The organism is Bradyrhizobium sp. WSM1743 (genome assembly GCF_000473065.1).
Lineage (GTDB): Bacteria > Pseudomonadota > Alphaproteobacteria > Rhizobiales > Xanthobacteraceae > Bradyrhizobium.
Map to the genome: position 1 here is coordinate 1 of NZ_AXAZ01000073.1, position 42,453 is coordinate 42,453.

Here is a 42,453-nt window from a genome sequence, read left to right on the forward strand (position 1 = left end):
ATCGGTCACCTCATCCAGGACATCCAGCCTCGCGAATGCGCCAACTACTTCGCCAACGCCGGTTATGCTTCCGTCAAAATGTGAAACGCTCTAGCGCAGCTTGAACTTCTCCGCCGGCATCGTTATCGCCGCAACGCCCGCTATGCGTTTGGCTGAGGTGGCGGTTTCCGCTTCATCCGCTTGATCGTGCCGGAAAAGGTGAGCAGCAGCCGGTCGCCAGACATCATCTGGCCGCGCAGGAAGATCAGCGAACCGCCGGCGCGGCTGACCTCGCCGGTGCATTCGATCAGCTCGCCCTCCCGTGCCGCGTCGAGGAACTCGCACGCAAAATTGGTCGTCACCGCCCGGCTGTCCAGGACATGGGTGGCGATCGCAAACAGGGAGTAATCGGCGAAGGCCATGTAACAGCCGCCATGGACGTTGCCGGAGCCGTTGAGGTGCTTTTTCTCGACCCGGAAGGCGCTGCGGACGCTGCCATCCGCCTCGATCCGGTGCCAGAAGGGGCCGACATGGGACTCAAAACTGTCGCGAATCCAGGTCCGCCAGCCCTTGAATTCCCCCTCTGTCGCGACATGAAGGTCGGGGCGGCGGGGCGGGGGCGTTTTGGTCAATTCGTGCAAGGAAATAGGCCTTCAATTGCGGGTCCTTAGCCCTTAAATCCGATCCGTTCGCGCCGTGCAATTCCTGTTCCCGCGGGGCCCCGGCGCAAAACGTGGGACAGCGGGAAAATGCGCCATAAAGGGCTTTTCGTAAGCCCCCGATGTTCCTAAGAACGGCCAACCGCCGCCGAAAGCCCCGAATCCATGAAGAATGAACCCAAGATCACCCCCGAACTGGTTGCCGCCCACGGGCTCAAGCCCGACGAGTATGAGCGCATCCTGAAGCTGATCGGGCGGGAGCCGACCTTCACCGAGCTCGGCATCTTCTCGGCGATGTGGAACGAGCACTGCTCGTACAAGTCCTCGCGCATCCATTTGCGCGGCCTGCCGACCAAGGCGCCCTGGGTGATCCAGGGCCCCGGCGAGAACGCCGGTGTGATCGACATCGGCGATGGCCAGGCCGTGGTCTTCAAGATGGAGAGCCACAACCACCCAAGCTATATCGAGCCCTATCAGGGCGCGACCACCGGCGTCGGCGGCATCCTGCGTGACGTCTTCACCATGGGCGCGCGTCCCATCGCCTGCCTCAACGCGCTCAGCTTCGGCGCGCCCGAGCACCCGAAGACGCGGCATCTCGTCTCCGGCGTGGTCGCGGGCGTTGGCGGCTACGGCAATTCCTTCGGCGTGCCGACGGTGGGTGGCCAGGTGCGCTTCCACACCCGTTATGACGGCAACATCCTCGTCAACGCCATGGCGGTGGGTCTCGCCGACTCCGACAAGATCTTCTATGCGGCCGCCTCCGGTGTGAACATGCCGATCGTCTATTTGGGCTCCAAGACGGGCCGCGACGGCATCCATGGCGCATCGATGGCCTCGGCCGAGTTCGACGACAAGTCCGAGGAGAAGCGCCCGACCGTGCAGGTCGGCGATCCCTTTGCCGAGAAGCTGCTGCTCGAGGCCTGTCTCGAGATCATGGAAAAGGGCTGCGTCATCGCGATCCAGGACATGGGCGCGGCGGGCCTCACCTGCTCGGCGGTCGAGATGGGCGCCAAGGGCGACCTCGGCGTCGATCTCGATCTCGATGCGGTGCCGACCCGCGAGACCGGCATGAGCGCCTATGAGATGATGCTCTCGGAGAGCCAGGAGCGCATGCTCATGGTGCTCAAGCCCGAGAAGGAAAAGGAAGCCGAGGCGATCTTCACGAAGTGGGGCCTCGACTTCGCCGTGGTCGGCTACACCACGCCGAGCAAGCGCTTCGTCGTCAAACATGGCGGCGACGTCATGGCCGACCTGCCGATCAAGGAGCTTGGCGACGAGGCGCCGGTCTATGACCGCCCGCATGTCCCCTCCGCCGCGCTGCCGATCGTGCATGCCCGCGACGTGCCGGCACCGATGGCACTCGGCGCCGCGCTGGAGAAGCTGGTCGGCACGCCCGACATGTGCTCCAAGCGCTGGGTCTGGGAGCAGTACGACCACGTCATCCTCGGCAACACCATGCAGCGTCCCGGCGGCGACGCCGCCGTGGTGCGGGTGCAGGACGGGCCGAAGGGCCTCGCGCTGACCGTCGACGTCACGCCGCGCTATTGCGAGGCCGATCCGTTCGAGGGCGGCAAGCAGGCCGTCGCCGAAGCCTGGCGCAACATCACCGCGGTCGGCGGCAAGCCGCTTGCGATCACCGACAATCTCAATTTCGGCAATCCTGAAAGGCCCGAGATCATGGGCCAGTTCGTCGGCTGCCTGAAGGGCATCTCGGAAGCCTGCCGCACGCTCGACTTCCCGGTCGTGTCGGGCAATGTCTCGCTCTACAACGAGACCAACGGCCGCGCGATTCTACCGACGCCCTCGATCGGCGGCGTCGGCCTGCTCGACGATTTCACCAAATCCGCTTCGCTCGCCTTCAAGGCCGAGGGCGAGGCGATCCTGCTGGTCGGCGAGACCCATGGCTGGCTCGGCCAGTCCGTCTATTTGCGCGACATTTGCGGCCGCGAGGAGGGGGCGCCGCCGCCGGTCGATCTCGCCGCCGAGAAGCGCAACGGCGATTGCGTGCGCGGCATGATCCATGCGGGCACCGCGACCGCCGTGCACGACCTTTCCGACGGCGGTCTCCTGATCGCGCTCGCCGAGATGGCGATGGCGGGCGGCATCGGCGCCAAGCTGCTGGCGGCGCCGAGCGCGCTGGTGCCGCAGGCCTATTGGTTCGGCGAGGACCAGGCGCGCTATCTCGTGACCGTGCCGGAAACGGAAGCCGGCCGCGTGCTCGCCAAGATGCGCGGCTGCGAGGTGCCCTGCGTGCGGATCGGCACCACCGGCGGCGATGCGATCGCGATCGCGGGCGAGGCGCCGGTTGCGATCGACACGCTGCGGGCCTCGTTCGAGCGTTGGCTGCCGGAGTATATGGGCGGGAAGGCAGCGTAAGGCGTCGTGACGGTCTCGCAATGACGGAGACCGTCAGTGTCACAGCACCTTGGCTGCCCCAGGGATCTGGCGCAGAGCGCGCGTCAGCGCCCAACTGAACGCGACCGTCAGCACGAAGCCGATCGTCGCCTTGACGATCGCTGGCAGGTCATAGTCGAAAAGCCAGTATTGCAGCCAAAGCGCAATCGGGTAGTGCACCAAAAACATGCCGTAGGCGTCCGCCTGCATCGGATCGAGCAGCTTGGCCGAACCTGATTGTCTGAACCTCTGGAAAAAGGCCAGGATCAGAAACATGATGGCCACGCTGAAGACAGCGAAGCAGATGGCATAAAGCCCCTCATACCAGTTCGGCAGCGGCGACGGATTGCCCAGTACTTCGCGCTTGATGAAGATCAGCACCCAGAGCAGGCAGTATGGAACGATCGCCAAGACCGTCCAGTCCCAGCTGACCCTCGCCATCCGGCCGTCCGCCGCGAGCAGGCCGCGATCCATGTTCGCGACGCCGATGCCGGCACCGAAAAAGAAGTAGGTCGCATAGAGCATCACGCGGCCGTGCTGCACTGAGAACGGCCCGAATTCGAACCAGCTGCTCGGTCCGTAGAGCATCCGCCCGGGAACATAGAACGCTGCGGTGACGGCAAGCATGACCGCGAAGAACGCGGCGGGCCGACGGCGACCATGCAGCGAGAGGCGGTTAATCGGGTCGAGCAGATTGGGTGACAGTCGATGGAGTGTGCAGGCCACCAAGTCGAAGCCGAGCAGGACCCAAAGGAACCAGATCGGTCCGCTCGGCCATGGGCCTTCCGTGACCATTTTCCACCAATATTCCGAAAAGCCGATTTCGGGATGATGTCGGAGCGAGATGGCGTAATAGGCGAGCGGAATGACCGTGAATGCGCAGATTACGAATGGCAGGCCAAGCCGAAGCAGGCGATCAGCCAGATAGTTCAGCGCGCCCTTGCGGGCGATGCCCGACCACGCAAACAAGCCCGACAGGAAGAAGAACATTGCCATGAAGAAGCTGTCGGTGGCCAGCACGATCATGTCGAAGCCGAAGAAGAATTTCGGATCGGTATGACCGAAGTAGGTATAGGGGATGACGGCATGGTGCAGCAGCACCACCAGCGTCAGGAAGGTGCGGGCGCGATCGAGCGACAGGTTGCGCGCCTTGGTCTTCGGCACAGCATGCGCTTCCGCGCCGATCGTCGCCGGATGTGAGATCGTGTTCATTGTCGCCCCGGTTGCGTCTGCGTCTGTCTCCCAGCCGGACTGTGCCGCCGGGAACCGGATTCAGCAAGGGCCCCCGACCCTTAGGAACCAGTTCCGCGCAGCGAAGTTAGCGTTCGCCAAAAAGGGCGTGAGGGCCGCGAGAAGCCGCGGCGGTTCGGAGCTGGTGATGACAATCCTGAAATGGGCGCTGATCTTCCTACTTGTCTCGATTGTGGCCGGCGTGCTCGGCTTCACCGGCATTTCGGCCGCCTCCGCCGACATCGCCCGCTTCCTGTTCTATGTCTTCGTCGTGATCTTCCTAGTGCTGCTGATATTGGGGCTCACGATCTTCAGGGCGTAGCTCCATGAATCATTCCGGGGCGATGCGAAGCATCGAACTATGGTGCGCAATTGCGCACCTGAGAATCTCGAGATTCCGGTTTCGGTCCTGCGGACCGCCCGGAATGACCTCTCAAGTTACCCCACCTCCTCGATCTTCACCTTGTCCGGATAGAAGGCGAGATGGCCGGAAATCTCGGTCATGGCGGGGAAGGGCGTCTCGTAGGTCCAGATAGCGTTATCCAGCGTCTTGCCGTTGGCCTTGACGCTGTAATAGTTCGCGTCCCCCTTGTACGGGCAGTGGGTGACACGGTCGGTGCGCTCCAGCAGGGCCATGTTGGTATCCTCTCGTGGCACATATTGCACCGCCGGATATTTGGCCTCCTTTAGGGTCAGCGCCTTGCTGGTCTCGGCGATCACGATGTCGCCCGCCGTGACGCGGACGCGCCGGGGATTGGGGGTGATGGTGATGGGGTGGTCCGGCCCTGGAAGCTTCATGATTTCACGCCTTTTCGATCAATCTGCCGCGCGCGGCACTTTGTCGTGCCTTTCTCCTGATAGGATCACGGATATAGTGCCGGAAGACGTGACCTAGAAGGCCGTTCACGCTAAGTTTGAGCCTGCCGGCGAGGGGACCACCGGCCGCGATTCGAACGCTTAGACCAGAAGGAGCAAGACCCGAATGCCCATGGACGCCCACGATATCGAGGCGATGATCAAGGCAGCGATCCCCGATGCCGAGGTGACCATCCGTGACCTCGCCGGAGACGGCGATCACTATGCCGCGACCGTGATCTCGGAATCCTTCCGCGGCAAGTCCCGCGTCCAGCAGCACCAGATCGTCTACCAGTCCCTGCGCGGCCAGATGGGCGGCGTCCTGCACGCGCTGGCGCTGCAAACCGGCGTGCCAGGCACTTGACGAAGCTGCACCTGACCTGATCGCGCCACGGGGACGATGATGGCTGCGGACAACCCGCGCGGCGCGATGTTTCGCGTCATCACGCCGAACCAGCACAGCCGCGTCACCAATGTCGAGCTGTTCTTCGACCTCGTCTTTGTCTTCGCCGTCACGCAGATCTCGCACACGCTGCTGCACCATTTCACGCCGCTCGGCGCGCTGCATGTTGCCGTGCTGTTTCTGGCAGTGTGGTGGGTGTGGGTGTTCACCGCCTGGGTCACCAACTGGCTCAATCCCGAGCTGACGCCGGTTCGCATCCTGCTCTTTGCGATGATGCTGGGCGGCCTCGTGCTGTCGACCACCATCCCGACCGCCTTCGAGGGGCGTGGCCTGTGGTTTGCAATTGCCTATGCCGCCATGCAGGTCGGACGTACGGCGTTCTGGATGTTTGCGACCCCGCATCGCCGGACCGCGGTGCGGCACAACGCCATCCGCATCCTGACCTGGCTCTCGATCTCTGCCGTGTTGTGGATCGCAGGCGGCTTGTCCGAGGGCGAGACGCGGCTATGGCTGTGGATCGCGGCGGTGACCTTGGAATACATCTCGCCGGCGGCACGGTTTTGGGTGCCGAAGCTAGGCTTCTCGTCGGTCGAGGCCTGGGCTGTCGAAGGCGCGCACATGGCCGAGCGCTGCTCTCTGTTCGTCATCATCGCGCTCGGTGAAGCCATTGTCGTTAACGGTGCGACCTTCACTGAACTGGAGTGGACCGCGAGCAATATCCTCGCCTTCGTCTCGGCGCTGGTCGGCGCCATCGCGATGTGGTGGATCTATTTTCACAAGGGCGCCGAGGCCGGCTCCGAGCGCATCTCGAAATCCGCCGAATCCGGCCGCCTGGCGCGGCTCGCCTACACCTATCTGCACATGCCGATCGTCGCCGGCATCATCCTGACCGCGGTCTCGGACGAACTCGTGCTGAAGCACCCGACCGGCCATTCCGACATCCGCACGATCGTGAGCACGATCGGCGGTCCTCTGGTGTTCCTGGTCGGCACCATCCTGTTCAAGCACGCGATCCGCGGCTTCCTCCAGCTCTCGCACGGCATAGGCATCATACTGCTGCTGGTGCTGAGCTGGTTCGCAGCCGATCTGTCGCCGCTCTGGCTGTCGGCCGCGACGACCGTGATCATGATCGTGGTGGCGGTGTGGGAGTCGGTGTCGCTGGGATCTGAGCCGGAAGCGGCGGGGGAGCACTGAGCTCCCGGAGCATTTATTCCGCCACCTCTAGTGCATGCACCGAGAACATCTTGGCCGCGTCCGTCCAGCTTTCGCGCACCCGCCAGCCGGCGCCCTGCGCCAGCGCGGCGAAACGCTCGAGGCTGTATTTGTAGCTGTTCTCGGTGTGGATGCTCTCGCCCGGGCGGAACGAGAAGCTGGTGCCGAGCAGGCGGACGATCTGGCTCTTCTTGCTGATCAGGTGCATCTCGATGCGGTGCCGCTCGCGGTTGTAGATCGCGCGATGGGTGAAGGCGGAAAGGTCGAAATTGCCGCCGAGCTCGCGGTTGATGCGCACCAGTACATTGAGGTTGAAGCGGGCGGTGACGCCGGCAGCGTCGTTATAGGCATCAAACAGCACGCGCTCGTCCTTTTCCAGATCGGCGCCGATGATCATCTGCGCGCCCCGGCCGAGAATTGCGCGGGCGCTCTTCAGGAAGGCCTGGGCTTCCTGCGGCTCGAAATTGCCGATGGTCGACCCAGGGAAGAAACCGACCTTGGGCATCGAGGCGACAGCCCTCGGCAGCTCGAATGGCGTGGTGAAGTCAGCGGCCACCGGGTGGATGCCGAGTGAGGGAAAATCCCGCTTCAGCCCATTCGCCTGCGCTTTCAGGAAGTCACCCGAGATGTCGACGGGCACGTAGGCGGCGAACTTGCAGTGGCCCAGCAGCAGGCGGACCTTCGTGGTCGCGCCAGCGCCGAACTCGACCAGTGCCGCGTGCTCTGGAATGATCTTTGCGATCTCGCCCCCACGCTCCCTCAGAATCGCAAGCTCGGTGCGGGTCGGATAGTATTCCGGCAGGCGCGTGATCGCCTCGAACAATTCCGATCCCGTCGCGTCGTAGAAATATTTCGGCGACAGCTTTTTCGGCTGCTGCGAGAGGTCCTCGATGGCCTCGCGGGCAAAGGCGGTGGTCTGCTCGTCGGGAAGATGGGCCTCGGCCAAAGCGCTGGCGTGCACATTCATGATACTCTCCTGAACGCGCTGTCCGGCGCGCATTTGTCGTCGGATTTTCTAGTTGTAGTCGGCGAGCCGCAGTCCGGTGAACTGCCAGCGGTGGTGCGGATAGAAGAAGTTGCGGTAGGTGATACGGCTGTCGCCTTGCGGAGTTGCAAGCGAGGAGCCGCGCAGCACCAGCTGGTTGACCATGAACTTGCCGTTGTACTCGCCGAGCGCGCCTTCGACGGCGCGGTAACCGGGGTAGGGTGAGTAGGAGCTGCGCGTCCATTGCCAGACGATGCCGAAGGCGTCGTTGAGCTGCTTGGTGCGGGCCGCGACCTCCCATTCCATCTCGGTCGGCAGGTGTTTTCCGGACCAGCGCGCGAACGCGTCGGCCTCATAGTAGCTGATGTGGCAGACAGCCGCGTTCGGATCGACCGGCTTGAGGCCGGCCAGCGTCATCACCTGCCATGCGCCATCGACCTCGCGCCAGTAGCCCGGGGCCTGCCAGTCCTCCTTACTGGCCGCGGCAAAGCCGTCCATCAGCCAGAGGGTTGCGGTCCGGTAGCCGCCATCCTGCATGAAGGCGAGCCACTCGGCATTGGTGACCAGATTGCGGGCGATCCTGACCGGACCGACGAGGGCGCGGTGCGCCGGCTTCTCATTGTCGAAATGGAAGCCGCCGTCGACATGGCCGATGGTGTGGATGCCTTCGTTGAGTGCCAGCCAGTCATCGCCGCTGCGCGTTATGGCCGGGAAGCGCCAGTCCGGGGCGTAGGCGGGATAGACCGGGTTCTGCGCAAAGGCATGCAGGATGTCGGTGAACATCAATTCCTGATGCTGCTGCTCGTGGTTGAGCCCGACCTCGACCAGAGGCGCCAAGGCCTGGAGCTTGTCCGCGCCGGCTTCGCGGAAGAATTTGACGACCGCCGCATCGACGTATCTGCGATAGGCGCCGACCTCGTCGGCGCTGGGACGGGTGATGTCGCCGCGATGATTGCGGGCATGACGCGGGCCGGCGCTGACGTAATAGGAATTGAACAGGAAAGCGAAATCGGGATGGAAGGGCCGGTAGCCCGCGGCGTGCTCGCCGAGCAGGAATTGCTCCCAGAACCAGGTGGTATGGGCGCGGTGCCATTTCGCCGGGCTGGCATCTGGCATGGACTGGATCTGCTGGTCCTCGGCGGACAGCGGGGCGGCCCGGCGCTCGGTCTCGTTGCGGACGGCGAGAAATGCCTCTTCCAGCCGCTGGGCGAGGTCGTCCGGCTGGGAGGACGGTGACGAAAGCTGGGAGGCGGCCGTGGCTGAGGCTTGTTTCGTCACGTTTTTCTCCAGACAGGACAAGAGAACGTTGTTCGCGCGACCCGGTTCCATGAACAGGGTTCGTCCTAGATAGGGGCTCCGTTACGGTATGAAAGTCCTCTCCGGCGATGATATTGATGTCATCAGCCTATGGACCTGTTGGGCTCGGCACGGCCGCCAGGGCCCGTCGCCGCCATTTTACTTTGGATGCACAACGGTTTGGGCTACATATATTGGCAAGTATCGGGTTAAATCGGCTGAGCCGGCCCGAAGCAATTGGTGAGGGCTCGGCCCTGGAAGGACATGGATATGAGCATCGCGGAATTCATCGACAACGAAGTGAAGTCGAACGACGTGGTTCTGTTTATGAAGGGTACGCCGCAATTTCCGCAGTGCGGTTTCTCCGGCCAGGTCGTCCAGATCCTGGACCATATCGGTGTCGGCTATAAGGGCCTCAACGTCCTCGAATCTGCCGAGCTGCGCAATGGCATCAAGGAATATTCGAACTGGCCGACCATCCCGCAGCTCTATGTGAAGGGCGAATTCATCGGCGGCTGCGACATCGTCCGCGAGATGTTCCAGGCTGGCGAATTACAGCAGCTCTTCTCCGAAAAGGGCGTCGTCGTCGCGGCCTGACACGTGACCCTGCTGACGCGCCGGATTGGCGGCGCGGAGCTTGAGGTCATCGTCGCCGACATCACGACACTCGGCGTTGACGCCATCGTCAACGCCGCCAATACATCGCTCCTTGGCGGGGGCGGCGTGGACGGTGCGATCCATCGGGCGGCCGGACCCGAGCTCGTCGCCGAATGCCGCATGCTCCACGGCTGCAAGACGGGTGACGCGAAGATCACCAGGGGCTATCGGCTCAAGGCCGTGCATGTGATCCACACCGTCGGACCGGTCTGGAAAGGCGGCACGCTCGGCGAGGACGATCTGCTCGCCTCCTGTTATCGCCGATCGATGGAGCTGTGCGGCAGGCACAAGCTGACCTCGGTGGCATTCCCCGCGATCTCGACCGGCATTTATCGCTTCCCTGCCGACCGGGCGGCCGATATCGCCGTGCGCACGACGGTCGATGGGCTCGCTGCTGCGCCGTCCCTTGCTCGCGTGGTGTTCTGCTGCTTCTCCGAATCGAGCGCCAAGCTCCATGCCGAGGCGCTTGCGCGACACAGCGGCCCTTGTGCCGATTGAGCTGACCGGTACACTCCGCCGGACCATGGTCCGGGGAGGGGGTATGATTTCACGATTTGGACTGCGCGCGCTCGCCTGCGGCGCGCTGGTGTCGTTTGCCGCGTTGTCGCTGGCGCGGGCAGAGGGCTCCTACGAGATTCCGTCCGGTGCGCATTTCAATCAGGACAAGCTCGCGAGGATCAGCGAGTTCTTCAAGAACGAGGTCGCGACCGGCAAGATCGCCGGTGCAAACGTGCTGATCCAGCAGCATGGCAAGCCGGTCTATCACGAAGTCTTCGGCGTGCAGGACGTGGTCAGTGAGGCCCCGATCACCGACAAGACGATCTTCCGTCTGTTCTCGATGACCAAGGCGATCACCGCGGTGGTCGCGATGCAATTGATCGAGGACGGCAAGATCAAGCTGGATGATCCTGTTTCGAAATACATTCCGTCCTTCGCCAATGTGAAGGTCGGTGTCGAGAAAAAAGCCGAGGACGGCACCAAGTCGCTGGAGCTGGTGCCGCCGAAGCGGGCGATGACTGTGCACGATCTGATGACGCACACCTCGGGCATCACCTACGGCTTCTACGGCGACAGCCTGGTTCGTAAGGCCTATCGCGAGGCCAACCTCTATGCCGGCGATTTCGATCTTGCCGAGTTTGCCGAACGCATCGCCAAGCTGCCGTTGCACAACCAGCCGGGCGCGCTGTGGCAATATGGCCACTCCACCGACGTGCTGGCGCGTGTGATGGAGGTCGCCGCCGGCAAGCCGCTGATCGACATCATGCGCGAGGAGCTGCTCGATCCGCTCGGCATGGTCGATACCGGCTTTTTCGTCACGGACCCCGGGAAGCAGAAGCTTCTGGCGCAGCCGTTGCCGAACGACTCCGATTTCCGCGTCGGCCGCGTCAACGACCCGACGGTGAGTAAGAAGATCCAGTTCGCCAGCGGCGGCATGGTGACGACCATGGCGGACTATCAGCGCTTTGCGCAGATGCTGCTCAATGGCGGCAGTCTCGACGGCAAGACCATTCTCAAGCCTGAGACGTTCAAGCTGATGGTGACCGATCAGGTCGGCCCCGGCTCCGGTGTCGATCGTGATTATTTCTACTTCCCCGGCGACGGCTTCGGTTTCGGCCTTGGGCTGGCGGTCCGGACCGATCCCGGCAATGCAAAACCGCCGCCGCCCGGGAATCTCGGCGAGCTGAAGTGGGACGGTGCCTCGGGCTGCTATTTCGTGGTCGACCCCAAGCAGGACATGTTCTTCGTCCTCCTGGAGCAGACCCCGACCGAGCGCCAGCGCGTGCAGCGAACATTGAAGCAGTTGGTTTATGAAGCCATGGAGAAATGACATGCGTGGGCGCCGCGCGTTCATCCCGGCGCTCGTTCTTCTCGTCGGGATCGTCGGTGCGAAGGCCGGGTCCGAGGGACGCGCTCTCCGCACACTCTGCACGGAAGGGTTGGCGAAGGTTTCCGACTACATCCGCAACGAGGTCGCGGCCGGCAAGATCCCCGGCGCCATCCTGCTGCTCCAGCAGCACGGCAAGCCGGTCTATTACGAGAATTTCGGTGTTCGCGACGTCGCCACCGAGATATCGATGAGCGCGGATACGATCTTCCGTCTCTATTCGATGTCGAAGCCGATCACATCGGTTGGTGGCGATGATGCTGGTCGAAGAGGGCAGGCTTTCGCTCGACGATCCCGTGTCCAAATACATTCCGGCCTTTGCCGGCATGAAGGTTGGCATCGAGAGGAAAGCAGGGAATGGCAAGGTCTTGTTGACGCTGGAGCCGCAGGAACGTCCAGTCACGATCAAGGACCTGTTGCGCCACACTGCGGGGCTGCCTTACGGCTTTTATGGCGGCGGATTGGTGCGCGAGCTCCATGCGGCGGCCAACCTCTTCAACGGCGATTTTAGCAACGCCGACTTCGTCGCGAAGATCACGACGCTGCCGTTCGCCGAGCAGCCAGGCACGGTGTGGGATTACGGCTTTGCCACCGACGTGCTCGGCCGTGTCGTCGAGGTGATCTCGGGCAAGACGCTGCTCCAATTCGAGAAAGAGCGGCTGCTGGACCCGCTCGGCATGACTGAGACCGCATTCTACGTCGCCGATCCCGCCAAGTTTGCACGTATCGCCGAGCCGATGCCGGAGGACCGCAAGATCAGCCCGACGACTGAAGTCCGTGACATCAGGAAGCCCGTGACATGGGAATCCGGCGGGGCTGGCATGGTCGGCACGGTCGGCGACTATGCCCGCTTCGCCCAGATGCTGCTGAATGGCGGCAGCTACGAGGGGCGGCGCTATCTCAAGCCCGAGACCATCGCGCTGATGGCGTCCGATCACGTCGGTCGCGAGACGAAGATCGCCCGCGACCACAATTATTATCCGGGTGCCAGTTCCGGCTTCGGCCTCGGCTTCGCCGTGCGCACCTCTGTGCCGCCGGGTACGTCATGGCCTCTCGGCGAATATCGCTGGGACGGCGTCGGCGGCACGTTCTTCTTCATCGATCCCGAAGACGATCTGTTCGGGATCTTCATGGTGCAGACGCCCTCGCAGCGGGGGCGGATTCAACTCGAGCTGAAGACGTTGATCTATCGGGCGATGGGGCGGTGAGCAGCCGCTTTCGTAGCCCGGATGGAGCGAAGCGCGGTCCTTCTCACCACCCATAGATCCCGGATTACGCTTCGCTCCATCCGGGCTTGTATGGGATGTTGGTTGTCAAGGGGATTGATTGATCAGGGCATGGCGTTGCCTTCAGAGGTTCTGTGGGGCGCGATGCGACCATGATGATGCTTTCGTCCCGATGGAGCGCCGTTGCGCCGGACGCAGCCGCGGTCAAGGCTGGCCGGAGGCCACCGCCGGAGGCGGCGCGAAGCGGCCTTGACGGTGGCGAGGACGGCGCGAGGTTTTCGGATCGGGACGTTTGGTGCGCGCTGGGAGCGGCTTGACGTGACGTCCTGGACTGGGCCGTGACGTTGATATGCGGCAACCACCGCATCAACTTGTATCCGGTCGGGTGTGGTGACCCGGACCCTGATCTTTCATGCACGGGTGAAGGGAAGGCCCAGCAGAGACGGGACCCATCTACGAAAGCGGAATCCGAAGACCCAAGCCCGGGTTCGGTCACACGTCTGTCCTGGGTCACGTCGGCCGTCATTGGCGCACCGGCGTTCTTTAAAAGCTCGGACGCAGCACGGCGCCGCTCGGCACGAGGCCGGTTTCCAGATAGCGCCACAGTGCCACCATCAGCTTGCGGGCCAGCGCCACGATGGCGATCTTGCGGATGCGGCCCTTGAGGTTGCCAACCCGCTCGCGGAACCAGCGGCTCAGCTCGCTGTCGGGCTGATGCCTCAGCCATAGCCAGGCAAGCTCGATCGCGGCCGTTCGTACGCGGTGGTTGCCGGCCTTGCTGATGCCCTGTTGCCGGCGACTGGCGCCGCTGTCGTAGGGCATATCGGTCAGTCCGACGCAGCTGCCGACCTGGCGGCGGTTCTTGAGGTCACGATAGAACACCTCGTTGGTCAGCACTTGAGCGATCTGCGGACCGATGGCCCTGAGCTGGGCAAGCTGAACGGCTTTCGCCTCCACCGAGCCGGTTGCCGGCGCGCGATGGGCGGCTGCGTTCTCGGCTTCGAGCGCCTTGATCTGCTTGTTCACCAACAGGAGCCGCTCATGCTCGCGGCGGAGTTCGTCCTTCAAGTGCGGCGGCAGAGCGCGCCCGTCGCCGGTGCGCATCTCGTCGAGCGCCGACAGGAAGTCCCCCTTCAAGAGCGTGGCATCGCGGATGCCCTGGCCGTGCAGCAGCCCCTTGATCCGGTTGCTGTGTCCGGTGCGCTCCGTCAGCAAGCGCTCGCGCTCGCGCGTGCGCCGCTTGCGATCCTCCTCCTCAGGCGTGGGGACCCGCACCATGCTGCAGACCCTCGGCTCGCCACGCAGATAGGCCAGGAACGAACGCATCAGCTGCGCCAGATCGATCCGGTCGGTCTTGGCGCGCCGCGCCCGCCGGTTCACCTCGATGCTCGAGGCATCGACCTCGGAGTTGACGATCTCGGCGGCCATCAGCCAGCGATGCAGCCAATGTCCATCCAGCCCGGCCTCGTAGCAGGACAGCACACGAACCGGCTTGCCCCCTTGCTCCGCCTTCGCCCGAGCCCGCGAAAGCAGTCCCGACAGCGCCGCCAAGTCGCCACCATCGATCCGGTAACGGCTCATCTTCTCGGCGCCAGGCAGCATGATCCCAAGCTGCCACTTCGACTTGCTCAGTTCGAAAACAACGTAAATCGTGACATACTCCCGTCCGACGGGTGCGTCAGTGCGATCAGTGTGCATGATTGATCCTCCGGGTGAGTTGGTGGTCTCAAACTCAACTTACCCCTGACCACCCGTCACCCATAGGATCTACGGCATCACGCCCCGCGCGCGATCTCGCGCACGTATCCGATCGTCTCCTCGATCTGGCTCGCATTAACGTCGAGGTGGGTGCAGGCGCGGATGCGGCCGTCCATCATCGCAAGCGTAACGCCGCGCTGGCGGAGGGCTGAGACCATCTTGTCGCCGGGAATGCCGGCGCCGTCGGGCTTGAAGAAAACGAGATTGGTCTCGGGCTCCTGCACCTCGATGCCTGCGATCTGCGACAGTCCGCGGGCGAGCGCCCGCGCATTGGCGTGGTCGTCGGCCAAGCGCTCGACATGATGATCGAGCGCGTAGATGCACGCGGCCGCGCAGACACCGGCCTGCCGCATCGAGCCGCCGAGGCGTTGCTTCCACTGCCAGACCGCATCGATGAAGGCGCGCGAACCCGCGAGCACGCCGCCGATCGGCGCACCGAGCCCCTTCGAGAAGTCGATCCAGGCCGAATCCCATCCCGCGGTCATGTCGCGCGGCGAGATACCGCTCGCCACGGTGGCGTTGAGCAGGCGCGCGCCGTCCATGTGGGTGATGAGACCGTGCTGCTTGGCGATCGCGACGATCTCGTCGAGCACCGCCTTCTTCCAGATCGTGCCGCCGCCGATATTGGCGGTCTGCTCGACGCTGACGACGGTCTGCGGCGGCTGGTAGCGCGTGCGCGGGTGCAGCGCCTTGCGAAGCGTCTCCGGCGTGAACTGGCCATCGGGGCCCTTGAGCTGGGTGACCTGGAAGCCGCCGATCGCAGCATGCGCGCCGCCTTCGCGCGCGATGACGTGCGCGGTCTCATGCGCGAGGATCTCGTCGCCGGGGCGGCAATGCACCAGCGTCGCGGTGACGTTGCACATCGTGCCCGAGGGCATGTAGACGGCCGCTTCCTTGCCGAGCAGATCGGCAACGCGCTCGCACAGCGCATTCACGGTCGGGTCGTCGCCGACCTGCTCGTCGCCGACCTCCGCCCGTGCCATCGCCTCGCGCATCCCAGCCGTCGGCTTGGTCTGCGTGTCCGACAGCAGATTGATGCGCACCGGCGGCGCCTTGGGATCGATCGGGGGAGGGGTATAGAGCATGGCTGGTCTCGTCATTTCATCTAGTCGAACAATTGCGGTCTGATGTCCTGCGCGCCGTGAAGAATTGCACGGATTTCGACGTGGTCTGGCTTTACCGTGTAGAAAATCAGATGGGATTGGAAGCGGAAACGCCGATAGCCGGCCGCTAGTTCATCGACTTGCTGGCCGATCAGGGGGAAGTCGGCGAGAAGTCCAAACGAACGGATCAGGCCGGCGTAGTAGGCCTCCGCTTGATATTGGCCGAAACCGGCTCTCGGTGAAATCATAGATGTCGATTAGGTCGGCTCGGGTGCGCTCCGATAACCGGTACTCAGCCATGGCGGCGTTGAGCAACGCGTTGGCGCGCGGCGGCGAGGATGTCGTCTGGGGTGTCCGAGGTGAAACTGTTGCAAGCTGGCTGAGCGAACAGCGATTGACAACGGCGGAGCTGTTCGTCGCGGGGCAGCTTGGCCCATGCCTCCAGCTCCGCCTCGGAAGGCGTTGCCGATGGGGTGATGTTGGCAAGCTGGTCGGTCGTTTGGGACATCGGGAGCAGGTTACCATAACAAAAAGGCCCCGGAAACCGGGGCCTTTGAGCAATAGATCGAGGCGATATCAGCGCGAATAGAATTCGACGACCAGATGAGGCTCCATCTGCACCGGGAACGGCACGTCGGAGAGGCCGGGGATGCGCGTGTACTTCGCGGTCATCTTGCCGTGGTCGACTTCGAGATAGTCCGGGACCTCGCGCTCGGGGAGCTGGCTGGCTTCGAGCACGTGGGCGAGCTGCTTGGAGGCTTCCTTGACCTCGACCACGTCGCCGACCTTGAGCTGGTAGCTCGAGATGTTGACCTTGCGGCCGTTCACCTTGACGTGGCCGTGGTTGATGAACTGGCGGGCAGCAAAGATCGTGGAGACGAACTTGGCGCGGTACACGACTGCGTCGAGGCGGCGCTCGAGCAGGCCGATCAGGTTCTCGCCGGTGTCGCCCTTGAGGCGGCTCGCCTCGACATAGATGCCGTGGAACTGGCGCTCGGAGATGTTGGCGTAATAGCCCTTCAGCTTCTGCTTGGCGCGGAGCTGCACGCCGAAGTCGGAGAGCTTGCCCTTGCGGCGCTGGCCGTGCTGGCCGGGGCCGTACTCGCGGCGGTTCACGGGGCTCTTCGGGCGGCCCCAGATGTTCTGGCCCATACGGCGATCGATCTTGTACTTCGCCTCACTGCGCTTAGTCATCGCGTCCTCTTCGGTTGCATGGTTTGAGGAAACGCGCCCTCCTGTGTGACGGGCTTGGCCCGGCACCGACAGGTCCGATCCCCAAAGCTTAAGGGATTTGACCACGGGTCGCGAAACGCTTCGCGGGCCGAAATCGGCCCGCGAGCAGGCGGCTTTTAGGGGAGTTTGGGGCTGGCTGTCAATTCTTTAGCCGTCATTCCGGGGCGTTAGCCCGTCATTCTGGGGCGCTCGTAGAGCGAACCCCGGAATCTCGACGTTCCGGGTCCGGCTCTGCGAGCCGCCCCGGACCGACGGTAATCCTACGTGCGCACCGCCCGGACGGGTTTGGGGACGCACGCCCGCAATTCGGCGGCGATTTCGGTGTTCAGGACCTGTTCCAGCCGGGTCAGGACCCGGGCGATCGGGGCGGCGTCGGTGACCCGGTGGTCCCAGCGGATCACGACATGGATCGTCTGATCCGGCTCGATGAGCCCATAGCTGACGACAAAGGGGCCCGGCGTGATGGGGTGGAGCTCGCCGCCACCATAGGCGGCCACCGAGCTCACCGCGAAGCTGCCGAACCAGTTGCCGCGCTGGCGGCCGAAATTCAGGCCGATGGCCCAGGACAAGCGCCGCAGCGGCAGCGGCAGGCGGGTTGCGCGCATGATCTTGCGGAACATCGGGACGTCCGCGATCGGGGCCGTCTTGGCGCGCCGGATTTCCGCATCGACCGCTGCCAGCGAAAGGGCCTCAGGAGCGGCGATTCGCTGAGGCAGCACGCATTCCTCGCCATTCTCGACCCGGGCGATCGCGACCGTCGCCACGCTCTTCGGCAGCACGTAGAGGGCGGGCCAAGGCCATTTGGTGTAAACGGTGCGCAGGATCGGCTCGTCCCGTGCAACCAGGGCGAAAGCCTTGACGAATATCGCGGCCCATCCGGCGGGCGCTGTTGCGCCGGCGCGGGCCTCCAGCACAGGGCGGATATCGAGCGAACGGGAGAGTGAAACGAAGGGCACGCCCATCGAGGCATGCATGAGGTCGCAGATCAGACGGCGCCGCAGCGAAATGGTCTTGGGCGTCCCGCGCATTGGTCTCCGTTTCCCAGGGATCAAAAGATCAAAATATGTGCAGCGAGCGGGGTGCCCGCTCGCTCGCTCTAGCACGAACCAACCCGCCTAGGGCCAGTCGGTTCGCCGCATCAGGGCGCCGGCGAGGCCAGCGGCTTGGTCTTGTCGACGACATAAATTCCAAGCACTTTCAAAGGCTTATCTCCGTTGGTCTTGGCATCGTGCACGGCGCCTGCCGGGATCTGATAGGAATCGCCGGCTTTCAGGCGCTTGTCCGGCTGGCCGTCGACGAGGAGGTCGAGCTCACCCTCCAGCACGTAACCCGTCTCGATCCCTGGATGAGTATGCCGGCCGGCGGCGCCACCGGCCGGCACTTCGGCGATGGCGGTCACAGTCGTGTAGCCGTCCGGAAAGTCGATTTTCTGAAGCGGGGTGCGCTTGATACCGGATTGCTGGGCGAAGGCCGCGACGGCGATGCCAGTGAAAGCGAGCGCGAGCAAAGTCTTTTTGAGCATGGTTTTCCTCCCGAGCCGCTGACCCTAGCAGCGTCCCGGTTCCCGGCAAGGCCGTGCTCGGCCGTTCAGCGCTTGATGCCTTCGAACGCCGCCATGATCCCGCGCTGGAACAGCGACCAGTCGAAGCCGAGCGCGATCGCGCGATAGCCGCGGTCGATCAGGGCATTGGCCTGGTCGGCGGTGCGCGCCACGCCGCCGATCGGCACGCCGCTTCGGAGGATGCCGGCCTCGGCGCGCGCGACCAGCTCGAGCAGCTCCGGATCGTCCATCTGGCCGCGCTTGTTGATGGAGGTGGCGAGATCGCCGGGGCCGATCACCGCGACGTCGATGCCCGGCGTCGCCATGATCTCGTCGATGCGGTTGACGGCCTCGACGTGTTCGATGGTGACCATGCAGATCATCTCGTCATCGGCGCTGGCCATGTAATCCGGCATCGACTGGCCCCAGCGGAACGGCGCGTGGAAGGGGCCCCAGAGCCTGTCGCCGCGCGGCGGATAGCGCACGCTGCGCACCGCCCTCTCGGCTTCCGCGCGGTTGGTGATCATCGGGAAGTTGATTCCGAAGGCGCCGATGTCCATCGGAGCTTTCGCGAGCCACGGCTCGTTCGCGGCGATCCGCACCAAGGGCGTGCATGGCGTGCCCGTGGTCGCGGCGATCATCGCATGCGCTTCGGTCAACCCAATCGGACCATGTTCGAGATCGACGATGATCCAGTCGAGCGAGCGCGCCATGATCTGCACCATCTGCACGCTCGGGGTGGTCGCGATTGCGCCGAAGGCGGGGCGGCCCTCGCTCCATAATTGGCGGAGGCGATTGAGCGGCTTTGCGGGGACCGACATGTAATGACCTTGGGATGACCTGCGCGAAGATGACGACGGCGAAGCCTAGCAGCGCGCCGTCAATGCGGAAAGTCAGGCCAGAGCGCGGCCGCCGAAGAACGGTGTCAGCGTGGCACCAAGGCCATGCACGCGGTTCGATGTAAAAATCATCTCGGCACCCGACTGCGCGATGCCGCAAGTGGGCGCACCGAGCAGGTCGGACACGCGGCGGGCGATCGCCGGCGCCGGATCGATCCACTCGACCGGCCAGGGTGCGAGCTTCGTCAACCGGTCGAGCAGCAGCGGATAATGCGTGCAGGCGAGCACCACGGTATCGGTGCGCGCGCTCGCGTCCGCGGCATCGCCGACGAAGCAGGGGGCGAGCTCGGCGAGGATGTCGCCATCGCTGATCGGGTTGCCGCCAAGCGCGGCCTCGGCGAGCGAGGCGAGCTCGGGCGAGCCGACCAGCGTCACCTCGCATCCTTGCGCGAAATCGCGGATCAGCGCCTTGGTGTATTCGCGCTTCACCGTGCCCTTGGTGCCGAGCACCGAGACGCGGCGGGTCTTGGACTGCGCGCAGGCCGGCTTGATCGCCGGCACGGTGCCGACGAAGGGCAGAGAATAGGCTGCGCGTAAGTGAGACAGGACCAGGGTGGACGCCGTGTTGCAGGCGATGACGACTAGGTCGGGATCATGCGTGCCGATCAGCTCCCCCATCAGCGGTACGACGCGGGCGATGATCTCGTCCTCGCTGTGGTGGCCATAAGGAAAGAAGGCGTCGTCGGCGACGTAGACGTAATGCGCATCCGGGCGCGCGGCCACGACCTCACGCAGTACCGTGAGCCCGCCAAGGCCGGAATCGAATACCAGGATGGTCGGAGAATTGGTCACGTCGATAACCCTAGCCCGGCATGGTTACCATTCGGTTTTTAGGGCGATTTTGCGGCGGGCCCCCCGGAGGGCCGAAGTCTCGTGTCCCGGACGCGCTGCAACGCCTCTTGGCGTTGCTGAGCTGGGATCTATGCCGCACGATTGTTCTTGGAGGGATTGGGCCCCGGCTCTGCAGCGCACCGCGAAAGGCGCTGCGCTGCGTCCGGGGCATGAGAGCAAGATATGGGCGCGCGCCCTCTCCACATCACGTCGTCATACGCAGCCTCATGTGGGCCGTGCGGCGCTCACGCGATCCTGTTCGTGGTGGCCGCGCGCTCCGTTGCCAGCTGCTTCTGCAGGCGATCGATGTTTTGCAGCAGGCGCTGGCTGGTCAGCACCAGGAAATAATAGCCGAACTGCGGGTCCTGGAAGTAGATCTCGAGCAGGCGGTCGTAAGTGATCGTCAGCACCTGACCGTCTTCGATGCATTCGACCGTACCCGTGCGCCGGTTGTCCGGCGTGAGGAAGCCGAGCTCGCCCATCAGCGTTCCAGGCCCAATCTCGACGTTGATTTCCTTGACCAGGAACTTGCCGGTGACCGTGAGGAACATCTCCTGCGCGGGATCGCGCAGCTTGAAGAGGATGTCGCCGCGCCGATATTTGCGCTCGGTCATGAATGGCTTGAGCCATTCGATCGACATGTCGCCTTCGGCGGCATGGCGCGCTTTCTTGACCAGCTTGAGCATCTGGCGCAGGCGCAGGGCGTTGATCGGAAGCAGCAAGAGATAGAGCAGGAACGTCGCGACGTTGGCGGAGAGCGCGCCGAAAACGGCGAACAACGCGCAGCCGATCATGTTGGCGACGCGTAGGGGCACCATCGTCCGCATCAAGAGCGTGGCGACGAAGAAGCCGGCGCCGACCGCCGCGAACAAATTGGCCAGCGTGATGTTGTGGACAAAGATCTCCAGCAAGCGGTTGAAGATCGCGTCATAGGTGACGTTGTCAGGGTCGAGGCCCATCTGGACCAGGATTTTCGCGATCCTGAGGTTATCCGTGGCCGCGTCGAGAATGCGGTCGAGGATCGACGAAATGTCTGCGCTGCCGGACGGCATGGTACTAACCCCACATAAGGCCTTTAGTCCTGGTCGGCACTCGTATAGCCGAAATCGAATGACGACCGCTTGAATGACGCTTCCGGCCGTCATGCCGCAAGAGGCAAATTCTAGCCTGATCGGGCGTTTCGGCAATTGCCCGTTGGTTGCGCGTCTGGCCGCGGCGCGGCCGCGATTCGGGGCAGCCGCGCGGGCTTCGGCGTCGCAGACCCGGCCTGGACGACTGACGCGGCGGGGTGACCTTCGCTTACGGCTTGGTCGCGGGTTGCACGACCTGCTGCTCGACGAGGCCGAGGCGTCCTGGCAGCGCGCCGGCGCGCAGCAGCATGGCGACGCTGTTGGCCTCTTCCAGGGTGAAGTTGCCGGCGATCTGACCGGAGCCGCCGGTGATGGGCTCGCGGATCACGGGAGCGGAGATCACCTTGTCGTCGAGCACGATGGCAAAGGGCTTTCCGACGTTCTCTGCAGTGATATGGGCGAAGCGCCGCGTGCCCCGGCCGTTGAAGCGGAACGAGGCGATCGGCTCCTTTGTGTCGCTCGTAAATCCCGGGCCGGCATAGCTGATGTCGCCGCCCTCGAGCGTGCTGTCCTTGGCGACGAGATAAGGAAGCTTGTCCTTGAAGCCGAGCAGGACTTCCGTGCCCGCCGGCGGCGTGCCCGATTGCGCCTGCTCAGCGGACATCGAGAGGTCGATCAGGCGGAAGCCGACCTTGACCTTTTTGGCGAAGATCGCGGTGACATTCTCGGGCTCCGTCGCGCCGGGCAGGAAGATGCGGATGCGGTCCGTCCCCTCGGGCTGGACGCTGGCAAGCTTGACACCGGCGTCCTTGAGGCGCTGCTCGATCATGGCGATGGAATCTTCGACGAGATCGCTGAGCCGCGCGGCGGATGCGGCCTCGGTCGGTGCGAGCCTGAGCAGCCCGTCTCCGGCGTCGGTCACAGTGAGCGCGTGCGTGGGCAATCCCTCCGCCGCCGAGGCGAGCTTGCGCGTGAGCTGTTCGCGGCCTTTGGCGTCCGCGATCTTCACGTCGACCCCGCCGTCGCGGATCGCAAGACCGGAGAAGGCGATCCGGCCCTCGCGCAGGATCCTGTAGACGTCGTCGCGCAGATCCGTGACGACCGCCTCCCGCAAGCCGTCGGTGTCCACCTTGTAGACGATGCGCGATCCGCCCAGCTTCTCCATCTTGTCGGCGGCGAATGTCGCGACCTTCGCGCGTATCTTGTCGAGCTGGGTGTCGGCGCCGAGCGTGGCAGAGGGCAGAGCGATTGCGGATACCATCGCGAACGCGGCGATCAGCCGAGCGATGCGGTTCCGCAGGGGCGTCGTCATCATGACCTCAAGTCTTGCGGCAGGGCGCTGGCGAGCGAATTCCAGTTCTTGGTCCCCGGATCAGGTGCAGAGGTTCAAGCGCCGCTGCCGTTAGGTCATGGACGAACGCGAAATCATCCATCATTCTGGTCCGGCTCGGCCGGCCATCGGCCGAGGCCTCGCCGAACCAAGATGTCAAAAGATACGGGGGCGGGGACATGCATCTGAGGGAGGACGGAATTTCATGGCGGGTATCCACGCGCTCGATCGGTTGATCGGCAACGACTATCCGGATCTCTTGACGGACGAGGAAGTCCGGGCGTTCGAGCAGGTCCCCTACGCCGACCGCGTCGCGGCCGAGAGCACCTATGATGCCATCAGGCTTGGTGCTGAGCGCAACCCCGACGGGGCGGCGGTCCAGTTCCTGCAAAATGCTGATCCCGCCGACACGCCGCTGGTCATCACGCACCGCGATTTCATCGCGCGCGTCACCCAGGCCGCCAACATGTTCCATGCGCTCGGCGCCGAGAAGGGCGACGTCATCAGCTTCATGCTGCCCTTAGTGCCGGATGCGTTCGTCACTCTGTTCGGCGCGGAGGCAGCCGGCATCGCCAATCCCGTCAATCCGCTGCTCGAGCCGCACCAGATCGCTGAAATCTTGGAAGCTGCGAACACCAAGATCCTGGTGGCGCTCGGGCCGATGCCGGGCACCGACATCTGGCAGAAGGTCGAACAGGTCCGCCCGCAGCTGAAGCATCTGAAGGCCATCGTGCAAGTGTTCGGCGGCGGCGATCCGGCCAATGGCGTCTTCGCTTTCGGCGACCTGATCAAGCAGCAGCCGTCCGACCGGCTTGTCAGCGGACGCAAGATACGCGGCAGCGACATCGCCGCTTATTTCCATACCGGAGGCACCACCGGCACGCCGAAGCTGGTGCGGCACACTCATGCCAACCAAGTCTATCAGGCCTGGGCGCTCAATCTGCTGCTGAAGGGGAAGCCCGGCGCCAATCTGCTGTTCGGCATGCCGCTGTTCCACGTCGGTGGATCGCTGACACAGGTGCTGACGACGCTGTCGAGCGGCAGCTCGCTGGTCGTGCTGTCGCCGAGCGGCTGGCGCAACCCGAATGCGGTGAAGAACATCTGGCAGCTCGTCGAGCGCTTCAAGCCCGAGGCGCTGTCGAGCGTGCCGACCGTGCTCGCCGCGACCCTCGCGGTGCCGCCGGGCAACGCGGATATCTCGAGCCTGAAATATGCCGCGGGGGGCGGCTCGGCGATTCCTGTCGCGGTGGGCTCGGCGATCCAGGAGAAACTGAAGCTACCGGTGGTCGAGGTCTACGGCATGACCGAGACCTCGAGCGTGCACACGCTCGCTTACCCCGGGCGCCCGATCCGGCTCGGCTCGGTCGGCCTTCCCATGCCTTATTCGCGCGTTCGTATCGTGCAGCTCGATGCCGATGGCCGCCTGATCCGCGACTGCAAGCCGGAAGAGATCGGGGTCGTCATCATGGCCGGGCCCGGCGTGTTCGGCGGCTATCTCAACGACGAGCACAACAAGGGCGCCTTCGTCGACGAGGTCTGGGTCAATTCCGGCGATCTCGGCCGGCTCGATGCCGACGGCTATCTCTGGATCACTGGCCGCGCCAAGGATCTCGTGATCCGCGGCGGCCATAACATCGACCCGGCGCCGATCGAGGAGATCATGTTCAGACATCCCGCCGTCGGCTTCGCCGCGGTGGTTGGCCAGCCCGACGCCTATGCCGGCGAATTGCCGGTGGGGTACGTGCAGTTGAAGCCCGGCGCAAAGGTCGAGCCGGGCGAGCTGGAGGCGTGGGTGCGCGAGCGCACGCCTGAGCGCGCCGCCGTTCCGGTGCAGGTCATTCCAATCAATCCGATGCCGGTGACGGGCGTCGGCAAGGTGTTCAAGCCGCAGCTGCGCTGGGACGCGGCCGAGCGCGTGTTCACCAAGGTGCTGGCGCCGCTGGTCGAGCGCGGCATCGATTGCAATGTCAAGGTCGGTCCGCACGGCAGCCACGGCTCCATCGCGACCGTGACGCTTGCGGGCCTGCCACCGGATCAGCGCGAGGCGATTGCGGGCGAGGTGCACGTGCTGCTTGCACCGTTCGTGATGCGCCACGAGGTCGTGCAGGCGTAGCCTTAACGGCCTCGCTCACTCAGCTATCAGACGGGGAGGGCGACGCTTCGCCGCATTATCCTTACCCCCGTTAAACAGCCCTATGTGACAGGCATCACATAGGAAGAATTGGCATTCGGCGACGCTTGCGAATACTCTCATGGACATTGCATCCGGGGGGACGCAAGTGATTCCGTTTCGGCTATTTGCTTTGTTGATTCTTGCGATAGGCCTTGCCTGCGGACCGGCACATGCCGACCGGCGGGTGGCGCTCGTGATCGGCAATTCCGCCTACAAGAGCGCACCGAAGCTCGGCAATCCCGTGAACGATGCCACCCTGGTCGGCGGCATGTTCAAGAAGGCCGGTTTCGATTCCGTCGACGTCAGGCTCGATCTCAGCGCCAGCGAGATGCGGCGCATGCTGCGCGAGTTCGCCGGCAGGACACGCGACGCGGACATGGCCGTGATCTATTACGCCGGCCATGGCATCGAGCTCGACGGCAACAATTACCTCATCCCGACCGACGCCACGCTTGAGACCGATGGTGACGTGCTCGACGAGACCATCCCGGTCGAGCGGGCATTGTTCGCGGTCGAGCCGGCCAAGCAGCTGCGCTTGATCATCCTGGACGCCTGCCGCGACAATCCGTTTGCAAAGACGATGAAGCGCACGCTGGCCTCGCGCGCGGTCGGACGCGGCCTCGCCAAGGTCGAGCCGACCAGCCCGAACACCATGATCGCCTTCGCGGCGAAGGCGGGATCGACCGCGTCCGACGGCGATTCCCGCAACAGTCCGTTCGCCGCCGCGCTGGTCGAGCACCTGCCGAAGCCGGGACTCGATTTGCGCAAGGCTTTTGGCTTCGTGCGCGACGACGTGCTCAAGGCGACCGGCTACAAGCAGGAGCCCTATGTCTACGGCTCGCTCGGCGGCGACGACGTGCCCCTGGTCGTGAAGCAAACGGCAACCGGTCCGCAAGCGAACCCGCAGGAGGCCGTGCGCAGGGATTACGAGCTCGCGCTCCAGCTGGGCACGCGTGACGGCTGGGAGGCGTTTCTGGCTGCTTATCCGGACGGCTTCTACGCCAACCTCGCCAAGGGCCAGTTGAACAAGATCGCCGCCGAAGAGGCGCGCGCCGCGGCTGAGCAAAAGGCAAAGGCGGCCGAGCAGGAAAAGACGAGGCTGATTGCCGAGCGCGCCCAGAAGGCCGAGCAGGAGAAGGCGGCCGCGGCGGCCAAGGCCGCCGAGGAGGCGCGTATCGCGGCGGAGAAGCAGAAGCAGGTCGAGCAGGCGAGAGCCGAGGCAGCCGAGCAGCAGCGCAAGGTGGCCGAGGCGGCAGCAGCGAAGGCATTGGCCGAGAAGCAGGCGGCGGAGAAGGCCAAGGCCGAGCTGGCCGCAAGACAAGCTGTGGAGAGGGCCGAGCAGGGCGCAAAGCCGGCCGCCGATCGGCAGATGCCTGAAGTCGAGAACCAGAAAGTCGCCGCGCTCTCGCCTGGCCCGACATCCACATTGTCGGCAGCTGACCTCGCCAAATCCGTGCAAAGCGAATTGCGCCGCGTCGGTTGTCTCACGTCGGCTGCGGAGGGCGAGTGGACGTCGGCCGCTCAGCGCTCGCTGACGCTGTTCAACAAATATGCCGGCACCCAGCTCGACGTGAAGCTCGCCAGCGTCGACGCACTCGATGCGCTCAAGGCGAAGCCGGGGCGGGTCTGCCCGCTGGTGTGCAATTTCGGCTTCAAGGCCGACGGCGATCAATGCGTGAAGATCACCTGCCGCGCCGGTTATCGCGTCGGTGACGACAACGAATGCGAGAAGATTCCCGAGAGAAAGCCCGCTGCCCGTGACGAGCCGAGGCGCCGGGACCAAGAGCGGAAAGACGCGGAGTCCGCAGCACCGAAGTCGCAAGCCTCCGGACAGATGATCTGCAACGGCGCGGGCTGCAGGCCGGTTGCTAAGGGATGCCGTCTCGGATCGGTGAAGAACATCTACGGGAGTTCGCTTACTACCGAGATTTGCAACTAATCAGTAGGTGGGCGGGCGTGACGATCGTTCGATCTTTCTGGGCATTGATCTTCGCGGCTTTCTTGACTTGCGCGCCAGCGCAGGCAGAGAAGCGCGTCGCGCTCGTCATCGGCAATTCCGCCTACAAGAGCGTGCCGAAGCTTGCCAACCCAGCGAACGACGCCGGCCTGATCGGCGGCATGCTGAGGAAAGCCGGCTTCGACACCGTCGATGTCCGGCAGGACCTGAACGCGCCCGAAATGCGCAAGGCACTGCGCGAGTTCGGCGCTCGGACGCGCGATGCCGATGTCGCGGTCATCTACTACGCTGGCCACGGCATGGAGGTGGACGGCATCAACTATCTGATTCCGACCGACGCCGCCCTCGAGACCGACACCGACGTCTACGACGAGGCGTTGCCGATCGATCGCGTGCTGGTGAGCATCGAGCCTGCGAAGCAGCTACGGCTCGTCATCCTCGACGCCTGTCGTGACAATCCTTTCGCCAAGACGATGAAGCGCACGGTGGCCTCGCGCGCGATCGGGCGCGGGCTTGCCAAGGTCGAGCCGACCAGCCCGAACACGATGATTGCGTTCGCGGCCAAGGCCGGCTCGACCGCGTCCGACGGCGATGCCCGAAACAGCCCGTTCGCCACGGCTCTTGCAGACCACCTGCCAAAGCCCGGCCTGGATCTGCGCAAAGCGTTCGGCTTCGTGCGCGATGACGTTCTGAAGAGCACGGCCAACAAGCAAGAGCCCTTCGTGTATGGTTCGCTGGGCGGCGATGACGTGCCGCTCGTTCCCGCCAAGCCCGTTGCGACCGGTCCGCAACCCAATCCGCAGTCTGAGCTCAGGCGAGACTATGAACTTGCGCTCCAGCTCGGTACGCGAGACGGCTGGGAAGCGTTCCTGGCGCAGTATCCTGAGGGTTTCTATGCCAACCTCGCCAAAGGCCAGCTGAACAAGATCGGCGCCGAAGAGACGCGCGCCGCGGCCGAACAGAAGGCCAAGGCGGCCGAGCAGGAAAAGGCGAGGCTCATTGCGGAGCGCGCCCAGAAGGCCGAGCAGGAGAAGGCGGCCGCTGCCGCGAAAGCCGCCGAAGAGGCGCGGGTCGCTGCGGAGAAGCAGAAGCAGATCGAGCAGGCGAAGGCCGAGGCCGCTGAGCAGCAGCGCAAGGTGGCTGAGGCGGCGGCAGCGAAGGCATTGGCCGAGAAGCAGGCGGCGGAAAAGGTCAAGGCGGAGCTCGTTGCAAAGCAGGCGGCAGAGAAGGCGGACCAGGCCACAAAGCCCGCCGCCGATAGGCAGTTGCCCGAAGTCGAAAACCAGAAAGTGGCCGCGCTCTTGCCGGGGCCGACATCCACATTGTCGGCGGCTGACCTCACCAAATCCGTACAGAGCGAATTGCGCCGCGTCGGCTGCCTGACCTCGTCTGCAGAGAGCGAGTGGAGTTCGGCCGCACAGCGCTCGCTGACGCTGTTCAACAAATATGCCGGCACCCAGTTCGACGTGAAGCTCGCCAGCGTGGATGCGCTCGATGCGCTGAAGGCGAAGCCGGGACGGATCTGCCCGCTCGTTTGCAATTTCGGCTTCAAGGCGGACGGCGATCAATGCGTGAAGATCACCTGCCGCGCCGGCTATCGCGTCGGTGACGACAACGAGTGCGAGAAGATTCCGGAGAAGAAGCCGATTGCGACGCGCGAGGACTCGAGGAGGCGGGACACGGAGCGCAAGCAAGTCGAGTCGACACCGTCCAAACCGCAAGCGTCTGGCCAGATATTTTGCAACGCAGCCGGCTGTCGCCCGGTCGGCAAGGGATGCAGAATAGAGCGCGCCGGCACGGCTGACGCGAGCTCAGTGATGGCCGGGCGGACGAGAGAAGTCTGCGATTGAATCGTAAGAGGCGAGTTGCGCTATTGCCAAGCCGCCTTGCACCGCTGCCTACCCCACCGGCATCCGCGTTTCGACCAGACGGGCCCAGAACGAGGCGCCGTGGCCCAGAATGTTGTCGTTGAAGACATAGGCCGGGTGATGGCACTCGTTGCCGTCGCCCATGCCGACCAGCACCATCGCGCCGGGGCATGCTTCCAGCATGAACGAAAAGTCCTCGGCGCCCATCATCGGGATGAACTTGTCGTTGACGCGCTCAGTGCCGACGATGTCGCGGGCGACGTCGGCGGCAATGCCGGCCTCGCGCGCATGGTTCATCGTCACCGGGTACATGCGCGTGTATTTCGTCTCGGCCGAGCCGCCATAGGCGCGGGCGATGCTGTCGGCGACTTCGCCGATGCGGCGCTCGACGAGGTCGCGCACGTCGGGGTCGAGCGTGCGCACGGTGCCGGCGAGCTCGGCGACCTCCGGAATGATGTTGAAGGCCGTGCCGGAATGGAATTGCGTGATCGAGATCACCGCGGACTTCAGCGGATCGACGTTGCGCGCGACGATCGACTGCAGCGCACCCACGATCTGCGAGCCGATCAGCACGCTGTCGACCGATTTGTGGGGGCCCGCGCCGGCGTGGCCGCCCTTGCCGCGGACGGTGATCTGGATGTTGTCGGAGGAGGCGAGCATCGCGCCGGGCGTCGTCGCGAAATGGCCTTCGGGCAGGTTCGGCATGTTGTGCATGCCGTAGACTTCCTGGATGTTCCACCGCGTCATCAGCCCGTCCTCGACCATGGCCTTGCCGCCGCCGCCGCCTTCCTCGGCGGGCTGGAAGATCATCACGGCCGTGCCGTCGAAATTGCGTGTCTCGGTCAGGTACTTTGCGGCGCCGAGCAACATTGCGGTGTGACCGTCATGGCCGCAGGCGTGCATCTTGCCGGGCACCTTCGAGGCATAAGGCACGCCTGACGTCTCCATGATCGGCAGCGCATCCATGTCGGCGCGCAGGCCGATGGTCTTGCCGGAGGCCGACTTGCGGCCGCGGATCACGCCGACCACGCCGGTGCGGCCGATGCCCGTCACCACCTCGTCGCAGCCGAACTCGCGAAGCTTGTCGGCGACGATGCCGGCGGTGCGGTGGACTTCGTAGAGCAACTCAGGGTTCTCGTGGAAGTCATGGCGCCAGGCGGCCATTTCGTCGGAGAGGGCAGCGACGCGATTGACGATGGGCATGAGGTGGGGATCCGTTTTTTTGGGGGGCTTTTGTCATTCCGGGACGATGCGCAGCATCGGACCCGGAATCTGGAAATTGTAGCGCGAGATTCCGGGTTCACGCTTCGCGTGCCCCGGAATGACAGAAATATCAGCTCTCCCCGAACACCCGCTTGAAGATCGTGTCGACGTGCTTGAGGTGATAGCCGAGGTCGAACTGCTCCTCGATCTCGGCGTCGGTGAGATACTTCTTCACCTCAGTGTCCTTCTTGAGGAGCTGGAGGAAATCGCCTTCGCCGCGCCAGACCGGCATGGCGTTGCGCTGCACGAGCTTGTAGGCGTCCTCGCGGCTGGCGCCCTTCTGGGTCAGCGCCAGCAGCACGCGCTGCGAATGCACGAGGCCGCCGAGGCGATCGAGGTTCTTCTGCATGTTGGCGGGGTACACCAGGAGCTTGTCGATCAGGCCGGCGAGGCGCACCAGCGCGAAGTCGAGCGTCACGGTCGCGTCCGGGCCCATCATGCGCTCCGCCGAGGAATGCGAGATGTCGCGCTCGTGCCAGAGCACGACGTTCTCCAGCGCCGGCGTCACATAGGCGCGCACCATGCGGGAGAGGCCGGTGAGGTTCTCCGACAGCACCGGGTTGCGCTTGTGCGGCATCGCGGAGGAGCCCTTCTGCCCTTCGGAGAAGAACTCTTCGGCCTCCAGCACCTCGGTGCGCTGCATGTGGCGGATTTCCACGGCGATGCGCTCGATCGAGGAGGCGATCACGCCGAGCGTCGAGAAATACATGGCGTGACGGTCGCGCGGGATCACCTGAGTCGAGATCGGCTCCGGCACGAGTCCCATGGCTTTCGCGACGTGCTCTTCGACGCGGGGATCGATCTGCGCGAAGGTGCCGACGGCGCCGGAGATGGCGCAGGTCGCGACCTCCTTGCGCGCCGCGATCAGACGCTCCTTGGCACGCGTGAACTCGGCATAGGCATAAGCGAGCTTGAGGCCGAAGGTCACGGGCTCGGCATGGATGCCATGGCTGCGGCCGATGGTCGGCGTCATCTTGTGCTCGAAGGCGCGCTTCTTCAGCGCGGCCAGCACCTTGTCGAGGTCGGCGAGCAGCAGGTCGGCGGCGCGGGTGAGCTGGACGTTGAGGCAGGTGTCGAGCACGTCGGAGGAGGTCATGCCCTGGTGCACGAAGCGCGCCTCGGGGCCGACGATCTCGGCGAGGTGGGTGAGGAAGGCGATGACGTCGTGCTTGGTCTCGCGCTCGATCTCGTCGATGCGGGCCACGTCGAAGATGGCGTCCTTGGCCTTGGCCCAGACCGTCTTGGCAGCCTCCTTAGGGATGGTCCCGAGCTCGGCGAGCGCATCCGCCGCATGCGCCTCGATCTCGAACCAGATCTTGAACCGGGTCTGCGGCTCCCAGATCGAGGCCATTTCGGGACGGGTATAGCGGGGGATCATCTGACGGCTCCAGGAAGGTGGGCGGGCGATCCTGAGGGGGCGGCGCCGGCCAAAATGCTTTTTACGCCGTGATTTAACAGAGCGGGCAGGGCGAAACAAACGATCTGGGCCCAGGTGGAGGGGGATCGCCAAGCTATCCACCGGACCGGCCAGAGGGATGGTGGCGCCCGGCCGCAAATATTAACTGTCAATCACGGATCATTGACTGACAGATATTGAAATCTGTCAGCGAGGCGTGTATATCCATTCCCGGACGCTCCGATTGGGCGTCCCGCGACAGCCTCGGGGAGCCCGACATCCGAACCAAGCTCGGATCGGAGGGCGGATTAAAGAACGGGGACCGCGGAGAATGGAGACTCAAGACAATGACGACCGAAATCCTCAATTTCACCGGCGTGATTGGGCATTGGCTCAATTTGCTGGTGGCGCGCCAGATCGCGGCGCAGGCTGCAAAACTGCCTCATTAAGGCATAGGCTTTCCGAACGACCGGCGAGGGCGCTTCGGAAGCAGCCCTACTGCCGGGTAACTGAGCCCCAAACGGGAACATGGTGCTGGCATGAATGAAGCCGTTGTCTTGACGCCGGAGCGGATCCTCGAAGTCACCGAGGACGTGCTCAGGCGTTACGGACTTGCCAAGGCCACCGTGGTCGACGTTGCCCGTGCGCTCGATGTGAGCCACGGCAGCGTCTATCGCCATTTCCCCAGCAAGGCCTCGCTGCGCGAGGCCGTTGCCAAGCGCTGGCTGGACCGCATCGACGCGCCGCTACGCGCGATCGCCGAGGAGCAGGGCCCGGCGCCTGACAGGCTCGACCGTTGGCTGCGCACGCTGTTCGCCGCCAAGCGTTCGCGCGTGCTCGACGATCCCGAGATGTTCCAGACCTATCTGACGCTGGCGCGCGAGGCCTGTGCGGCCGTCAAGTGCCACAAGGACACCATGATCGACCAGATCGCGGCGATCCTGACCGACGGCGTGAAGCAGGGGGTATTCGCCGTGGGCGACGTGAAGGCGACGGCGCGCGCGATCTTCGATGCCACCGTCCGCTTCCACCATCCGGCCCATGCCGACGAATGGAAGGACGCCGATCTCTCCGCGCGGGTCGATGCAACGCTCGCACTGCTGCTGCGCGGGCTGAGGGCGGCCTAAAGCGCGATGAGATTAGGACGAACCGTCATCGCGCTTTAGGTTATTGCTTGAGCATGATCTTTTCGGAAAACCGCTGCACACTTTTCCGGATCATGCTCTAGGTCCGCTGGACTCCCGGGTGCGGCCAATCAACCTCTCGCCTTGTGGAGAGCGGCGCCGTCGCGAAGCGAGGGCGAGGAAACCGAATGTCTTCGCGTGTGGAAGGCAGGATCGGACGATGGCACGACTGGCGGACTATCCGGATATGCATTGACTGCGATTTCGACGGCGTCCTTTGACCGCTTTCGAAGGCGGTAGAATGTGAGCTCCTGATCGAGCATGGGGCAGCGGAAGTGGACGACGGCGGTGTCCGGCAGGCGGCAAAGTTCGTCGATGAGTTCGCCTACTGTGATGATCGGTGGATGGTCGACGGCTTTGGGGTGACCCTTACTCATGACCTTTACTCCTTCGGCCCGATGCTAACCGGAACTGAACGGTCTCCGTTCCATCGAACTCGGCACATTCGGAAGGTTCAAGGGTCTGAAGGAATGCGGCAGCTTTGCTGCTAGATCCTCGTCAGCCCACAGGTCGCGGCGAGCCGCACCAGCTGCGCATCCGTGCGCGCGCCGGTCTTCGACTTGATCAGATAGTGATAGTTCTGCACGGTCTTGACGCTGAGGTTGAGATGCGTCGCGATCTGCTCGGTGGTGGCGCCGCCGGCAAACTGGCGCAGGATCTCGATTTCGCGCTCACCCAACTGGTCCAGCACCGAGCCGGTTGGCGACAGGCTGTCCTCGGCGAGAATATGCGCAATGTCGTCGCTCATGGCGCGCTCGCCGCGCGCCACGCAGCGGATGGCGTGCACAACCGCGGACGGCTCGCTGCTCTTGGTGACGAAGCCGCTCGCGCCCGCGCCGAAGGCTGCCTTCACCAGCACGGCTTCGTTGTGCATGGTGAAAACCAGGATCCGCGCTCGCGGGCTGCGCGCGCGGATGTTGCGGATCGCCTCCAGCCCGCTCGCGCCGGGCATTGAGATATCAAGCACGACGACATCGGGATCATGCGCCTTGAACGCGCCGTAGGCGTCCGCGGCGTTGTCAGCTTCCGCCACGACATGCAGATCGCCCTGGCTCTCCAGCACGCGCCGATAGCCTTGCCGCACGATCGGGTGGTCGTCCACCAAGAGCACGGAGACGCCTGTCGCTGCAACCTCGCTCATTCCGGCCTCACGCAGCGAGCGGGATGGTGGCGGCAACGCTGAGGCCGCCGCGGGCAGGCAGGATCGACAGCGATCCGCCGGCGGCCGTGACGCGCTCGCGGATGCCGGTAAGGCCGAAGCCGGCCGACTGCGCGACACGGGCCGCATCGCCGCCGCCGTCGTCCTCGACACGGATCAGCAGCGCATCGTCCTCGCCGGCGCGCCGCTCGACGCGTAGCGAGACCTCGCGCGCCGCACCGTGACGCAGCGCGTTGGTCAGGCATTCCTGTGCCACGCGATAGGCCGTGGTGGCGGCGGGGCCGCTGATGTCGGTGAGGTCGCCCCTGAGATCCAGCTGAATCGCCGGCCGCGCCGCGCTCTGCGAGCGCCAGCTGTCGACGAGATTGACGAGGCTTGCCTCGAGCCCGAGCTCCTCGGGCAGGGGATTGCGCAGCCGCTTCAACGCATCGCGCAGCGAGGCCATCAGATGATGCGTGGCCTGCGAGATCATGCGTGCGTCCTGCGCGATCCCATCGTCCTTGTTTTGCTTTGCGCTCGCCGTCTCGATGGTGTTGGCGAAAGCGAGAATGGCCGAGAGGTTCTGCCCGAACTCGTCGTGCAGCTCGCGGGCGAGCGCGCGGCGTTCGTCGTCGCGGATCTCGATCAGGCGCCGCGTCAGCGCGGCACGCTGTTCGGTGGCTTCCTCCAGCCGGCCGCCGAGTTCGCCGACGGCGCTGCCGATCATCGCCAGCTCCATCGAGCGGAAGCGCGGCAGCTTCGTGTGATATTGACCGCGGGCCATGCGCTGCAAGGCAGTGACGATCGCGCGCGCCGGCGCCAGCGCATGTGCGATCGCGAGCGACGCCAGCAGCGCAATTGCCGCCGCCATCAACAGCGCGACGTCGATCACGTTGAGGATGTACTCCCAGGCGAGCGAGACGGCCGCCGCGCCGTCCGGCGTCGCGACCACCGTCCCGGCGGCTGCGGCGCGGGGGCTGACGGGCCGTACCACCTCGGCGTGGCTACCGAGGAAGGTGGGCACAATGGCGGCGAACCAACGTGGCGGCGTCTTGCCCAGCCCCTCGCTCTGGCCGCAGAGCGGCTTCTCGAATGCCGCGGCCGGCTGGAACTCGACGCAGACGCCGGGCGAGATCAGCTTCATCGTCTCCAGCGTGCGCCAGTCCGGAACCGGCAGAAGATGCTCGCGCGCTCTGCTGCTGCGCAACAAAAGCTCACGCCAATACAGCGCCTGTAGCGCCTGCGCCACCCGCTGCGCCGAGGCCGCAGTCGCCCGATCGACGCTGCGATAGGCGTCGAACGTGGCCCACACGGTTGCGGCTCCGAGGCAGAGCACGACGATGAGCAGCAGACGGGCGACAAGCTGAAGCACGAGGCGCATGCGATCATCCCCGACGTTTGGTAAGGTCAGCCTAACAATGCTGCCGCGCCTTGCCAATTGCAGGGAACGCCAGGGGTTGCAGTTCGGGCAAATTTCCCAAGCCGGATTGGGCATGGGTCTTTGGACCGGGCGCGGCGTCTTTGATCTAATCGGGCAGGAATCGTTACAGGCCAATCGTTGCGGGGCGAGGAGCGGTGCAGCATGAGTTCGATGACGATTGGACCAATCCCGAGCCAGGCTGCCGATCCATCCGAGCGCAGCGCGCTGCTGTTCTGGATGATCTTCACCGGCCTCTCGATCTTCGCCGTCGTGCTGCTGTGGCGGTTCGGCCTGATCCATCTGATGCTGACCTCGGATCGCACCTACATCTCGAGCGTCATCGCGGGGCTCTATGTCCTCACCTGCGGCCACTGCTTCCTGCGGACGCGGGCGATCGCGCGGGAGGGCGCGGCGGCACGGCGTTGCCGCGCGGTGCTGTCGGCGGCCGGCGGCAGCAAGGCGCTCGATGCGAGCGCGGCGGGGCTGCCCCGCGGGCTGGTGCGCGACCACATCGAGAGCCTCGTGACCAAGGCCGCCGCCCAGGACTATCGCCCGGTCGACCAGACGCTGCTGCTGCGGACGCTCGCCGACCGCTTGCGCGGCTCCAACGGGTTCGGGGCCTTCGTCTCGGACACGCTGATGAAGCTGGGCCTGCTCGGCACCATCATCGGTTTCATCATCATGCTGGCGCCGATCGCCGGGCTGGATGCCGCCGACAAGGTCGCGATGCGCTCCTCGATGGGCTTGATGAGCGACGGCATGGCGGTCGCGATGTACACGACGCTCGCCGGCCTCGTCGGCTCGATCCTGGTCCGCATCCAGTACTACATGCTGGATGCCGCGACCCAGCGGGTGTTCTCGGACGCGGTGATGCTGACCGAGACCTATGTGACGCCGGTGCTGGAGCGCAAGGGTTCTGGTGCGCGGTCATGATGGATGATTTCGGTCTCTATCCGCGTGAGGAGCCGTTCGATCCGCTTGGCGTGATGCTGTTCAAGGCGCTCCAGGTGATCGCGTTCCTGTTTTTCCTCGCATTGCTCGCGGTCTCCCCGGATGCCAAGGACGGCAAGATCGACTCCAAGGCGGAGTTCATGATCACTTTGGATTGGCCGGACAATCACCCCGACGATCTCGATCTGTTCGTGCAGGATCCCGCCGGCAACATCGCCTGGTATCGACACCGCGAGGCCGGCTTCCTCACGCTTGACCGCGACGACCGCGGCGGGGCCAACGATTTCATCATCGTCAACGGCAAGAAGATCGCTTCGCCGATCCGCGAGGAGATCGTCACCGTGCGCGGTATCCTCGCCGGCGAATACACCGTCAACGTCTCGCATTTCGTCGCGACGACCGGCGAGCCCGTGACGGCCAATGTGAAGGTGCAGAAGCTCAATCCGACCGCGCAGGTGATCTTCGACAACAAGTTCACGCTCGACCACACCGGCGACGAGAAGACCGCGGTCCGGTTCCGGCTCGATGCCGAGGGCAAGGTGGTCAATGTGGATCAGCGGCCGAAATCGCTGCTGGAGACGTTTCGCAGCAGTTGGCGCAACGGCGGCGATCTCGACCCGAAGACCGGTTTGAGCAGGAACGCTGCGAGGGTGCGCCGTGACTAGCCTGCAGACGGTCATCCTCTCGCTGTCGGTCGCCTACGCCGTCATCGGCGCGCTGCTGCTGGTCGTGCTGGTCTATGCGCGGTTGCACTGGTCGCTGAAGGCGGTCGCCGTGGTCGTGACCAGCGCCTTCTATGTCGTCAGCTTCACCGAGATGCGCGGGCTGCTCGGCTGGGCCAGTTCCGAGCGGATGCCCACCGCATTCAAGCTGCTGAAGGCCCGCATCGTCGAGCCACATTCGCTGGAGGGCGATCCCGGCTCGATCTATCTCTGGGTCGAGGCGCTGGACGAGGATAATCGCCCGAGCGGCGTCCCGCGCGCCTTCCGTGTGCCCTACAATGACCGGCTGGCCGACAAGACCCATGCCGCGGAGAACGAGATCGCGTTGGGACATCCGCAAGGCGGGCGGGCGGCCGATTTCGGCGGCGGCGACGGCAGCCTGATCGACATGGTCCGGGAATATGTGACGCCCAAGACCATTTTGGAGACGAGCGGCGGCGATTCCTCGACCGGCGAATTCAATGCTCCGCCGGCCGGCGCGCAAGGCGCCGTGTTCACGCCGCTGCCGCCGCCCCGGATGCCGCCCAAGGACGAGCAATAGGCCTTTCACCATCACCGCAGGGCAGCGCTGGTAAACGCCCCAGTGCTGGCGCATCTTGTTCACTTCCCTCAATTTGGCCTTACCGGCCTCCAATAAGAATTTGAGGGTGGAGGGTGCGTGCTTCTCGCTGTCTTCTCGGATATTCACGGTAACCGGCAGGCGTTCGAGGCCTGCCTGAAGGTTGCCCGCGCCAAGGGGGCGGAGCGGTTGATCCTGCTCGGCGACCTCGTTGGCTATGGCGCCGATCCGGAATGGGTGGTGGATACGGCGATGGAGCTGGTTGCGCAGGGCGCCGTCGCGGTGCGCGGCAATCACGACCAGGCGGTCAATTCCTCGGCTGAGACCATGAACGCCGAGGCGCAGATCGCAATCGAATGGACCCGCGGCCGGCTCGACGCCGCGCAGCGGCGGTTCCTGGCTGAATTGCCGATGCAGGTCGAGGACGGCGACCGCCTGTTCGTGCATTCGGAAGCCTCCAGCCCGCAGCGCTGGCATTACGTCCGCTCGACGGCGGACGCGGCCAAGAGCCTGATCTCGACGCCCGCCCATGCCACCTTCTGTGGCCACATTCACCGTCCTGCGCTCTATTCGATGTCGGTGACGGCGAAGATGACGAGCCTCGTACCCAAGACCGATGTTTCGGTGCCGCTGCTGCGCGGGCGGCAATGGCTGGCCGTGCTCGGGTCGGTCGGCCAGCCCCGCGACGGCGATCCGTCTGCGGCCTTCGTGCTGTTCGACACGGTGTCGTGCCAGATCACCTATTGCCGCGCGCCCTATGATATCGAGACGGCCGCGAGCCGGATCCGCGAGAACGGCCTGCCGCACTGGCTTGCCGACCGGCTGTCGCAGGGACGCTAGAGGCCGATGCCGAAACCACTGGTCAAGTCAGGCGCGGTGATCGACGGCTACATCATCGGCGAATGCGTGCATGCCGGCGGCATGGCGACGCTTTGGACCGTCACCCATCCTGGCATCGACGTGCCCTTGCTGATGAAAATTCCGCGGGTGTCGGAGGGCGAGGATCCCGCTGCGATCGTCTCCTTCGAGATGGAGATGATGATCCTGCCGCGGCTCGCGGGCCCGCATGTACCCACCTGTTTCGGCACCGGCGATTTCGCGCACCAGGCCTATGTCGTGATCGAGCGCATCTCCGGGACCACGCTCTACAAGCGGCTGCCCGACCTGCCGCTGACGTATGACGAGGCGCGGCAGATCGTTGCGAAGATTGCGACCGGGCTCGCGGACCTGCACCGGCAGAACGTGATCCATCACGACATCAAACCGAGCAGCATCATGTTCCGCGACAGTGGCGAGGCGGTGCTGATCGACTACGGCCTGTCGCATCACAACCACCTGCCTGATCTCCTGCAGGAGGAATTCCGACTGCCTTACGGTACCGCGCCCTACATGGCGCCTGAACGGCTGTTAGGGGTGCGCGACGATCCGCGCAGCGATCTGTTTTCGCTCGGCGTGCTGCTCTATTTCTTCACCACCGGCGAGCGGCCGTTCGGCGAGGGCGAGACGTTGCGCGCGATGCGGCGCCGGCTGTGGCGCGACCCGCATCCGCCGCGGAAGCTTCGCGCGGATTATCCGCCCTGGCTTCAGGAGGTTGTGTTCCGGTGTCTGGAGATCGAGCCGGTGTGGCGCTATCCGACGGCGTCCCAGCTCGCCTTCGATCTCGCCCATCCGGACCAGGTCAAGCTCACCGCGCGCTCGGAGCGGGTGAAACGCGACCCCCTCAGCGTTGCCTGGCGGCGGCGCTTCAACCAGGGCGCCACGGCGCCGCGTGCGAAATCGGATGTCGCCGCCCAGATCGCATCGAGCCCGATCCTCGCCGTCGCGCTCGACACCGTGGAGGGGGCACCGGAGCTGAACGAGGCGCTGCGCGTGACCACCGAGCGCATCCTGGCGACCTTGCCGTCGGCGCGGCTTGCCTGCGTCAACGTGCTCAAGCTGAACCGCATCGCGATCGACCGTACCCTGGACGAGCAGGGCTCCAACAAGCACATCGACCGCCTGGTCGCGCTCAGGCATTGGGCGACACCGCTCAAGCTGGCTGAGAGCCGGCTGTCGGCTCATGTGCTGGAGGCGGTCGATCCCGCTGCCGCGATCCTGGAGTTCGCCGAGGCCAACCAAGTCGACCACGTCATCATCGGCGCGCGGCAGAGCTCGTTCAGGCGCACGCTGCTCGGCAGCGTCTCGGCCAAGGTGGCCTCGGAGGCGACCTGCACCGTCACGGTGGTGCGGCCGCCGCGCATGGCTGGGGACGTCGGCGGGTCAGATACCGGCGAGATGGCGGGTTAGGCCGCCTGGCGACTTGCCGAGTGGATCAGACCGCCTGGGCGGAGTGGACGGCGCGCTTGCGGCGGATCGGCCAGGAGAATTGCGGGCCGGGTTCGCCGTGATCCGCGCTGCCGCCGAAATACTGGATGATCTCGCGGCAGGGCTCGCAATTGAACAGGTTGCGCGACGCGGACGCCTTGGTCATTTCCTTCAGGCAGTTCGGGCAATGCGGTTTCATGGGGCTTTCCCGAGATCGTCAGTGGTGGTGCTGAGGCCGGTGGTCCAGGTCCGAATTGTCGAGCCGGGCATCGGCGTCCGGCGCGCCGTCAGCGTGTTCGAACCGGCCGAAGAAATAGTCGAAGTTCGGATGCGGGCGCCGCGGAATCCGGCACCTGCGTTTCGGCTGGCGCTTCACGAGGGCGATCTGCATGGGCGTCAGGCCCAGTAGCGATCGCGACGGATGCTGCGGGCCGAACGTGCCGGGGCCTCGACCGGTCCGGCCGATGGGCCGAATACGACAAATGCACTGAAACCAATCCACAACGCCACGCCAGTCCAAACCAGGGTCGTCGTCATGATGTGCTCCCGTCCAAAGCAGGCGGGAATTACTTGCAATGATTTGCGCGAATCAGTGAAGCCCGGATGAGTACGGGTCACGGTTGCAATTTTAGGCAATTGCGCGCCGCAACACCCGTAAGAACCGCGGGCTGCGGGCGCTTATGTGGTCTTCAGATCGCTTCGCCGCGGGCCTCCAGCGCCGCGTTGCGGATCGCGGCGATGTTGGTCTTGTAGGCGTCCTGCGTGCCGCCCCTGAACACCGAGGTGCCGGCGACGAAGGCGTTGGCGCCGGCCGCAGCGAGCGCGCCCGCAACATCGGGGCCGACACCGCCATCGACCTCGATGTCGATCGGACGGCCCGCCGTCATTGCGCGGATGTCGCGGATCTTGCCGATCGCGGAAGGGATGAAGGCCTGGCCGCCGAAGCCCGGATTGACTGACATCACCAGCACGAGGTCGACGAGGTCGAGGACGTATTCGAGCGCGCTGATCGGCGTTGCCGGATTGAGCGAGACGCCGGCCTTCTTGCCGAGCGCGCGGATGGCCTGGAGCGAACGGTGCAGGTGGGGACCTGCCTCCGCATGCACGGTGATGTGGTCGCAGCCGGCTTTCGCGAAGGCCTCGAGATAGGGATCGCAGGGCGAGATCATCAGATGCGCGTCGAAGATCTTCTTCGTGTGCGGGCGCATCGCCTTGATGACATCAGGGCCGTAGGAAATGTTGGGAACGAAGTGTCCGTCCATCACGTCGAGATGGATCCAGTCGGCGCCGGCGGCGTCCACCGCGCGGACCTCTTCGCCGAGCTTCGAAAAGTCCGAGGCCAGGATCGAGGGCGCGATGGCCAGGGGGCGGGGGGCGAAAGCTTGGGTCATGGCGCGTTTTCTCGTGGCGGACGGACGACGAAATGGCCTCGCCTAACATGGGCCTCCGTGGCGGGCAATGCAGGAGGGGCGGGCTTTCTGTGGGCGGAAATTTCTGCCGCCGGCGGCATGAATTGCCGATGTTCCCGCGGCCTGCAAAGCGTGGTGAATGCGGATTTCATTGAGCTTTTTGCGATGGCACGTCGCTTGCTGATCTCACCCGACAGAACATTGGCCGCGGCATGCGGCATCGGTTGGAGTTGTGCAATGCTGTTCGCCCTAGGTGCGGTATCGAGCGCGCTCGATGCGATCCAGTCGCTGACGAACTCGAAATCGTCGTCGGCCACGCAGAAGACGGGATCTTCGCAAAGCGCGCCGCCCAATCCGTTCGCGATCGACAGCGGCAGCAGCACGACGGGCGGGGCGGCCTCGTCGGTCAATCCGGGCAAAAATCCGCAGATCTCGCCGGAGACGATGAACGCGCTGTTCGCGGCGCAGAGCCAGGCGGCGGACACGAGCGGTACGACCAGCTCGGCCTCGACGGGCGCAGCGCCCGCGGCATCGAAGAGTCGCGAAGATGCTCTGAGGGATCTGTTCTCGCAGATCGACGCGGACGGCGACGGCAAGATCACCAAGTCCGAGTTCGAGGACGCACTCGGGGCCGGCGGCACCAACCTCGCCCAGGCCGACGACGTGTTCTCGAAAATGGATGCGAATGCGAATGGCAGCATCAATCTCGGAGAGATGACGAAGGCGCTGAGGGGCGGTCACGGCCATCATCACGCGCAGGGCGCGGGCGATGGTTCGGGGTCTTCGTCGCAATCAAGCGGCGGCTCGACTTCGACTACGACGACCAATGCCGACGGCTCGACCACCACCACCGTCACCTATGCCGACGGATTCAAGATGTCGACGACGGTCCCAGGCGCGGCCAGCAGTTCAAAGGCAAACGGCGGCGGCAATTCACCTTATGACTTGTTCGGGCAGATGATGCAGCGTCAGGCGCAGGCGGTCTCGGCAACTGCGTCCTCTTCGGTGTCGATGAGCGTGTGATCAGGATCCAGCCCGCGTGATCTCGTGACAGGTATAACGGTCGCGGATGTGCTGGTTGAAGAACGTCCCCTTTGAACGCGCGTCCTTGAAGGCGGCGGCGAGGTCGGCCGGAACGTCTTCGTAGACATAGACGCGAGCACTGACGAACGTCACCTCCAGCTCACGACGATCGGGCGCATAGCGAAAGAAGCGGATCACGGAAGAGGGCATGGCGGTGCACCTTGGTCCGCCAGGTAACGTCTTGATCGCCGTTTCGTTGCTAGAGCGTTTCACATTTTGACGGAAGCATAACCGGCGTTGGCGAAGTAGTTGGCGCATTCGCGAGGCTGGATGTCCTGGATGAGGTGACCGATGTGGCGCCAAGTGTCCTCGATGGTGCGCTTCTGAGCTTGCCGCATCCAGTGTTTGATCTTGGAGAATGCCTGTTCGATCGGGTTGAGGTCGGGCGAGTATGGCGGCAGGTACCACAGCCTGGCGCCAGCAGCCTGGATCATTTGCCTGACAGTTTTCGACTTGTGGCTTCCAAGATTATCGAGAATGA

43 protein-coding genes and 1 pseudogene are annotated in these 42,453 nt (G+C 64.5%); 18 read left to right on the forward strand and 26 right to left on the reverse strand.

Annotated elements, in window-relative coordinates; all coding sequences use genetic code 11:
* Nucleotides 1–140: 140 nt before the first annotated feature.
* Nucleotides 141–620 (reverse strand): PaaI family thioesterase, encoded by a 480-nt coding sequence (locus YU9_RS0131295; RefSeq protein ID WP_027576333.1) that lies wholly within the window; start codon nt 618–620, stop codon nt 141–143.
* 183 nt (nt 621–803) lie between these two features.
* Between YU9_RS0131295 and purL the strand changes: the two genes are divergently transcribed.
* The gene (purL, locus tag YU9_RS0131300) at nt 804–3,014 is read left to right on the forward strand and encodes a phosphoribosylformylglycinamidine synthase subunit PurL (RefSeq protein ID WP_027576334.1); all 2,211 of its coding nucleotides are present in this window, start codon (nt 804–806) and stop codon (nt 3,012–3,014) included.
* 39 nt (nt 3,015–3,053) lie between these two features.
* On the opposite strand, the gene YU9_RS0131305 is transcribed toward purL, so the two are convergent.
* Complete coding sequence (locus YU9_RS0131305) at nt 3,054–4,244, reverse strand: acyltransferase (RefSeq protein WP_027576335.1); 1,191 nt, start codon at nt 4,242–4,244, stop codon at nt 3,054–3,056.
* Nucleotides 4,245–4,410: 166 nt separating this feature from the next.
* Between YU9_RS0131305 and YU9_RS0131310 the strand changes: the two genes are divergently transcribed.
* A complete protein-coding gene (locus YU9_RS0131310) occupies nt 4,411–4,584 on the forward strand; it encodes a DUF1328 domain-containing protein (protein WP_007612121.1) in 174 nt (57 codons plus the stop codon).
* 116 nt (nt 4,585–4,700) lie between these two features.
* On the opposite strand, the gene YU9_RS0131315 is transcribed toward YU9_RS0131310, so the two are convergent.
* On the reverse strand, nt 4,701–5,060 hold the full coding sequence (locus tag YU9_RS0131315; RefSeq protein ID WP_027576336.1) for a DUF427 domain-containing protein: 360 nt from the start codon (nt 5,058–5,060) through the stop codon (nt 4,701–4,703).
* Nucleotides 5,061–5,244: 184 nt separating this feature from the next.
* On the opposite strand from YU9_RS0131315, the gene YU9_RS0131320 reads away from it, so the two are divergent.
* Both YU9_RS0131320 and YU9_RS0131325 read left to right on the forward strand, forming a co-directional pair.
* Nucleotides 5,245–5,481 carry a BolA family protein gene (locus tag YU9_RS0131320; protein ID WP_011088461.1) on the forward strand — a complete coding sequence of 79 codons (237 nt, stop codon included), beginning with the start codon at nt 5,245–5,247 and terminating at the stop codon, nt 5,479–5,481.
* Between the two features lie 39 nt (nt 5,482–5,520).
* Entirely contained in the window at nt 5,521–6,714 is a 1,194-nt protein-coding gene (locus YU9_RS0131325; RefSeq protein WP_027576337.1) for a low temperature requirement protein A, read from the forward strand.
* A 13-nt stretch (nt 6,715–6,727) separates the two neighbouring features.
* On the opposite strand, the gene egtD is transcribed toward YU9_RS0131325, so the two are convergent.
* Entirely contained in the window at nt 6,728–7,699 is a 972-nt protein-coding gene (gene egtD / locus YU9_RS0131330; RefSeq protein WP_027576338.1) for an L-histidine N(alpha)-methyltransferase, read from the reverse strand.
* A 48-nt stretch (nt 7,700–7,747) separates the two neighbouring features.
* Nucleotides 7,748–9,046, reverse strand: a complete 1,299-nt coding sequence (gene egtB / locus YU9_RS0131335; protein WP_027576339.1) for an ergothioneine biosynthesis protein EgtB — start codon at nt 9,044–9,046, stop codon at nt 7,748–7,750.
* A 237-nt stretch (nt 9,047–9,283) separates the two neighbouring features.
* On the opposite strand from egtB, the gene grxD reads away from it, so the two are divergent.
* The 4 genes and pseudogenes from grxD to YU9_RS43005 all read left to right on the forward strand — a co-directional run bounded on the left by grxD (nt 9,284) and on the right by YU9_RS43005 (nt 12,763).
* Nucleotides 9,284–9,610 carry a Grx4 family monothiol glutaredoxin gene (gene grxD, locus YU9_RS0131340; protein WP_018647423.1) on the forward strand — a complete coding sequence of 109 codons (327 nt, stop codon included), beginning with the start codon at nt 9,284–9,286 and terminating at the stop codon, nt 9,608–9,610.
* 3 nt (nt 9,611–9,613) lie between these two features.
* Nucleotides 9,614–10,168 carry an O-acetyl-ADP-ribose deacetylase gene (locus tag YU9_RS0131345; protein WP_027576340.1) on the forward strand — a complete coding sequence of 185 codons (555 nt, stop codon included), beginning with the start codon at nt 9,614–9,616 and terminating at the stop codon, nt 10,166–10,168.
* Between the two features lie 43 nt (nt 10,169–10,211).
* Nucleotides 10,212–11,498 carry a serine hydrolase gene (locus YU9_RS0131350; RefSeq protein ID WP_027576341.1) on the forward strand — a complete coding sequence of 429 codons (1,287 nt, stop codon included), beginning with the start codon at nt 10,212–10,214 and terminating at the stop codon, nt 11,496–11,498.
* A gap of 1 nt (nt 11,499) precedes the next feature.
* Nucleotides 11,500–12,763 (forward strand): annotated as a pseudogene (locus YU9_RS43005) (serine hydrolase domain-containing protein).
* Nucleotides 12,764–13,324: 561 nt separating this feature from the next.
* On the opposite strand, the gene YU9_RS43010 reads toward YU9_RS43005, so the two are convergent.
* From YU9_RS43010 to YU9_RS0131415, 11 genes are all read right to left on the reverse strand, one after another.
* Nucleotides 13,325–14,479, reverse strand: coding sequence for an IS110 family transposase (locus YU9_RS43010; protein WP_051380577.1), 1,155 nt, complete (start codon nt 14,477–14,479; stop codon nt 13,325–13,327).
* Between the two features lie 77 nt (nt 14,480–14,556).
* On the reverse strand, nt 14,557–15,624 hold the full coding sequence (locus tag YU9_RS0131365) for a low specificity L-threonine aldolase (RefSeq protein ID WP_027576342.1): 1,068 nt from the start codon (nt 15,622–15,624) through the stop codon (nt 14,557–14,559).
* A 20-nt stretch (nt 15,625–15,644) separates the two neighbouring features.
* Complete coding sequence (locus YU9_RS43015) at nt 15,645–15,890, reverse strand: type II toxin-antitoxin system RelE/ParE family toxin (RefSeq protein WP_245266596.1); 246 nt, start codon at nt 15,888–15,890, stop codon at nt 15,645–15,647.
* Nucleotides 15,891–15,934: 44 nt separating this feature from the next.
* Complete coding sequence (locus tag YU9_RS0131375) at nt 15,935–16,150, reverse strand: hypothetical protein (RefSeq protein ID WP_051380578.1); 216 nt, start codon at nt 16,148–16,150, stop codon at nt 15,935–15,937.
* A 68-nt stretch (nt 16,151–16,218) separates the two neighbouring features.
* Complete coding sequence (gene rpsD / locus YU9_RS0131380) at nt 16,219–16,836, reverse strand: 30S ribosomal protein S4 (protein WP_027576344.1); 618 nt, start codon at nt 16,834–16,836, stop codon at nt 16,219–16,221.
* Between the two features lie 299 nt (nt 16,837–17,135).
* Nucleotides 17,136–17,903 (reverse strand): acyltransferase, encoded by a 768-nt coding sequence (locus YU9_RS0131385; RefSeq protein WP_027576345.1) that lies wholly within the window; start codon nt 17,901–17,903, stop codon nt 17,136–17,138.
* Nucleotides 17,904–18,013: 110 nt separating this feature from the next.
* Nucleotides 18,014–18,397, reverse strand: coding sequence for a cupin domain-containing protein (locus YU9_RS0131395; protein WP_027576346.1), 384 nt, complete (start codon nt 18,395–18,397; stop codon nt 18,014–18,016).
* A 65-nt stretch (nt 18,398–18,462) separates the two neighbouring features.
* Nucleotides 18,463–19,236 (reverse strand): HpcH/HpaI aldolase/citrate lyase family protein, encoded by a 774-nt coding sequence (locus tag YU9_RS0131400; RefSeq protein ID WP_027576347.1) that lies wholly within the window; start codon nt 19,234–19,236, stop codon nt 18,463–18,465.
* 72 nt (nt 19,237–19,308) lie between these two features.
* Nucleotides 19,309–20,106 (reverse strand): glutamate racemase, encoded by a 798-nt coding sequence (murI, locus tag YU9_RS0131405; RefSeq protein WP_027576348.1) that lies wholly within the window; start codon nt 20,104–20,106, stop codon nt 19,309–19,311.
* A 284-nt stretch (nt 20,107–20,390) separates the two neighbouring features.
* Nucleotides 20,391–21,197: a Crp/Fnr family transcriptional regulator gene (locus YU9_RS0131410; protein ID WP_027576349.1), complete on the reverse strand. Its 807-nt coding sequence runs from the start codon at nt 21,195–21,197 to the stop codon at nt 20,391–20,393.
* 247 nt (nt 21,198–21,444) lie between these two features.
* Complete coding sequence (locus tag YU9_RS0131415) at nt 21,445–22,527, reverse strand: preprotein translocase subunit SecD (protein WP_027576350.1); 1,083 nt, start codon at nt 22,525–22,527, stop codon at nt 21,445–21,447.
* A 223-nt stretch (nt 22,528–22,750) separates the two neighbouring features.
* On the opposite strand from YU9_RS0131415, the gene YU9_RS0131420 reads away from it, so the two are divergent.
* The 3 genes from YU9_RS0131420 (at nt 22,751) to YU9_RS0131430 (ending at nt 28,525) form a co-directional block, all read left to right on the forward strand.
* The gene (locus YU9_RS0131420) at nt 22,751–24,658 is read left to right on the forward strand and encodes an acyl-CoA synthetase (RefSeq protein WP_027576351.1); all 1,908 of its coding nucleotides are present in this window, start codon (nt 22,751–22,753) and stop codon (nt 24,656–24,658) included.
* Nucleotides 24,659–24,797: 139 nt separating this feature from the next.
* Nucleotides 24,798–26,657 carry a caspase family protein gene (locus tag YU9_RS0131425; RefSeq protein ID WP_084299133.1) on the forward strand — a complete coding sequence of 620 codons (1,860 nt, stop codon included), beginning with the start codon at nt 24,798–24,800 and terminating at the stop codon, nt 26,655–26,657.
* A 17-nt stretch (nt 26,658–26,674) separates the two neighbouring features.
* Nucleotides 26,675–28,525: a caspase domain-containing protein gene (locus YU9_RS0131430; protein WP_371259227.1), complete on the forward strand. Its 1,851-nt coding sequence runs from the start codon at nt 26,675–26,677 to the stop codon at nt 28,523–28,525.
* Nucleotides 28,526–28,573: 48 nt separating this feature from the next.
* Here the strand turns inward: YU9_RS0131430 and YU9_RS0131435 are convergent, their stop codons facing one another.
* On the reverse strand, nt 28,574–29,746 hold the full coding sequence (locus YU9_RS0131435; protein ID WP_027576354.1) for a M20 aminoacylase family protein: 1,173 nt from the start codon (nt 29,744–29,746) through the stop codon (nt 28,574–28,576).
* Nucleotides 29,747–29,876: 130 nt separating this feature from the next.
* Nucleotides 29,877–31,184 (reverse strand): adenylosuccinate lyase, encoded by a 1,308-nt coding sequence (gene purB, locus YU9_RS0131440; RefSeq protein ID WP_027576355.1) that lies wholly within the window; start codon nt 31,182–31,184, stop codon nt 29,877–29,879.
* A 557-nt stretch (nt 31,185–31,741) separates the two neighbouring features.
* Here purB and YU9_RS0131450 point away from each other — a divergent pair.
* A complete protein-coding gene (locus YU9_RS0131450; RefSeq protein WP_027576356.1) occupies nt 31,742–32,329 on the forward strand; it encodes a TetR family transcriptional regulator in 588 nt (195 codons plus the stop codon).
* 544 nt (nt 32,330–32,873) lie between these two features.
* Here the strand turns inward: YU9_RS0131450 and YU9_RS0131455 are convergent.
* Both YU9_RS0131455 and YU9_RS0131460 read right to left on the reverse strand, forming a co-directional pair.
* The gene (locus YU9_RS0131455; RefSeq protein ID WP_027576357.1) at nt 32,874–33,527 is read right to left on the reverse strand and encodes a response regulator transcription factor; all 654 of its coding nucleotides are present in this window, start codon (nt 33,525–33,527) and stop codon (nt 32,874–32,876) included.
* A 7-nt stretch (nt 33,528–33,534) separates the two neighbouring features.
* The gene (locus YU9_RS0131460; protein ID WP_027576358.1) at nt 33,535–34,905 is read right to left on the reverse strand and encodes a sensor histidine kinase; all 1,371 of its coding nucleotides are present in this window, start codon (nt 34,903–34,905) and stop codon (nt 33,535–33,537) included.
* A 201-nt stretch (nt 34,906–35,106) separates the two neighbouring features.
* Between YU9_RS0131460 and YU9_RS0131465 the strand changes: the two genes are divergently transcribed.
* The 5 genes from YU9_RS0131465 (at nt 35,107) to YU9_RS0131485 (ending at nt 39,462) form a co-directional block, all read left to right on the forward strand.
* The gene (locus YU9_RS0131465; protein ID WP_027576359.1) at nt 35,107–35,877 is read left to right on the forward strand and encodes a MotA/TolQ/ExbB proton channel family protein; all 771 of its coding nucleotides are present in this window, start codon (nt 35,107–35,109) and stop codon (nt 35,875–35,877) included.
* Nucleotides 35,874–36,560 carry a hypothetical protein gene (locus YU9_RS0131470; RefSeq protein ID WP_027576360.1) on the forward strand — a complete coding sequence of 229 codons (687 nt, stop codon included), beginning with the start codon at nt 35,874–35,876 and terminating at the stop codon, nt 36,558–36,560. The genes YU9_RS0131465 and YU9_RS0131470 overlap by 4 nt, the downstream gene beginning before the upstream one ends.
* On the forward strand, nt 36,553–37,158 hold the full coding sequence (locus tag YU9_RS0131475) for a hypothetical protein (protein WP_027576361.1): 606 nt from the start codon (nt 36,553–36,555) through the stop codon (nt 37,156–37,158). The genes YU9_RS0131470 and YU9_RS0131475 overlap by 8 nt, the downstream gene beginning before the upstream one ends.
* A 117-nt stretch (nt 37,159–37,275) precedes the next feature.
* Nucleotides 37,276–38,016 carry a metallophosphoesterase gene (locus tag YU9_RS0131480; protein WP_027576362.1) on the forward strand — a complete coding sequence of 247 codons (741 nt, stop codon included), beginning with the start codon at nt 37,276–37,278 and terminating at the stop codon, nt 38,014–38,016.
* A 6-nt stretch (nt 38,017–38,022) separates the two neighbouring features.
* Complete coding sequence (locus YU9_RS0131485) at nt 38,023–39,462, forward strand: bifunctional serine/threonine-protein kinase/universal stress protein (RefSeq protein ID WP_027576363.1); 1,440 nt, start codon at nt 38,023–38,025, stop codon at nt 39,460–39,462.
* A 25-nt stretch (nt 39,463–39,487) separates the two neighbouring features.
* Here the strand turns inward: YU9_RS0131485 and YU9_RS0131490 are convergent, their stop codons facing one another.
* From YU9_RS0131490 to rpe, 4 genes are all read right to left on the reverse strand, one after another.
* Nucleotides 39,488–39,679: a hypothetical protein gene (locus YU9_RS0131490; protein WP_027576364.1), complete on the reverse strand. Its 192-nt coding sequence runs from the start codon at nt 39,677–39,679 to the stop codon at nt 39,488–39,490.
* Between the two features lie 18 nt (nt 39,680–39,697).
* On the reverse strand, nt 39,698–39,871 hold the full coding sequence (locus tag YU9_RS49300) for a hypothetical protein (protein ID WP_198028327.1): 174 nt from the start codon (nt 39,869–39,871) through the stop codon (nt 39,698–39,700).
* A gap of 5 nt (nt 39,872–39,876) precedes the next feature.
* Nucleotides 39,877–40,017, reverse strand: coding sequence for a hypothetical protein (locus YU9_RS49305; protein ID WP_198028328.1), 141 nt, complete (start codon nt 40,015–40,017; stop codon nt 39,877–39,879).
* A 152-nt stretch (nt 40,018–40,169) separates the two neighbouring features.
* Nucleotides 40,170–40,871, reverse strand: a complete 702-nt coding sequence (gene rpe / locus YU9_RS0131500) for a ribulose-phosphate 3-epimerase (protein ID WP_027576365.1) — start codon at nt 40,869–40,871, stop codon at nt 40,170–40,172.
* 255 nt (nt 40,872–41,126) lie between these two features.
* Here rpe and YU9_RS0131505 point away from each other — a divergent pair, with 255 nt between their 5' ends.
* On the forward strand, nt 41,127–41,912 hold the full coding sequence (locus tag YU9_RS0131505; RefSeq protein ID WP_027576366.1) for an EF-hand domain-containing protein: 786 nt from the start codon (nt 41,127–41,129) through the stop codon (nt 41,910–41,912).
* On the opposite strand, the gene YU9_RS0131510 is transcribed toward YU9_RS0131505, so the two are convergent.
* Both YU9_RS0131510 and YU9_RS0131515 read right to left on the reverse strand, forming a co-directional pair.
* Complete coding sequence (locus tag YU9_RS0131510; protein WP_027576367.1) at nt 41,913–42,122, reverse strand: KTSC domain-containing protein; 210 nt, start codon at nt 42,120–42,122, stop codon at nt 41,913–41,915.
* Between the two features lie 59 nt (nt 42,123–42,181).
* Nucleotides 42,182–42,453, reverse strand: a 272-nt coding sequence (locus tag YU9_RS0131515; protein ID WP_027576368.1) for a transposase, incomplete at its 5' end; no start/stop codon positions are given.

Bases quoted from the DNA above. Each gene is read 5' to 3' on its own strand.
- YU9_RS49300 (WP_198028327.1), bottom strand. From the start codon at position 39,871: ATGCAGATCGCCCTCGTGAAGCGCCAGCCGAAACGCAGGTGCCGGATT.
- YU9_RS0131310 (WP_007612121.1), top strand. From the start codon at position 4,411: ATGACAATCCTGAAATGGGCGCTGATCTTCCTACTTGTCTCGATTGTG.
- YU9_RS0131400 (WP_027576347.1), bottom strand. From the start codon at position 19,236: ATGTCGGTCCCCGCAAAGCCGCTCAATCGCCTCCGCCAATTATGGAGC.
- YU9_RS43015 (WP_245266596.1), bottom strand. From the start codon at position 15,890: ATGATTTCACCGAGAGCCGGTTTCGGCCAATATCAAGCGGAGGCCTAC.
- YU9_RS0131365 (WP_027576342.1), bottom strand. From the start codon at position 15,624: ATGCTCTATACCCCTCCCCCGATCGATCCCAAGGCGCCGCCGGTGCGC.
- rpe (WP_027576365.1), bottom strand. From the start codon at position 40,871: ATGACCCAAGCTTTCGCCCCCCGCCCCCTGGCCATCGCGCCCTCGATC.
- YU9_RS0131325 (WP_027576337.1), top strand. From the start codon at position 5,521: ATGGCTGCGGACAACCCGCGCGGCGCGATGTTTCGCGTCATCACGCCG.
- YU9_RS0131315 (WP_027576336.1), bottom strand. From the start codon at position 5,060: ATGAAGCTTCCAGGGCCGGACCACCCCATCACCATCACCCCCAATCCC.
- purL (WP_027576334.1), top strand. From the start codon at position 804: ATGAAGAATGAACCCAAGATCACCCCCGAACTGGTTGCCGCCCACGGG.
- YU9_RS0131435 (WP_027576354.1), bottom strand. From the start codon at position 29,746: ATGCCCATCGTCAATCGCGTCGCTGCCCTCTCCGACGAAATGGCCGCC.
- YU9_RS0131460 (WP_027576358.1), bottom strand. From the start codon at position 34,905: ATGCGCCTCGTGCTTCAGCTTGTCGCCCGTCTGCTGCTCATCGTCGTG.
- rpsD (WP_027576344.1), bottom strand. From the start codon at position 16,836: ATGACTAAGCGCAGTGAGGCGAAGTACAAGATCGATCGCCGTATGGGC.
- YU9_RS0131350 (WP_027576341.1), top strand. From the start codon at position 10,212: ATGATTTCACGATTTGGACTGCGCGCGCTCGCCTGCGGCGCGCTGGTG.
- YU9_RS0131425 (WP_084299133.1), top strand. From the start codon at position 24,798: ATGGACATTGCATCCGGGGGGACGCAAGTGATTCCGTTTCGGCTATTT.
- YU9_RS0131375 (WP_051380578.1), bottom strand. From the start codon at position 16,150: ATGTCCCAAACGACCGACCAGCTTGCCAACATCACCCCATCGGCAACG.
- grxD (WP_018647423.1), top strand. From the start codon at position 9,284: ATGAGCATCGCGGAATTCATCGACAACGAAGTGAAGTCGAACGACGTG.
- YU9_RS43010 (WP_051380577.1), bottom strand. From the start codon at position 14,479: ATGCACACTGATCGCACTGACGCACCCGTCGGACGGGAGTATGTCACG.
- YU9_RS0131505 (WP_027576366.1), top strand. From the start codon at position 41,127: ATGCTGTTCGCCCTAGGTGCGGTATCGAGCGCGCTCGATGCGATCCAG.
- YU9_RS0131465 (WP_027576359.1), top strand. From the start codon at position 35,107: ATGAGTTCGATGACGATTGGACCAATCCCGAGCCAGGCTGCCGATCCA.
- YU9_RS0131410 (WP_027576349.1), bottom strand. From the start codon at position 21,197: ATGCCGTCCGGCAGCGCAGACATTTCGTCGATCCTCGACCGCATTCTC.
- YU9_RS0131415 (WP_027576350.1), bottom strand. From the start codon at position 22,527: ATGACGACGCCCCTGCGGAACCGCATCGCTCGGCTGATCGCCGCGTTC.
- purB (WP_027576355.1), bottom strand. From the start codon at position 31,184: ATGATCCCCCGCTATACCCGTCCCGAAATGGCCTCGATCTGGGAGCCG.
- YU9_RS0131470 (WP_027576360.1), top strand. From the start codon at position 35,874: ATGATGGATGATTTCGGTCTCTATCCGCGTGAGGAGCCGTTCGATCCG.
- YU9_RS0131305 (WP_027576335.1), bottom strand. From the start codon at position 4,244: ATGAACACGATCTCACATCCGGCGACGATCGGCGCGGAAGCGCATGCT.
- egtB (WP_027576339.1), bottom strand. From the start codon at position 9,046: ATGGAACCGGGTCGCGCGAACAACGTTCTCTTGTCCTGTCTGGAGAAA.
- YU9_RS0131420 (WP_027576351.1), top strand. From the start codon at position 22,751: ATGGCGGGTATCCACGCGCTCGATCGGTTGATCGGCAACGACTATCCG.
- YU9_RS0131450 (WP_027576356.1), top strand. From the start codon at position 31,742: ATGAATGAAGCCGTTGTCTTGACGCCGGAGCGGATCCTCGAAGTCACC.
- YU9_RS0131385 (WP_027576345.1), bottom strand. From the start codon at position 17,903: ATGCGCGGGACGCCCAAGACCATTTCGCTGCGGCGCCGTCTGATCTGC.
- egtD (WP_027576338.1), bottom strand. From the start codon at position 7,699: ATGAATGTGCACGCCAGCGCTTTGGCCGAGGCCCATCTTCCCGACGAG.
- YU9_RS49305 (WP_198028328.1), bottom strand. From the start codon at position 40,017: ATGACGACGACCCTGGTTTGGACTGGCGTGGCGTTGTGGATTGGTTTC.
- YU9_RS0131490 (WP_027576364.1), bottom strand. From the start codon at position 39,679: ATGAAACCGCATTGCCCGAACTGCCTGAAGGAAATGACCAAGGCGTCC.
- YU9_RS0131510 (WP_027576367.1), bottom strand. From the start codon at position 42,122: ATGCCCTCTTCCGTGATCCGCTTCTTTCGCTATGCGCCCGATCGTCGT.
- YU9_RS0131485 (WP_027576363.1), top strand. From the start codon at position 38,023: ATGCCGAAACCACTGGTCAAGTCAGGCGCGGTGATCGACGGCTACATC.
- YU9_RS0131395 (WP_027576346.1), bottom strand. From the start codon at position 18,397: ATGCTCAAAAAGACTTTGCTCGCGCTCGCTTTCACTGGCATCGCCGTC.
- YU9_RS0131455 (WP_027576357.1), bottom strand. From the start codon at position 33,527: ATGAGCGAGGTTGCAGCGACAGGCGTCTCCGTGCTCTTGGTGGACGAC.
- YU9_RS0131320 (WP_011088461.1), top strand. From the start codon at position 5,245: ATGCCCATGGACGCCCACGATATCGAGGCGATGATCAAGGCAGCGATC.